61 protein-coding genes and 2 pseudogenes (2 of these 63 cut by a window edge) are annotated in these 56,036 nt (G+C 48.3%); 47 read left to right on the top strand and 16 right to left on the bottom strand.

All coding sequences use genetic code 11. The annotated features are described in order from the left end of the window. From JG50_RS0102440 to JG50_RS0102430, 3 genes are all read right to left on the bottom strand, one after another. Positions 1 to 574 carry the 5' portion of a helix-turn-helix domain-containing protein gene (locus JG50_RS0102440; RefSeq protein ID WP_033099500.1) on the bottom strand. Its footprint begins 47 nt before the window's first position, so only the first 574 of its 621 coding nucleotides appear in the window; it begins with the start codon at positions 572 to 574; its stop codon lies off the left edge, out of view. A gap of 181 nt (positions 575 to 755) precedes the next feature. After that, positions 756 to 1,091, bottom strand: coding sequence for a spore coat protein (locus tag JG50_RS0102435; protein WP_033099499.1), 336 nt, complete (start codon positions 1,089 to 1,091; stop codon positions 756 to 758). 15 nt (positions 1,092 to 1,106) lie between these two features. After that, on the bottom strand, positions 1,107 to 1,346 hold the full coding sequence (locus tag JG50_RS0102430) for a hypothetical protein (protein ID WP_235281581.1): 240 nt from the start codon (positions 1,344 to 1,346) through the stop codon (positions 1,107 to 1,109). Positions 1,347 to 1,600: 254 nt separating this feature from the next. On the opposite strand from JG50_RS0102430, the gene JG50_RS0102425 reads away from it, so the two are divergent. The 5 genes from JG50_RS0102425 to JG50_RS0102405 all read left to right on the top strand — a co-directional run bounded on the left by JG50_RS0102425 (position 1,601) and on the right by JG50_RS0102405 (position 5,491). Next, entirely contained in the window at positions 1,601 to 2,035 is a 435-nt protein-coding gene (locus JG50_RS0102425) for a DUF86 domain-containing protein (RefSeq protein ID WP_052153930.1), read from the top strand. Positions 2,036 to 2,089: 54 nt separating this feature from the next. After that, complete coding sequence (locus JG50_RS0102420; protein ID WP_033099498.1) at positions 2,090 to 2,728, top strand: helix-turn-helix transcriptional regulator; 639 nt, start codon at positions 2,090 to 2,092, stop codon at positions 2,726 to 2,728. A gap of 272 nt (positions 2,729 to 3,000) precedes the next feature. After that, the gene (locus JG50_RS0102415; protein WP_033099497.1) at positions 3,001 to 3,732 is read left to right on the top strand and encodes a class I SAM-dependent methyltransferase; all 732 of its coding nucleotides are present in this window, start codon (positions 3,001 to 3,003) and stop codon (positions 3,730 to 3,732) included. Further along, a complete protein-coding gene (locus JG50_RS0102410; RefSeq protein ID WP_033099496.1) occupies positions 3,729 to 4,520 on the top strand; it encodes a TIGR01457 family HAD-type hydrolase in 792 nt (263 codons plus the stop codon). Before JG50_RS0102415 ends, JG50_RS0102410 begins: the two co-directional genes overlap by 4 nt. After that, positions 4,517 to 5,491: an MBL fold metallo-hydrolase gene (locus JG50_RS0102405; protein WP_033099495.1), complete on the top strand. Its 975-nt coding sequence runs from the start codon at positions 4,517 to 4,519 to the stop codon at positions 5,489 to 5,491. Before JG50_RS0102410 ends, JG50_RS0102405 begins: the two co-directional genes overlap by 4 nt. Positions 5,492 to 5,699: 208 nt before the next feature. Here JG50_RS0102405 and JG50_RS0102400 read toward each other — a convergent pair whose 3' ends face one another. Then, positions 5,700 to 6,218, bottom strand: coding sequence for a phosphatidylglycerophosphatase A family protein (locus tag JG50_RS0102400; protein ID WP_033099494.1), 519 nt, complete (start codon positions 6,216 to 6,218; stop codon positions 5,700 to 5,702). Positions 6,219 to 6,483: 265 nt separating this feature from the next. Between JG50_RS0102400 and JG50_RS0102395 the strand changes: the two genes are divergently transcribed. From JG50_RS0102395 to JG50_RS0102360, 8 genes and pseudogenes are all read left to right on the top strand, one after another. Beyond that, a complete protein-coding gene (locus JG50_RS0102395) occupies positions 6,484 to 7,269 on the top strand; it encodes an SDR family oxidoreductase (RefSeq protein ID WP_181735400.1) in 786 nt (261 codons plus the stop codon). 52 nt (positions 7,270 to 7,321) lie between these two features. After that, complete coding sequence (locus JG50_RS0102390) at positions 7,322 to 8,419, top strand: phosphotransferase (RefSeq protein WP_033099493.1); 1,098 nt, start codon at positions 7,322 to 7,324, stop codon at positions 8,417 to 8,419. A 225-nt stretch (positions 8,420 to 8,644) separates the two neighbouring features. After that, a pseudogene (locus JG50_RS18030) lies at positions 8,645 to 9,888 on the top strand (dicarboxylate/amino acid:cation symporter). A gap of 364 nt (positions 9,889 to 10,252) precedes the next feature. Beyond that, entirely contained in the window at positions 10,253 to 12,139 is a 1,887-nt protein-coding gene (locus JG50_RS0102380; RefSeq protein ID WP_033099492.1) for an OPT family oligopeptide transporter, read from the top strand. Between the two features lie 6 nt (positions 12,140 to 12,145). Further along, entirely contained in the window at positions 12,146 to 12,502 is a 357-nt protein-coding gene (locus JG50_RS0102375) for a PqqD family protein (protein WP_052153928.1), read from the top strand. 272 nt (positions 12,503 to 12,774) lie between these two features. Further along, entirely contained in the window at positions 12,775 to 14,388 is a 1,614-nt protein-coding gene (locus JG50_RS0102370) for a peptide ABC transporter substrate-binding protein (protein WP_052153927.1), read from the top strand. Between the two features lie 69 nt (positions 14,389 to 14,457). Further along, positions 14,458 to 15,516 (top strand): M42 family metallopeptidase, encoded by a 1,059-nt coding sequence (locus JG50_RS0102365; protein WP_033099490.1) that lies wholly within the window; start codon positions 14,458 to 14,460, stop codon positions 15,514 to 15,516. Positions 15,517 to 15,550: 34 nt separating this feature from the next. Next, positions 15,551 to 17,707: an aKG-HExxH-type peptide beta-hydroxylase gene (locus tag JG50_RS0102360; RefSeq protein WP_033099489.1), complete on the top strand. Its 2,157-nt coding sequence runs from the start codon at positions 15,551 to 15,553 to the stop codon at positions 17,705 to 17,707. Between the two features lie 67 nt (positions 17,708 to 17,774). Here the strand turns inward: JG50_RS0102360 and JG50_RS0102355 are convergent. After that, positions 17,775 to 19,109, bottom strand: a pseudogene (locus JG50_RS0102355) (MFS transporter). Positions 19,110 to 19,599: 490 nt separating this feature from the next. Between JG50_RS0102355 and JG50_RS0102345 the strand changes: the two are divergent. The 8 genes from JG50_RS0102345 to JG50_RS0102315 all read left to right on the top strand — a co-directional run bounded on the left by JG50_RS0102345 (position 19,600) and on the right by JG50_RS0102315 (position 26,454). After that, on the top strand, positions 19,600 to 19,791 hold the full coding sequence (locus JG50_RS0102345; RefSeq protein WP_033099486.1) for a hypothetical protein: 192 nt from the start codon (positions 19,600 to 19,602) through the stop codon (positions 19,789 to 19,791). 92 nt (positions 19,792 to 19,883) lie between these two features. Further along, positions 19,884 to 21,827 (top strand): radical SAM protein, encoded by a 1,944-nt coding sequence (locus JG50_RS0102340; protein WP_033099485.1) that lies wholly within the window; start codon positions 19,884 to 19,886, stop codon positions 21,825 to 21,827. A gap of 14 nt (positions 21,828 to 21,841) precedes the next feature. Next, entirely contained in the window at positions 21,842 to 22,504 is a 663-nt protein-coding gene (locus JG50_RS18025; RefSeq protein ID WP_200880745.1) for a multinuclear nonheme iron-dependent oxidase, read from the top strand. A 27-nt stretch (positions 22,505 to 22,531) separates the two neighbouring features. Then, entirely contained in the window at positions 22,532 to 22,807 is a 276-nt protein-coding gene (locus tag JG50_RS20410) for a hypothetical protein (protein ID WP_200880744.1), read from the top strand. Beyond that, positions 22,792 to 23,613 carry a hypothetical protein gene (locus tag JG50_RS0102330; protein WP_033099484.1) on the top strand — a complete coding sequence of 274 codons (822 nt, stop codon included), beginning with the start codon at positions 22,792 to 22,794 and terminating at the stop codon, positions 23,611 to 23,613. Before JG50_RS20410 ends, JG50_RS0102330 begins: the two co-directional genes overlap by 16 nt. Further along, positions 23,610 to 24,863: a tetratricopeptide repeat protein gene (locus JG50_RS0102325; protein WP_033099483.1), complete on the top strand. Its 1,254-nt coding sequence runs from the start codon at positions 23,610 to 23,612 to the stop codon at positions 24,861 to 24,863. Before JG50_RS0102330 ends, JG50_RS0102325 begins: the two co-directional genes overlap by 4 nt. Further along, a complete protein-coding gene (locus JG50_RS0102320; protein WP_160173791.1) occupies positions 24,860 to 26,014 on the top strand; it encodes a TldD/PmbA family protein in 1,155 nt (384 codons plus the stop codon). Before JG50_RS0102325 ends, JG50_RS0102320 begins: the two co-directional genes overlap by 4 nt. Positions 26,015 to 26,205: 191 nt before the next feature. After that, positions 26,206 to 26,454, top strand: coding sequence for a DUF1450 domain-containing protein (locus tag JG50_RS0102315; protein WP_033099481.1), 249 nt, complete (start codon positions 26,206 to 26,208; stop codon positions 26,452 to 26,454). Here JG50_RS0102315 and JG50_RS0102310 read toward each other — a convergent pair. After that, a complete protein-coding gene (locus JG50_RS0102310) occupies positions 26,442 to 26,801 on the bottom strand; it encodes a DUF3899 domain-containing protein (protein ID WP_033099480.1) in 360 nt (119 codons plus the stop codon). The genes JG50_RS0102315 and JG50_RS0102310 overlap by 13 nt on opposite strands. Positions 26,802 to 26,990: 189 nt before the next feature. On the opposite strand from JG50_RS0102310, the gene JG50_RS0102305 reads away from it, so the two are divergent. The 7 genes from JG50_RS0102305 (at position 26,991) to JG50_RS0102275 (ending at position 35,491) form a co-directional block, all read left to right on the top strand. Beyond that, entirely contained in the window at positions 26,991 to 28,640 is a 1,650-nt protein-coding gene (locus JG50_RS0102305; RefSeq protein WP_052153925.1) for a peptide ABC transporter substrate-binding protein, read from the top strand. Between the two features lie 334 nt (positions 28,641 to 28,974). Beyond that, positions 28,975 to 30,609 (top strand): peptide ABC transporter substrate-binding protein, encoded by a 1,635-nt coding sequence (locus JG50_RS0102300; protein ID WP_033099479.1) that lies wholly within the window; start codon positions 28,975 to 28,977, stop codon positions 30,607 to 30,609. Between the two features lie 89 nt (positions 30,610 to 30,698). Next, a complete protein-coding gene (locus tag JG50_RS0102295; protein WP_033099478.1) occupies positions 30,699 to 31,628 on the top strand; it encodes an ABC transporter permease in 930 nt (309 codons plus the stop codon). A gap of 7 nt (positions 31,629 to 31,635) precedes the next feature. Then, positions 31,636 to 32,568 (top strand): ABC transporter permease, encoded by a 933-nt coding sequence (locus JG50_RS0102290; RefSeq protein WP_033099477.1) that lies wholly within the window; start codon positions 31,636 to 31,638, stop codon positions 32,566 to 32,568. Between the two features lie 13 nt (positions 32,569 to 32,581). Further along, complete coding sequence (locus JG50_RS0102285) at positions 32,582 to 33,607, top strand: ABC transporter ATP-binding protein (RefSeq protein WP_033099476.1); 1,026 nt, start codon at positions 32,582 to 32,584, stop codon at positions 33,605 to 33,607. Continuing rightward, positions 33,600 to 34,580 carry an ABC transporter ATP-binding protein gene (locus tag JG50_RS0102280; protein ID WP_033099475.1) on the top strand — a complete coding sequence of 327 codons (981 nt, stop codon included), beginning with the start codon at positions 33,600 to 33,602 and terminating at the stop codon, positions 34,578 to 34,580. Before JG50_RS0102285 ends, JG50_RS0102280 begins: the two co-directional genes overlap by 8 nt. 86 nt (positions 34,581 to 34,666) lie before the next feature. Further along, positions 34,667 to 35,491 (top strand): MBL fold metallo-hydrolase, encoded by an 825-nt coding sequence (locus tag JG50_RS0102275; protein WP_033099474.1) that lies wholly within the window; start codon positions 34,667 to 34,669, stop codon positions 35,489 to 35,491. Between the two features lie 32 nt (positions 35,492 to 35,523). On the opposite strand, the gene JG50_RS20600 is transcribed toward JG50_RS0102275, so the two are convergent. The 3 genes from JG50_RS20600 to JG50_RS0102260 form a co-directional block, all read right to left on the bottom strand. Then, positions 35,524 to 35,730: a DUF975 family protein gene (locus JG50_RS20600; RefSeq protein ID WP_052153924.1), complete on the bottom strand. Its 207-nt coding sequence runs from the start codon at positions 35,728 to 35,730 to the stop codon at positions 35,524 to 35,526. 166 nt (positions 35,731 to 35,896) lie between these two features. Then, positions 35,897 to 36,139 (bottom strand): hypothetical protein, encoded by a 243-nt coding sequence (locus JG50_RS20595; protein WP_033099473.1) that lies wholly within the window; start codon positions 36,137 to 36,139, stop codon positions 35,897 to 35,899. Between the two features lie 145 nt (positions 36,140 to 36,284). Then, complete coding sequence (locus JG50_RS0102260) at positions 36,285 to 36,512, bottom strand: NifU family protein (protein WP_033099472.1); 228 nt, start codon at positions 36,510 to 36,512, stop codon at positions 36,285 to 36,287. Between the two features lie 223 nt (positions 36,513 to 36,735). Between JG50_RS0102260 and cysK the strand changes: the two genes are divergently transcribed. The 4 genes from cysK (at position 36,736) to JG50_RS0102240 (ending at position 39,526) form a co-directional block, all read left to right on the top strand. Then, positions 36,736 to 37,662, top strand: a complete 927-nt coding sequence (gene cysK / locus JG50_RS0102255) for a cysteine synthase A (RefSeq protein WP_033099471.1) — start codon at positions 36,736 to 36,738, stop codon at positions 37,660 to 37,662. Positions 37,663 to 37,666: 4 nt separating this feature from the next. Continuing rightward, positions 37,667 to 38,800 carry a bifunctional cystathionine gamma-lyase/homocysteine desulfhydrase gene (locus tag JG50_RS0102250; protein WP_033099470.1) on the top strand — a complete coding sequence of 378 codons (1,134 nt, stop codon included), beginning with the start codon at positions 37,667 to 37,669 and terminating at the stop codon, positions 38,798 to 38,800. A 19-nt stretch (positions 38,801 to 38,819) separates the two neighbouring features. Continuing rightward, the gene (locus JG50_RS0102245) at positions 38,820 to 39,140 is read left to right on the top strand and encodes a YuzD family protein (RefSeq protein WP_033099469.1); all 321 of its coding nucleotides are present in this window, start codon (positions 38,820 to 38,822) and stop codon (positions 39,138 to 39,140) included. Positions 39,141 to 39,286: 146 nt separating this feature from the next. Further along, positions 39,287 to 39,526: a DUF1450 domain-containing protein gene (locus JG50_RS0102240; protein ID WP_033099468.1), complete on the top strand. Its 240-nt coding sequence runs from the start codon at positions 39,287 to 39,289 to the stop codon at positions 39,524 to 39,526. A gap of 98 nt (positions 39,527 to 39,624) precedes the next feature. Here JG50_RS0102240 and mqnE read toward each other — a convergent pair whose 3' ends face one another. Further along, positions 39,625 to 40,725 carry an aminofutalosine synthase MqnE gene (mqnE, locus tag JG50_RS0102235; RefSeq protein WP_033099467.1) on the bottom strand — a complete coding sequence of 367 codons (1,101 nt, stop codon included), beginning with the start codon at positions 40,723 to 40,725 and terminating at the stop codon, positions 39,625 to 39,627. Positions 40,726 to 41,259: 534 nt separating this feature from the next. Here mqnE and JG50_RS0102225 point away from each other — a divergent pair. Further along, on the top strand, positions 41,260 to 41,508 hold the full coding sequence (locus tag JG50_RS0102225) for an aspartyl-phosphate phosphatase Spo0E family protein (RefSeq protein WP_033099465.1): 249 nt from the start codon (positions 41,260 to 41,262) through the stop codon (positions 41,506 to 41,508). 74 nt (positions 41,509 to 41,582) lie between these two features. After that, a complete protein-coding gene (locus JG50_RS0102220) occupies positions 41,583 to 41,939 on the top strand; it encodes a HesB/IscA family protein (protein ID WP_033099464.1) in 357 nt (118 codons plus the stop codon). Positions 41,940 to 41,989: 50 nt separating this feature from the next. Here the strand turns inward: JG50_RS0102220 and JG50_RS0102215 are convergent, their stop codons facing one another. Both JG50_RS0102215 and JG50_RS0102210 read right to left on the bottom strand, forming a co-directional pair. Further along, on the bottom strand, positions 41,990 to 42,250 hold the full coding sequence (locus JG50_RS0102215; RefSeq protein WP_052153923.1) for a hypothetical protein: 261 nt from the start codon (positions 42,248 to 42,250) through the stop codon (positions 41,990 to 41,992). Between the two features lie 119 nt (positions 42,251 to 42,369). Then, positions 42,370 to 43,374: an NAD(P)/FAD-dependent oxidoreductase gene (locus JG50_RS0102210; protein WP_033099463.1), complete on the bottom strand. Its 1,005-nt coding sequence runs from the start codon at positions 43,372 to 43,374 to the stop codon at positions 42,370 to 42,372. A gap of 371 nt (positions 43,375 to 43,745) precedes the next feature. Here JG50_RS0102210 and JG50_RS0102205 point away from each other — a divergent pair, with 371 nt between their 5' ends. Together JG50_RS0102205 and JG50_RS19920 are read left to right on the top strand one after the other, a co-directional pair. Next, complete coding sequence (locus tag JG50_RS0102205; RefSeq protein WP_033099462.1) at positions 43,746 to 44,933, top strand: NAD(P)/FAD-dependent oxidoreductase; 1,188 nt, start codon at positions 43,746 to 43,748, stop codon at positions 44,931 to 44,933. A 330-nt stretch (positions 44,934 to 45,263) separates the two neighbouring features. Then, entirely contained in the window at positions 45,264 to 45,416 is a 153-nt protein-coding gene (locus tag JG50_RS19920) for a YuiA family protein (RefSeq protein ID WP_160173790.1), read from the top strand. 49 nt (positions 45,417 to 45,465) lie between these two features. On the opposite strand, the gene JG50_RS0102200 is transcribed toward JG50_RS19920, so the two are convergent. Next, entirely contained in the window at positions 45,466 to 46,233 is a 768-nt protein-coding gene (locus tag JG50_RS0102200; RefSeq protein ID WP_033099461.1) for a chlorite dismutase family protein, read from the bottom strand. A 184-nt stretch (positions 46,234 to 46,417) separates the two neighbouring features. Here JG50_RS0102200 and JG50_RS0102195 point away from each other — a divergent pair, with 184 nt between their 5' ends. Next, positions 46,418 to 46,678, top strand: a complete 261-nt coding sequence (locus JG50_RS0102195; RefSeq protein WP_033099460.1) for a YuiB family protein — start codon at positions 46,418 to 46,420, stop codon at positions 46,676 to 46,678. Positions 46,679 to 47,180: 502 nt separating this feature from the next. Here the strand turns inward: JG50_RS0102195 and JG50_RS0102185 are convergent. Next, on the bottom strand, positions 47,181 to 47,624 hold the full coding sequence (locus tag JG50_RS0102185; RefSeq protein ID WP_152568457.1) for a hypothetical protein: 444 nt from the start codon (positions 47,622 to 47,624) through the stop codon (positions 47,181 to 47,183). 340 nt (positions 47,625 to 47,964) lie between these two features. Between JG50_RS0102185 and JG50_RS0102175 the strand changes: the two genes are divergently transcribed. Genes JG50_RS0102175 through JG50_RS0102165 form a run of 3 tightly spaced genes read left to right on the top strand, consistent with a single transcriptional unit; the run spans position 47,965 to position 50,755 of the window. Continuing rightward, complete coding sequence (locus JG50_RS0102175; protein ID WP_033099456.1) at positions 47,965 to 49,053, top strand: class II aldolase/adducin family protein; 1,089 nt, start codon at positions 47,965 to 47,967, stop codon at positions 49,051 to 49,053. A gap of 12 nt (positions 49,054 to 49,065) precedes the next feature. After that, a complete protein-coding gene (locus JG50_RS0102170) occupies positions 49,066 to 49,869 on the top strand; it encodes an SDR family NAD(P)-dependent oxidoreductase (protein ID WP_052153922.1) in 804 nt (267 codons plus the stop codon). Positions 49,870 to 49,882: 13 nt separating this feature from the next. Continuing rightward, positions 49,883 to 50,755, top strand: a complete 873-nt coding sequence (locus JG50_RS0102165; protein WP_033099455.1) for a diacylglycerol/lipid kinase family protein — start codon at positions 49,883 to 49,885, stop codon at positions 50,753 to 50,755. An 87-nt stretch (positions 50,756 to 50,842) separates the two neighbouring features. Here the strand turns inward: JG50_RS0102165 and JG50_RS0102160 are convergent, their stop codons facing one another. Further along, positions 50,843 to 51,637, bottom strand: a complete 795-nt coding sequence (locus JG50_RS0102160; RefSeq protein ID WP_033099454.1) for a cobalamin-binding protein — start codon at positions 51,635 to 51,637, stop codon at positions 50,843 to 50,845. Between the two features lie 24 nt (positions 51,638 to 51,661). Continuing rightward, a complete protein-coding gene (locus JG50_RS0102155; RefSeq protein ID WP_033099588.1) occupies positions 51,662 to 52,147 on the bottom strand; it encodes a divergent PAP2 family protein in 486 nt (161 codons plus the stop codon). Positions 52,148 to 52,541: 394 nt separating this feature from the next. Between JG50_RS0102155 and JG50_RS0102150 the strand changes: the two genes are divergently transcribed. From JG50_RS0102150 to JG50_RS0102125, 7 genes are all read left to right on the top strand, one after another. Continuing rightward, positions 52,542 to 52,808, top strand: coding sequence for a hypothetical protein (locus tag JG50_RS0102150; RefSeq protein ID WP_033099453.1), 267 nt, complete (start codon positions 52,542 to 52,544; stop codon positions 52,806 to 52,808). A 296-nt stretch (positions 52,809 to 53,104) separates the two neighbouring features. Further along, entirely contained in the window at positions 53,105 to 54,073 is a 969-nt protein-coding gene (locus JG50_RS0102145; protein ID WP_033099452.1) for a tyrosine-type recombinase/integrase, read from the top strand. 178 nt (positions 54,074 to 54,251) lie between these two features. After that, positions 54,252 to 54,410, top strand: a complete 159-nt coding sequence (locus tag JG50_RS19915) for a hypothetical protein (protein WP_160173789.1) — start codon at positions 54,252 to 54,254, stop codon at positions 54,408 to 54,410. A 115-nt stretch (positions 54,411 to 54,525) separates the two neighbouring features. After that, a complete protein-coding gene (locus JG50_RS0102140) occupies positions 54,526 to 54,987 on the top strand; it encodes a hypothetical protein (protein WP_033099451.1) in 462 nt (153 codons plus the stop codon). A gap of 205 nt (positions 54,988 to 55,192) precedes the next feature. Further along, positions 55,193 to 55,453 (top strand): hypothetical protein, encoded by a 261-nt coding sequence (locus JG50_RS0102135; protein WP_033099450.1) that lies wholly within the window; start codon positions 55,193 to 55,195, stop codon positions 55,451 to 55,453. An 18-nt stretch (positions 55,454 to 55,471) separates the two neighbouring features. Continuing rightward, positions 55,472 to 55,876: a hypothetical protein gene (locus JG50_RS0102130; RefSeq protein WP_052153921.1), complete on the top strand. Its 405-nt coding sequence runs from the start codon at positions 55,472 to 55,474 to the stop codon at positions 55,874 to 55,876. A 13-nt stretch (positions 55,877 to 55,889) separates the two neighbouring features. Next, positions 55,890 to 56,036, top strand: partial view of a hypothetical protein gene (locus tag JG50_RS0102125; RefSeq protein WP_052153920.1) — the 5' portion only. The gene runs 105 nt beyond the window's last position; only the first 147 of its 252 coding nucleotides appear in the window; it begins with the start codon at positions 55,890 to 55,892; its stop codon lies off the right edge, out of view.

Raw genomic sequence — 56,036 nt, 5'->3', positions numbered from 1 at the left:
ACCCCTGTTCGCTGGTAGCAGCGGTCAGTCGCTGGGTAAAGGTCACATTGCGCAATTCCATTCGGAGTTGATCCTGTTTTTTGCGGACTTCGTCGAACATCTGCTGCACCTCATTGGCGGAAACGGAATCGATGCTTACGGCGACCAGTTTATGCTCCATTTCCTCCAGGGTGGTGAACAGCCCGAAGATGTGATTTTCCAGCCGGTCCATCCGGTCAAACAGCTCTTCAACCATTTCCCCGACGCTGTCGAGTGTTTCCGTGATCTGCTGCAGGGTTTCGTCCGGCAATTCCGTGTCTGTCAATTCAGACTGATCGGGTCTCAGATGAATTTTTCCCTCTTTGATCAAGTCCATGCGCACTTGCTTCATCGATTTTTGCGGTTCCGAAAGACGGTTCTGGATGTCGGACAGCCGTTTCAGGCCCTCCTCAGTCAAGAGATAATGCCCTCTTTCATTCCAATCCGGTTGAATATAATCTTCAAACATATCAATCCACTTGCGAACCGTTCGAGCCGTCACTTGTAAACGTTCGGCGGCTTCTCTCGTCGAAATGCCCGCTTCCTGATTATTCATTGCCAGACAGCCCTCCTTGCAAGAATATTATTACTTTTACGATTTCGAGGGATGTAAATAAATTCCTTCTCGCTGACAAAGGAAGTCAGGAGCTGACAAAACCTGCTGTCCGGCAACAATTGTGACCACCCGCTCCACAGAAAGACCCCCTCCGCATTTGTTCCTTGGAGGGGGTACGCTTTTACTGATAGGGAAATTGTGTGCGATAGTTCGCGAATTGCTGCGCTTTTTGCGCGATCTTGCCGGCAGGCGCCGCCTCCAGTTTGTACCATCCTTTTTGATGCATCAAGTCGAATAGTTGATGCTGCGCCTGGTGAATCTCGTTTAACAGTTGCATTTGCGTCTGAAACAGTTGCGGATTGCTCGCTTCATTGACAGCGGCATTGTAACCGTATGAGATATATTTTTCCGTGGACAAGATATCGTTGATAAAGTCACGGTCGTTCATTTGCGGCCCTTTTACCTTTGGCAAACCGGTTGATTTTTGCGATGTATCGGCATTCGATTGAAACTGCATCGTCTTCCCTCCTCATCAATTCATCTGTTGGTTGGCGGCGTTCGGTTGGCTTGTTGAAGCGGCGCCGGTGGAAGATTGTATTTGCGATAACAGCATTTCATAATGGCGCTGATGCATTTGTCCGATTTGATTGATGAGTGATTGCACGGATGCATCTTGGCACAGGCCGGCATAATGGTTGCATTTTTTCATTGCCAGCAATTCCCAGGACATTTCATCGGTCAGATAATGAAGATCTTTGTCGGAAAGCTGCACCTTACTGTCCCTCCTTTTCAGATCAACAACAGCTGCTCCTTTTAGCATCTATTCTTTGCGATTGCAGGAGGGTTTATTCTGAACAGTCTTGGGCTGATGTTTCCTTTCATTCCGGACAGGCGTTATAATTTATCACGTGAAAGCATTAATGAATTTCAACAATTTGGCATCTGATTGTGTGACACTTCTCCTGCCTTATTTTCGTTGTTGTAAATGGAAAGGTCAGGTTTTACGGAAGATTGGGGGAACGCGGTGTGATTTATGATGTAAACGTAAACAGGATTAAGGAGCAATTATCCCATCTTGAGCTATGTGCAGACCTGCTGGAGCGTCTGGCTGTCGGAAAAAGGGAGCTGGAAGAGCGATTTGCCGCGGAACGGGCGCTCCATTTGGCATCTGAATGCATGATTGATGTGGGGAGTGTGATGATCGACGGATTCATCATGCGAGACCCCGGAGGATATTTCGATATTGTCGACATTTTGGAAGACGAGCGGGTGATCGATCGCGAAACCGGAAGCAAGCTCAGGAATCTGCTGTCCCTGAGGGAGCGTTTGGTTCGCCGTTACACCGAGACGGCATGGACGGATCTGATCCCGTATGTGCAGGATTCCGGCTGGTTCGCGGATTTTGCCAAACAAGTGAAAACTTATCTACAAAAGGAACTCGGTGAACAAAGTATACGATAAAAAAGGGTATAGAAGTAAAAAGGGGCTTTTTGTGGCCGAGGGAAGGTGAAGGGCATGAATGGAGCGAGTTCTACCCGCAGACAGATTATGATGATGTTAAAAACCGAGGGAGCTCTTACCGTCGGGGAAATCGCCGAGCGGTTGGGTGTTACGGAAATGGCCGTTCGCCGGCATATCAATACGCTGGAACGGGACGGTTTGATCGCGACCAAATTGCTCCGTCAGGCGATGGGACGTCCGACGAATCAATATTATTTGACGGAAAAATCGGAGGACTGTTTTCCTAAAAGCTATTCCAATTTCACCCTGGATTTGTTGCAGGATCTCGAGGAAAATCACGGGTTGGAAATGATAGAACAAGTATTTCGCAGCCGGGAAAAACGGCTGACGGAAGAGTACCAGGCCGATTTCTCCGGCAAAAGCCTGGATGAAAAAGTGGAACTTTTGGCGAAGATCCAGGATTCCAAAGGCTATATGGTTGAAGTGAACAAACAAGAGGACGGAAGTTATCGGCTGGTGGAATACAATTGTCCCATTGCCCAAGTGGCCAACCGGTATAACCATGCCTGCAAGTGTGAGATCAATTGGTTTAAAAAGCTGCTCAATGCCGATGTCGAACGGATGGAGTGCAAGGCAAAAGGGGGACAAAACTGCATATACACCATCCGGGCACGGCAAATGGCCAAAATATGATTTTTTACGCAGCATCAGGCGGGCGGCACGTTCCTTGTGCCGTCAGCTTGATTGCGAATTGAGAAGACCATGGGGGTTGGCGCTTTTCTTTGCTCCCGGCTCCTTCGTCGAAAGGCCGCTGCTAAGCACCAATCCCCTTCTCCTTAATTGTCAACAGGCTTGCGGCACATTTCTTGTGCCGTTTTCATTTGTGGTACAATCAAATGGAAGCAACCGCGACTGTGAATTGAAATGAAGCGGGGAATGAGGTTTTTATTGCGGGAGGGAAAGAGATGCCGTCTTGGTACGAAGAAAGTTTTGGCGAAGATTATTTGATCGTATACAAACATCGCACTCGCGAAGATGCAATATGTGAAGTCGGAAAAATAAGCCGGTGGCTTCATCTGCGCGAGAATGACCTCATTCTGGACTTGTGTTGCGGAACCGGCAGACATACACTCAGCCTGGCCAAGCGTGGATACCATGTGGTGGGGCTGGATTTGTCAAAAGTTTTGCTGACTCATGCCGTGAAAGATGCCGGTGAGTTGGCGGTTCCCTTCATTCACGGGGATATGCGATATCTCCCCTTTGTCGACGAAATGTTTGACGTGGTCCTGAATTTGTTTACCTCTTTTGGCTATTTTTCCGATGATGAGGATAATCAGCAAGTGCTTCGGGAGATTGCTCGCGTATTGAAGCCGGGAGGGCGTTATCTCCTCGATTTTCTCAATAAATCATATGTGGTGCAAAATCTTGTTCCCAAATCGGAACGGGAAGAAGACGGTGTCCGCATCCGGGAGGAACGCTGGATTGACGGGGATTTTGTGTGCAAAGCGATCACGATCACGGATGAAAGTGGAACACGCCGGTATCAGGAACGAGTCAAAATGTACGATTCCGGGCAATTGGAGCAGATGCTGGAGAAAGCGGGTCTCAATGTGGAAAAAAGATATGGCAGTTTTGCCGGCGAGCCGATCCAGTCTTCCAGCAAGCGAATCATTTTAATAGGTTGTGTGAACAAATGAAGGAATATAAAGGATACTTTATTGATTTGGATGGCACGTTGTACCGGGGTACTGAATTGATCCCGGAAGCGCTCGAGTTTGTCCGCGAGCTGGACCAAAAGGGAATCCCTCATCTTTATCTGACCAACAATTCGTCCCGCACACCGGAGCAAGTTGCGGATAAGCTGCGGCAATTTGGATTTCCGGCCCGGCCCGGGCAAGTTTATACAACTGCTCTGGCGACTGCTCAATATGTGCAGGAAAACTTTCCTGATGCGCGCGTCTATGTGATCGGGGAAGAAGGACTGTTGCAGGCGCTGAAAGAGAAAGGATGCCGCATTACGGAGGAGCATCCCAATGCTGTTGTGGTCGGAATCGATCGCGGGTTTACATATGAAAAGATGAAAAAAGCTTGTTTGGCGATTCGGGCGGGGGCGACGCTGATCGGTACCAATGCGGACCGGGCCTTGCCGACAGAGGAGGGGCTTTTGCCCGGAAGCGGTTCACTGGTGGCCGGCATTTCTGCCGCAACCGGAGTGAAGCCGTTATTCATCGGGAAACCGGAGCCGATCATTCTCCGCTATGCCTTGAAAAAATTGGGGGTTGCTCCGGAAGAAGTGCTGATTGTCGGTGATAACCTGGATACGGACATCCGTGCCGGGATCGAAGGCGGAATGGACACGCTGCTGGTCTTTACGGGAATTACAACGCCCGAGATGGCGGAAAAGGCTGAGATTAAAGCAACCTACACTGCCCGAAACCTGAGGGAATGGATGAACCGGGCAAACGAAGAGAGGCGAGCGCATTGAACGATATCCGGGAAGATATTATCGAAGTTCCGTTGCCATTGCCTTTTGCATTGAAAGTGGTCAACTGTTATCTGATCAAAGGAAAAAACGGATTCACAATCATTGATACCGGCCTTCATACCGATCAGGATTTGCAGGTCTGGGAAGAAGCGCAAGCAAAGCATGGCTGGTCGTGGAACGATGTTGAAAAAATTGTGCTGACCCATTATCACCCGGATCACTACGGACTGGCGGGAACATTGCAGCAGCTGACCAATGCCCCTGTTTATCTCTCGCGAACAGACTGGGGGCAGGCTCAGTTCTTTTTCGGGCGGAAAAGCGATATGCCGGAACGGATGGCCGCTTTTTTTGCCGAACATGGCTTGACGGAAGACTGGGTGAAAAAAATCCCCGGCCACTTGCGCAGTTTTCACAGTTGGGTTGAGCCGCATCCAGAGCCGACATGGATTGCTCCGGGGGAAACGATTCGGATGGGGGATCGCGATTATCAGGTGATTCATACCCCGGGCCATGCGGACGGTCATCTCAGTTTTTATGATCCCGAACGCCAAATCATGATCGGCGGTGATTTCCTGTTGCCGAAAATTACCCCGAACATCAGTTTATGGCCGGGGGCTGATCCCAATCCCCTCGCCACTTATCTGTCCACCCTGGATAAGATGAAAAAAGTGCCGGTAAAGCGAATATTTCCGGCTCATGGCAACGCCTTTACTCATTACCGGGAGCGGATTGCCCAATTGGAAGAACACCATGAGGCGCGTCTGCAATTGATTGCGAAATACGTCCGGGACCTGGGAGAGCCGACGGCATATGATGTGTGCAAGTGTCTGTTTGGAGACCGCCTGTCCATTCACAACCTGCGGTTTGCCCTTTCCGAAACGTTGGCCCATCTGGAGTATTTGCGGGTAAAAGGGAAGATGGATCTGTTTGAAAAAGAGGGAACTAAGCGATATCGCTGCAAAGTGGATTAAGATGAAATCCTGAGTGACTCGGAGGGACGCTGGGGAACCATTGAGCGACCATCTCGGGACACAGGGAGGTCTAGGGGGGGCATACCGGCCCGTCTGGAAATGCGCTTTGACGGAAACAAACGTTGACAGAAAAGGCGGTTTCTCCATGGATGAGTGTGATCCGGAAGGAAACCGCCCCATCTGGTGGAACTTGTTGTGGATGTGCCGGTCAATCCGGCGGAGCTTGTTTGCGGTTATGGGCGAGCCGGGAGGAGGCGGAGGCCGCGATCGCTCCGACGATATCATCCAGGAAGGTATGGATTTCCCCGTCGTGCTTGTCATTTAAACGTTTCAATACACCCGGTTTGACGCGGTCGATATAGCCGTAGTTGGTCAGACCGATACTTCCGTAAACATTGAGAATGGCCATTGACAACACTTCATCAATTCCGTATAAACCCTCATCGCGAACCAGCATATCCAACAGCGGTTCTTCGAGCTGCCGGCGCTCCGCCAGCATATCGAGTTGTATTCCCGTCAGCACCGCGTTTTGCACTTCTCTTTTTTTCAGCACTTGCTTTACATTTTCCAGGCATTCCTCGAGGGTTAAGCTTGGCAGATAATCTTTCTGCAAGAAAAACGTGAGTTCAGCGATTTCTTTCAGTTCGACCCCGCGTTTGGCGATCCACTGCAAGGTCGTTTGATACAGTTCCTCTTCCGATACACAATTCTGGGTTGACCCGGTCATACGGCGATACTCCTTTAAATCAGGTGAAATTCTTGAATAACTGCAACTGGGAATGATCCTTATGATGGACCCCGAATACCCCAACAATCCAGGGATGAAAGACTGGGAAAGTCAGGAGCGGGCATTGCGCTCCAAACTCGCAACGGAAGGCGGCAAGAGCCCGGCATACCAAAAAGCCCCCAACATTTTCTGCTGACATGCAAGGCAGCCTGTTTTTCTATTTTCTCCTGACATGGTGAGTTTATGAAAAAGAGAGGTGATGGAGATGGAGAGAAAAGTGGCACTGGTTACCGGCGGTTCAACGGGGCTGGGCAAAATGGCTGCGGCCCAGTTGGGAAAAGCCGGATATCGATTGGCGGTAAATTCGCGGACGGATCGCGGGCATGCGGACGGTCTCTCCCCAATCCTGGGGCCGGAAGAAGGAGAAGTGCTCCGTGTTTACGGCAATGTCAGCCGGAGAGAAGAAGCTGAACAGGTTGTCGCTGAAACCCTGGCACACTACGGCCGGCTCGATGTCCTCGTTCATGCGGTTGGCCCTTTTATTCGCGAGCGCAAATGGTTTGTGGAGCATTCGGCGGCGGAAATTGAGGAGATGATTGCAGGCAACCTCCTGAGCGCCATGTGGATCACACGTGCGGTTCTTCCCGGGATGCGCAAACGAAAATGGGGCCGAATCATTTTTTTCGGGTTTGGCAGAGCGATGGAGGCACCGGCATGGCCGGATCGTTCCGTATACGCCGCAGCGAAAACCGGACTGGTTTCCTTTACGAAAACATTGGCTGTTGAAGAAGCACCGTTCGGCATTACCGTCAATATGGTTTGTCCCGGGGATATCGTCGGGAATAACAAGGAAATGCTGATAGATCAGGTGCGGATGCTAAACGATGAAGAAACGCCGCGGGGACGACCGGGCAGTGGCGAGGATGTGGCACGGGTCATCTGTTTTCTTGTCGAAGAAAAGTCTGATTTTGTGACCGGAAACTTGATTAATGTGACAGGAGGCCTCGATGTCATTCACCCTGTTTCCAAGAGGAAACACCCTGATTTCTAGGCACCTCACCCTCACGTCGCGAATAGAATAACACGACGAGGGGTGAGGGATTATGTCATCTGATTTTCAGCCCGGATATTTGTCCGAACTTACCGGAGAAGAGCAATTGGAAATGCTCCTCCACTACCATTACGGTTTTCACGTGAAAGAGGCCAAGCCGATTCGCGGCATTGTTCGTTTGCGAACCGATCAGGGCACTTATGTGCTGAAAAGGGTGAAACCGGGAGAGAAAGATCGTTGGCACTTGATCAAGCAAGTGGCGGAACACGTCAACGGGAAGCAAGAGAAGCGCGTAACTCTTCCGGAACCGCTTGATACAGGAGCGAAGAAACTCTATTTTGACGGGTTTCGCTATGCCTATGTGCTCTTGCCCTGGATGGAGGGGGAAACGGTGTCGCTCTCCGGCCTGGATGAGTGGGCCCGTCTCTCAGAGTCACTTTCCCTCCTGCATCAGGCGACAGCAGATTTTCAACCTTCAAAGGAGCATGCGGAATATTCCCGGCTGTCCGCCAAAGAATCACATCTGAAAAAGGCTTTGCAACAGATTGAAATTTTTCATTTGGCTGCTAAATTAACTTCCTATCCAAGTGATTTGGACCGGACATGGTTGGACATTTCCGGCTATACTATCGGCATGATGGAAAATATGATCAAATATTATCAAAAAATCAACGGCGACGAGGCATGCCGGGAAATGGTCAAATTTGGCAAGATCTGCCATTCCCGGCTGCATCGGCATAATTTGTTGCAAGCTGGCGAACAATCCGTTTTTCTCGATTGGAATGAGATGACCCTCGACGTGAGAACGGCCGATCTGGCCGATTGGTTGATGTATGCCTATGGATGCACGGGCAGCCCCGGGGTTTTGCAGGCGATTCTTGCAGGTTATCAGCAGGTGGCTCCGCTGGATGAATCCGAGTATTCACTCATTTATGCCCAGTTTTTGTTTCCCGGAAAATTGACACGACTTCTGCAAAATGTCTATTTGAATCAAACATTGTCGGAAACAGCCGCTGTTTCCCGCGTCCGTACGGCGATTGATATCGAGGAGAAAAAAGAAGGGCTGCTAAAAATGTACGCCAATGTTGTCAAAGATCATTTCGGAGTGACTATTCCGCAGTTGGACTGGTTGGAAACGAAGAAATCATAACGGATGTACAAAATTATGAAAGGCAGCAAACGACGGATTCGCCGTAAATATTGAGAATCGACAGATCCGGTCCCTTGGGGCCTTTTTTATTTGATTTTGATAATCTATTGCACAATATGAAATCGTTTACAATTTAATAAATTTAATTTATCATTATAACAAGATGAAGCTGATGAACCAAACTTGTATAATCGCTGAAACAAATGCAGGAAGGAGCGAATCAAATTGCGCCGAATCCTGAATAATCTGACCTTCCAAGTGGTTGTGGCCATTATCGTGGCAGTGGCGCTCGGGGTTTTGTGGCCTGACGGGGCAAAGCAGATGAAACCGCTTGGGGACATGTTTATCAATCTTGTAAAAATGGTGGTGGCCCCGATCATTTTCCTGACCATTGTCTTGGGGATCGCCAAGATGGGGGATATGAAAAAAATCGGTCGTGTCGGAGGAAAGGCGATTTTATATTTTGAGCTCGTCACCACCTTTGCCTTGATAATCGGGGTGCTGGTCGCTCATCTGCTTCACCCGGGGGCGGGAATCGATGCGAGCAAGCTGGACAAAGGGGATATTTCGCAATATACGAAAAGCGGGGAAGAAATGGATTGGCCAGCATGATCGGCGCTTTTGCCGAAGGGGATACCCTGCAAGTGGTCTTTTTCGCCGTGATTTTCGGTTTTGCCTTGGCCGGTTTGGGGGATTACGGAAAAAACATCATTGATCTGTTTGAACGGTTTTCCAAGGTTTTTTTCAAAATTGTCTCCTATGTTATGAAGGTGGCTCCGCTCGGCGCTTTTGGCGGAATGGCCTATACAATCGGGAAATTTGGGATTAAATCGCTGTTGCCGCTGGGAAAATTGATGCTTTCCGTCTATTTGACGATGATCCTGTTTGTTTTTGTCGTTCTGGCGCTGATTTGTCGTATGTATCAATTCCGGATCTGGCATTATCTTCGATTTATCAAGGAAGAATTGTTAATCGTCCTTGGAACTTCTTCCTCGGAGGCGGTCCTGCCGCGCATGCTGGACAAAATGGAGAAGTTCGGATGTTCCAAATCTGTTGTCGGTCTGGTGATCCCGACAGGATATTCATTTAATCTGGATGGCACCTCCATTTATCTCTCGATGGCTGTTATCTTTTTATCACAGGTTTTTCACGTTCACCTTTCCATCTGGCAACAAATCACCATTATTGCAATTTTGATGTTGACTTCCAAGGGGGCTGCGGCCGTCACGGGTGGGGGATTTATTGTCTTCGCTTCCACATTGGGTTCGATGAATTTGATTCCGGTCGAGGGATTGGCGCTGCTGATCGGGGTGGATCGCTTTATGTCGGAAGCTCGGGCGATTATCAACTTGATCGGAAATGGGGTGGCAACCATGGTTGTCGCCAAGAGCGAGAACGAATTTGATGAAGAAAAATATAAGGAAGCGGTTCTCGCTATGAACAAGAAAGAATCGAAAATATCGGCTTGACCGATGGCATGGAAAAGCCACGGATCCCTTGTGACAGGGGAAACGGGGCTTGTTTTTTTTGCGAAAGTTTGTTGCAGGCCGGGGTGTGGTGTCCTTGGAATTCTGCTTAGTTTCATCTTATGATTGTGTCAGACAAGGCAGAATCTAGGTGCTGTTTTGCCTGTATCATTCATGGCCGGGATGTTTGTCATGCCAGTTATTGAGGAAAGATTTTTATACAGTTTTGTCAGAGTTGAACGTGAAATGATAAAAATTTGAGATAATTAGATGAAAATAGTTAATGTTTCATGTTATTATGATGAAGGATTGTATAATAATTGAATAATTGTCAAATAATTTTAACTCGGAGGAGGGAAAGTCAAATATGAGTAAGGACAAGCAAAAATTTGTTCCTTATGTGCCTGCGACGAAGTCACTTCCGGAGTTGACGGGATTTGCCATCGTCCTGGGAATTATCTTGGCCATTGTCTTTGGGGCGGCCAATGCGTATCTCGGGTTGAAAATCGGTTTGACGGTGAGTGCGTCGATTCCGGCGGCCGTAATCTCCCTGGCTATTTTACGGGGAATTTTCAGAAGGAAATCGATTTTGGAAAACAACATTGTGCAAACGATGACCACTGCGGGTGAAGCGGTGGCCGCCGGGGCAATTTTTACGTTGCCGGCGCTGTACCTGTGGCATTTAAATCCGAGCAACTGGTTGATTGCGTTTATCGTGTTGACCGGTGGTTTCCTCGGCGTGTTCATGATGGTCCCCTTGCGTCGCCTGCTGATTGTGAATGAGCATGAAGTCCTTCCTTATCCGGAAGGGACTGCTTGTGCAGAAGTACTTAAATCCGGAGAAACCGGCGGCAGCCATGCCCGCAAGATTTTTTCCGGTTTTCTGGTGGGAGGGATATTCAAGGCGTTGGGAGATGGATTCCATTTATTTAAAACTTCCATCTCCGCGATGATCCCGGGGTATAAAAATGCGGCGATCGGGATGGATGCAATGCCCTCTCTGCTCGGGGTCGGCTATATTATCGGACCGCGCATCTCCGGGCAGATGATCGCCGGCGGATTACTGGCTTCCATCGTGTTTGTTCCGTTGATTTCCTTTTTTGCCAGCGGAAATCCCAGTGTCTTTTATCCTGCCGGCCAGCCGGTCGGAACATTGGATGCAGGCGCGATTGCCGATTATTACATCCGTTACATCGGGGCTGGCGCCGTGGCCATGGGAGGATTGATTACCTTAATCCGCACGCTTCCCATGCTGTTCAGCTCGATCCGTGACACAATTGCCGGTTTGGCCCGACAAAAAGAGAAAGGGTTTAAAATTACGCGGACTGATTTTGATATTCCTATTCCCTATCTGCTGATCGGGGCTGTTCTGTTGATCTTGTTGATCGCCTTTACCCCGGTGGTCCATGTCGGGATCATCGGTGCAATTGCAATTGCCGTTTTTGGCTTTTTGTTTGTGGCTGTGGCTTCGCGCATTGTGGGGATTGTGGGCAGCTCCTCCATGCCTGTTTCCGGGATGACCATTGCCACCCTCCTGATCACAACCCTGATCTTCAAAGCGCTGGGCATGCACGGGATGACGGGGATGGTTGCTTCCCTGACAGTCGCGGCCATTGTCTGTGTATCGCTTGCAGTTGCCGGCGATATTTCCCAAGACCTGAAAACAGGATACCTCGTTGGTGCGACTCCGTGGAAACAACAAGTGGCGATGATGATCGGGGTTGCAGCAAGTGGCCTGCTGATCGGCTGGGTATTATATCTGTTTAACCAGGCTTATGGTATCGGCGGCGATGTGCTTTCCGCTCCCAAAGCAGTTTTGATGAAAATCATTGTTGAAGGATTGATGCAGGGGCATTTGCCTTGGCAGCTGATTATCATGGGTGCGGCTCTCGCCATTTCCATCGAGTTTCTCGGGTTGAACTCTTTGACCGTAGCTGTGGGTTTCTATCTGCCTGTCTCAACGAGTGTGCCGATCATGATCGGCGGCCTGATCCGCTGGGTGACGGATCGCTTTGCCAAAACAGAGGAGGAGAGAAAAGAGCGGGAAGAAACGGGTAGTTTGTTTGCCTCCGGTTTGATTGCCGGTGAAGCATTGATCAGTGTCGTAATTGCACTGTTAATCGTGCCGGGACTGATCAATCCGGATGCACCGGCCAAATTTGCCAGCAACTGGCTGCCGCTCATCCTTTTCCTTGGTTTAACAGCGGTGTTGTGGGCGGTGACTGTGAGAAAATCCAAGTCGAATAAGGCGTAGATGGGTATGTTCAAACGTAAAAACAAGGAAAACTTGCTCCAGTTTACTCCTTTTTTAAAACCGGCTTACCTTCTCGAACCAATCCCGGGCGAAGAAGGTCTGATGCAGGTTGTCATTCCGCGGACAAATCCGATTGAACGTTTTTCCGTTCGCTTTTTGAAGCAACCGGCTTTCATCCGCGTGCGTCTGGATGAACTGGGGAGCTTCGTTCTCTCTTTGTGTGATGGGCAAACGACAGTAAGCGAGATGGAAGAGAAAGTGGGGGAGAAGTTTGGAGAAAAGGCAGAGCCGGTTTTACCCAGGCTGGTGAAGTTTTTGGAGATCTTGGAAGCAAACGGTTTGATCGGCTGGAAAAAAGAATGATCATGATCGCTTTGAGGCTGTTGACTCTTCTCCGTCAACAGCCTCTTTGGTAATTTTGCTCTTTCATTTCACCTCAAATATTCTTGATTTATATTATACATAATATTTGACATATAAAAAATATTAACTTATTATTAAATTATTGGAGTCATATTTTGGTGTTTTATCATAAAAAGATTTAAAATTGAAAAAACTTTATTTTCATTCTTAATACAGCCTTGTCTTTGTAAGGCATGACATCATCAGGGTAACCCGGAGAGGTGGAAATTAGTTTGAGAATTTTTATTATTCTGATCGCGATCGCGCTGGTCTTGGGTGGTTGCGACTTCAATGACGAAGCGGGTAAGCCAAACCAAGTGCTCCATGTTGTCAATCATGTGACAAGCGAGCCTGCGAGTTTGGATCCGTTATTGGTGAATGACATTGGATCCGGGGAAGTACTGTATCATGTGATGGAAGGGTTGGTTCGCCTGGACAGGGAAGGAAATCCCCGGCCTGGTATGGCGAAAAGCTGGAAAGCCAGCGCTGACATGAAGAAATTCACATTTGAACTCAGAGCGGCAGAGTGGTCGAATGGTGATCGTGTCACAGCTCATGATTTTGAATACCAGTGGAAGAGAATGTTGAGCCCCGAAAATAAGGGGAAATCCATGTTTTCTTATAAGCTGTATTGCATAAAAAACGGTGAAAAGTTTCAACAAGGTGAAGCTGAAGCTGACGATGTGGGGGTGAAAGCGCTGGATGATGACACATTGGAAGTCACGCTTGAACAACCTGCGCCATACTTTCCCAGTCTTGTTGGAAATTATGCATTCTATCCGGTCGACAAAAAGGTGGTGGAAAACAATCCGGATTGGAGTCGTGAAGCAACCAGCTATGTAGGAAACGGCCCTTTTAAATTAAAAGAGTGGAATCATGACGAAAAAATTGTACTGGAGAAAAATGAGCGATTTTGGAATGCAAAAGAAGTGAAATTGGAAGAGATCGAATTCCCGTTCATTTCCTCGCCGACAACGGCATACCAGATGTTTTTGAGCAAAAAATTGAATTATCTTGGCTCAGGTGCCATACCAACTGATTTGCTCCCCGCATTGACGAAAGAGGGGAAAGTGCAAAACCACCCGATTTTGGGGACCTACGTGTACAAAATGAATGTGGAGCAACCTCCATTTGACAACCAAAAAATCAGGTTGGCCTTTTCCATGGCCATTGACCGTGAACAGCTGTCGGAGAATCTCTTGCAAAGCGGACAACAGGCCGCTGTGAGCTGGGTGCCATGGAAGATGCCGGATCCCGTAGAGAAAAAAGAGTTTTATCAGGTAACGAAACCGGTTTTAACTCCCCGGGCTCAGGCAGAAAAAGCGAAAAAATTATTGGAAGAAGGAATGAGAGAAGAGGGGATCCGTCAATTGCCCGAAATAACTTTGGACTACAGCAATTCCGAAACAAACAAAAAGATTGCCGAAGCGGTTCAGCAGATGTGGAAAAAGACTCTTCAAACAGAGGTGAAGTTAAGGGGTTCGGAATCAAAAGTGTATTTGGCCAAATTGGCTTCCAAAAACTATCAAATAGCGTCAATGGGCTGGGTATCGGATTTTAATGATCCCGTTGTGTTTATCGATTGCTTTGTGACGGATGCAGGTGCAAATGAAACCAATTGGTCCAATAAGGAATATGACCGGTTGGTGGATACCGTCAAGAGCAGTCCGGATCAGCGCATACGCATGCGAGCGATGCACAAGGCGGAGGAAATCCTTATGAATGAAGCGCCAATCATGCCCATTTTTTATTTGACGGAGAGTTCGATGGAAGATAAATCGGTGAAGAATGTTGTCGTGACCATAGGGGGGACGACGGATTACACATACACCTATATAAAGGAATAAGATTCAAACGATCGGTTTGAAACTTTCCGGCAAGAGGACGCTGAATGAATGAGAGAGTGGGGGATTGGAATGGAGATAAATGCTTGGCTTCCCGCGTTAAAACAACTGTCGGAGTTGCCGGGACCGGCGGGGCGTGAAGGCCCTGTCCGCGATTGGTTGCGACAGAGATGGAAAAGGCATGTGGAAGAGTGGGAGGAAGATTCGTTGGGGAATATTTTGTGCAAAGTGGGTGGTCAGGGTCCGAGAGTCTTGATTGCGGCCCATATGGATGAAATCGGGTTCATTGTCCGCTATATTACCGATTCAGGTTTCATTCTGGTTGAATCGGCTCAGGAACCGCGTGATGTTCCGCTGGACAAGCTTTATATGATTGGATGTCGGGCTCAAGTGATCGGGCGCGGCGGGGTGGTTGCGGAAGGGATTTTTGCTGCGCCGGCCGGACATGTTCTGTCACAGTCGTTTGTGAACCGCACTCTCACCTACAAAGATTTTTTTGTTGATATCGGAGCCAATTCCAGGAAAGAAGCGGAGGAAAAAGGTGTCCATATCGGGGCGCGTGTGGTATGGTATCGCCCTTTGCTGCAAATGGGGACAAGAGTGGTCGGGAAAGCGATGGATGATCGGGCCTTGCTTGGAGTTATGGATCTTTTGTTGAAGCAGCTGATACAACGCAAAGAATCGCTGGCGTATGAAGTTTGGTTCGGCGCAACCGTTCAGGAAGAAAACAAGGCGCACGGGGCCTATGCGATCGGTCGCAAGCGGGAGTTCGACTTGGCCATTCCTTTGGACGTGGGATTGGTGGGGGATATCCCCAATATCAGTGAAGATGATTATCCCGCCCGTTTGGGAGGCGGTCCCATCCTGGTTCACAGGGATTCAGTTGTCCATTATGATGAAGGGCTTCTGTGGAAAATGGCGGATGTTGCCGAGCAACATCATATTCCCTATCAACATGGTTTGTTCAGCAACTATGGTTCCGACGGCATAGCTTTCGTTGACAGCGGAATTCGCTCCATTCTGGTCACGATTCCCACGCGGTATACACATACGCCGTTTGAAATGATCGAATTGAGCGACATTGGGCATACCGTGGAATTGTTGAGTTGTTTTTTGCAACAAAAACGCTGAAAAATCGCCTGAGCATGGATGAGGGGGAGAGTGCATGATGCTGGCAGGATTGACTTGGGAACAGTTTTTTAAAGAGTATTGGCGCAAGAAACCCCTTTTTATCAAAGGAGGGGCTCTCAAGTTGTTGCAAACGCAATGGCAGGCGGCGGAGTTTGAGGAAATGGCACGTCAGGTGGAGGAGTTGGACCCCCGGCTTGTTAAAAGAAATGCCAATGGCCTCACTTTCGTGCAAAAGGTGAGCATCGTGAATGAACGGTTGAGTGAATTGGCCGTCCGATTTCAAAAGGAGATGTCCTGTCCCAGCATTTGGTTTGACGGAGTGAGGGCGAATCACGGACACAGCATCGGTTGCCATTTTGATGACAGCGATAATTTTGTTTTGCAACAAGAAGGGGTGAAAATTTGGAAACTGCACCCGCCTGACATCATTGCAGACGAAGTGCTTCAAAAAAGAATGCTGAAAAACCCGGATGTGGGGAATATCTTTATGCCGGATGAGTATCTGGAATTTATCCTGGAGCCAGGCGACTTGTTGTACATTCCGATATTCTGGCCGCATTGGGGTGTTTCCGAAGGTCCTTCCCTCAGCCTTTCCCTGGTTTGCAACGCTACGAACGGCTTGCGTGATCTGTTGCCGCTTGTATCCCGACAACTGGCGGAAGACCCGGAATGGTGGAAGCCGCTGCCGATGATGCGGCTGGATGAAGGCGGGCAAGACGATGAATTTGACCGGATGTTGGAACGGTTGCTGGCCCGCATGCAAGAGGATTCGTTTAAAGAGCGGGTAAAATCATTGTGGCGGAAACAGCGTTGCCGCCAAGTTTACGGAGAAGCGCAGGAAGAGACGAACAATCGGGGAAACAGCAGAGGCGGCCAGGAGGAACTGCTGATTGATATGGATCGTGTTCGGGAGATATATGGTCAGCCTGTTTCGTCATTTGACCTGAAACAAGTGGTTTTGCCGGGAGAGCCAACCGCATTCAACGCTTTCAGGGAACTGGTGTTTCGCGTTTATTTGAAACGGTTCTTGCTCGTCTGCTCCAAAGGTTTTCCCATGTTGGAAACAAGAGAATTGAAGGATTCAACTCAGACTTTGTTGACCCTCTTGTTGCAGTTGGATCCCAAACGATTGGCGCAAGCGGCGGTGCGCCCGGAATTAACCTCCTGGATCTGGCGGGCGCACGAGGCGATCAATTTTGGTTATGGCCCGCGAGTGGAGGAAATATTCTCATATTTAGGAACATTCTTTCTTCCGTTTTTTCTGCAATCGGACTTACCTGATTTGGAGGGGGAAAGTCTGGTTCTCAGGCGTTCCACCAAAGACACCATCCAGTTATCGCCCATTGGCAAACAGATACACGCAGCAAAAGGATTTGCGTCCCTTATGAGAGTGAACTTCAAAAATCGGGCCATCCAATTGCAAAATGATCAGGAGACGGTCGAAGTCCCGCTGGAGACATTTTGGAAAGAAGAGGGAGAGATGCGGATCGGTCAGGGGATGGAGATCACTCGCCTGGCCGTGCTCAGGAACACCTCCGCGGTCATTTGTGCGGGGCATGACTGGTATGAGAACTTTTTGCCCGGAGATTCAAAAAAGGATGTAACCGGTCTGCGACAAACATGCAGTAATGAAGAACGGACTGATTTGAATCGATGCCTTGATGAAGGGATCGGGCTGGTTCGTGCTTTTTGGCCGGAGGCTTTTGCCGAGTTGAACGAACAGATTTCATGCATTTTGCCCTTGAAGTCAAAAGGTTATCTTCCATATCAGACAACAATCAAAGCATTTCGTGGCATGATTGCGACAAGCGCACGCCCGTCCTACCTTGCTGCCCAAACGTTGGTTCATGAAACCGGGCACAACAAATTCAATTCCGTTTTGGATCTGTATCATTTGTTTGAAAATGATCCGGGTGTTTTGTTTTATTCACCGTTTGACGATGACCAACGGCCTCTGACATGGATCTTCCATGAAACCTTTGCATTCCTTCAGGATATTCACATTTCCGGGCGGTTGCTGGGGGCCGTGGAGCAGATTGAAGACCTTTCTCTTGAACGCTATTTGCGCAAGACATCAGAGCGGGTGGAGAAGGCGTTGGACATGATCCGGAAGCATGCCCGGCTGACCGCGGAAGGGGAACGGATCGTGGCAGGGTTCGAAGAGGCACTGCAAAAAAAGGCCGTGAAATGAACTGTGCGAACAACCTGAAAAACAGACTGACACCTTGCACTTGGTGTCAGTCTGCTACCATCCCGGTTTATGTGGTTTTGTTCACGCCCTTTTCCGACTTGATGCCTGTTCGTTCCAGTAATAGCGTGGTTAGCGCGATCAATTGCAACGCGATCGCACAGGTGATCATCATTTGAAATCCGCTTGCGCTGATTTTCCCGATTTCCGGGCCTTCAACGAGACGGGAGAACAATCCGGCGGCAAATGCACCTGTACCGAACTGGATCATTTGGAAAAAACCGATGAATGCCCCGGTTTGTTCGGGAGGGACAGAGAGGAGGGCAATTTTATTTTGGGAAGGCATGGCAATGGTCCCCCCTATTCCCAATAACAAGTAAATGGCGATGAAAAGCAAAAGGTGATGAAAGTTGCCGCTGAACCAAAAGAAGACGGAATCGCCAAGTGACAGGATCATTCCGACGGCTAAAGTGAAACGCGGGTTTTTGTCGGCAGCACGCCCGGCAATACCGGAAAATGCCAAGCCCATGACGGAATCAATGAGAATGATCAAGCCCACGAGGTCAGGTGGGATGGCATGCACATCCCGCAAATAACTGGGGGCGTACAGAGAGATGGCGTTGCTTACCAGGTACAGGCAAAAGACGCGCAAGCACGCCAGGATAAATGTTTTGTTATGAAAAGCGCCGGGCGGGAAGATGGCCCCCTCTCCGTTGTTGCTTTTTTGGGACACAATGATGCCGATGATGCCCGCAGCCGCAAGGATCGCCCAGACCAGTTTGCTGGCTGTGGACAGATTGTTCATAAAAAGGCATTGAATGCCAATCACGGTCATTAATAAGCCGAATGCGCCGACGAACGGGATTTTGGATTTTTTTTCGGGCGAAAGTCCACGCGGAAGGTGGATCAACGCCATGATTAGCGAGATTATTGACAAACCGAACAGACACCAGAAAATTGAATTCCAATGATAATGCTTGATCAGGAGGCCGCCGATGGCCGGACTGATCAGGGTGGCTGTGGCCAGTGTGCCGGAGAACTAACCAAAAGCCCAACCGATTTTGTTCTCCGGAAAACTTTGACGAATGAAAATGACCTGAACAGGAACAATCATCGAGTCAGCCAGCCCTTGCAAGGACTGAAAGATGAGGAAGAAGTTCCAATCACGGGTCAACCCGCTGCAAAGTGTAGACAGCGCAAATAAAACAATCCCGGTGAAAAACTGGCGGCGGGCACCGAAATGATCGGCTGTTTTTCCGAAAAACGGCAAACCGACGGCGAATAGGGCAAAGAAAAGAATATTCCGCCACTGAAGCGTCTCATACGAGATGTTGAAATCCGACACGATATCGGGAAATGCGATCGTCAACATGGAAGTGCTCATGACACTGGCAAAGACACCCATCGAAATGGTTAGGATCAAAAAGTGGTTTTTGAATGTACTCTTCAAGTTCATACCCTCCCAAATGGCGTCTTCGGTATTTTCATAAAATCATTCAGGGAAAACGGCTTTGCGATCGAAAAAGGGTTCTGGTTTTCGTCCGGGGGATACACGTTTCTGTTGGGCTTTGATCAATATATCATAAGACTATAATTTATAAAATAGTATTATAAATTATTTTTAAAATAAAATTCAGAAAAGAAAATTGAAGAAGAGGGGTTTTGAAAGCATATTTATATCTTTATTGTTTCGCTTGTAGAGAGATGTCTTTAAACAGATTGCTTGATTTTTTGGCAGTATGGGGGCAGCTGTGGTGGATCGCTGTCTATCGAAAAAGGATTTTATATTCAATTAAAATTGGTACAAACGAGAGTGAAATAATATAAATTTAGAAAATAAAAAATATTGACAATTATATGATAATATTATAGATTAATAACAGGAGGTGATCGCCTTGAGCAAGGAAATCAAAAAAGAGCTCAAAAATGAACTCGAACAACTGACTGTTGTTGAGGCGAAGGAGTTGCAAGTGGGCAATGCGTTTCATGCTTTCCGTTTCTCTTCCGCCATTGAGGAACTGGACGTTGTGGAAGCGAATGAATTGAAAGTGGGCAATGCTTTCCATGCTTTCCGTTTCAATGCTTAATTGATAGTGCTTTGAAAGAGGTGTTGCAACCCATCGATCCGGATGATGCAACACTTCTTTCTTTAGTCCATTCAAGATCGGAGGTGAGTATAATGGGTGACGAGATCCTGATCGTTTTTCCCCCCACCACGGAAGCACGGTTATTCCCTTACCTAAGCTTGCCCATGATCACTTCGTATTTGCGGAAACGGGATGTTCCTGTGGTCCAGAAGGATCTGAATATTGAGCTGTGCCATCAACTTTTCTCGGCGGACAAGATCGGACAGTTTATTTCGTTGCTGGAAAAACAGGGGCGAAACGATTTACAACACAGATATCGTCTGGAAATGGCTAAATTTTTGTGGAAAAACCAGCGTGATTTTTTTTCGCAGGTTTTTGATAAACAATACTCCTCATTAAAGGTTGCCCACCGAAATACGAGATTTGTTCGCCAGGGAATTGAAATGTTGCTGGAAAACTCCATTTTGAAAGAGCAAATCACTTCGCTTGATGAGATCGGGAAAAAGGCTCTGGATTACCAGACCCCATCTGAAGAAGACATCGCTGCCCTCACTTTGTATGAATCTTTCATTCCGTTGATCAATCGATTGAATCCCAGGGTTTTTGCTGTCTCCATCGCCTATTACAGCCAGATTCTCCCCTCCTTGCTTTTAGCCAGATGGGTTAAAGATTGCATCCCGGATACGTTTGTGATCTTTGGTGGGCAACAAATCATGCTGAGACATGAAGATATGGCGAATATTCCGGCATTCCGCAGATATGTGGATGGTTTGGGAACAGGTGCGGGAGAGGAAACCATGCTTCGTCTGTGGCAATATTTGACCGGTGGGGGCGGGCAGGAAAAAGTGCCCGATGTGGTTTGGCTGCAAGACTCACCTCCATCTCAACCTTCACCCCGTTCAACCGTGCATATTCAAAATGTGCCTCCCCCTGACTTCAGTGATTTGCCATTTGACAAATATCTGAGTGAGGAAGTGAACCTTTCCCTGATCACCTGCATCGGCTGTTATTGGGGCAGATGCGCTTTCTGTTCCTACGGCAACCGCTCCCGCAAACAGCAAAACTACCAACAGAAAACAGCCAGGCAAATCGCTGACGAGTGTCAATATTTGCTGGACAAACACCAGGTTAAGCGGATCAATTTCATCGATGAAAACACAAATCTCCGTTTAGTGGTTCATGCGATGAGAATATTAAACCAGCGTGGATACCGGATGCAGTTCAGCACCCGGAATCGCATGGAAGAATGTTTGCTTGATCTGTCATTTTGCAAGGAGTTAAAGGAACGCGGTTGCGTATTGATGTCGGTCGGATACGAGACGAATTCGCAACGCCTGCTTGACTTGCTGGATAAAGGGGTGCAGGCTGCCCATTATCAGCAGATCATCGATAATTTGCACCAGGTGAACATTCCGCTGCGACTGTCAGTCATGGGAGGCATTTTGGACGAGACAGAAGAGGAATTGCGAGCATCGGAAGAGTTTTTGATACGCAATGCGCACAAAATCGGTATTGATGTGATGCAAATGTTGGTGGCCGAGCCCAAAACGTATCTCACGGAATCACCGGAAAAATACAACATAAAAATCAAATCGAAAACCAAGCTGCGCGGCAACCAATTGCTGAATTACGGCATGGGGCGGATGGGATACGATTTCGACTATGTGGACGGGGATACTTTTGAACCCAGACTTCAAAATTTCTTGACGATTTTCCGCAATGTCAAACCGCAGAAAAATGATGAATTGCCCCCGGATGCCCGTTTTTCCGGGCAGGATGATGATTGGGATGAAATCGGGATTAAAGAGATCGAGTTGTTGCCGTGGGTTAAGGTGATTCAAGCCCCTCTTCGTTCCGGACAACCTGTGCAAACGTTTATAGTCGACATGTTGTGGCAACGGTTTTTTCGGATTCCTGATCTGCTGCTGGAGTCATCCGGACAGGTTATGCGGACATCAACGGAAAATGCGGAAGGCATGGAATTACTGAAACGTTTGGTCAAGGCGGGTATGGGCAGAGTTATCACTCAAGCATAAGGAGAGATCAGTTGATGAGTCCTGTTGCATCGGTCCGTTTTCCTGAAGTGAATGAAAAACTGGGGTTGGGTTTGGGGATGGATCTGCCCTGGGGAGAAGAAATCGGTTTTCAAAGAGATTCGGGACAAGGGGATTCAATCACCCCGAAAATGAAAAAATTTTTTGACCAGTACCGCGGTCAATTCAACTACATTTTTATCGCTTTCCAGCCGAAAAACCGAAACCGGTTGAACGCGGAGGAATATTTTGAGGCTTATGATTGTCTTTTTGCCGAAGTACCGGAAATCAAGGCGCGAGCTTTCCATCAAACCATTTTGAACATGGGAACGATGGAGAATTACCGCAAGGGGGAAATTATCGAATTTACCAACCGGTTGATTGAGCGCTACGATTTCAAATGGATTGTGGAAGACTTGGGCCTGTGGTCAGTTGAAGGGAAGTCGGTGCCGTTTCCGCTGCCCCCTTTTATGACGATGGAAGGTTTGAAGGCCTGTATTCGGAACATCAGAGAATACCAAGAAAATTTGCTGGCTCCTTTGTCGGTGGAATTTGCGGGATTTACGGAAGGAACCAACTTTTATATTGGCGATATGGACGCATATGACTATTTTCGGATTATAGCGGAAGAGACGAATTCCCCTGTTACGATTGATATCGGGCATATTCTCAGCTACTAGTGGTTGATGGGCCGCACGGGAGAACGGATGTATGAAGAGCTGGACCGTTTGCCTTACGAATACTGCTTTGAGTTCCATCTGTCGGGATGCCAAATCATCAAAGGGAAATTCCGGGACTTGCATCATGGTGTTTTATTGGATGAACAAATTGATCTGCTTGAGTATATGCTTCCGCGTTGCCCCAATCTGAAAGCCATTACGTACGAAGATCCCAAGTATACGGATGAGGGGATTCTCATTCCCAAATCGCAACCCAATTATCAACGCATGAAGGAGGTAGTGGAAAAATGGATGGGGCAATAAAGGGAGAAAGCATCGGTTTGCATCGGGCTTTATATGGTTTGCTTTACCATCGTTCATATCGGCAGGCGTTTTTGGAAGGAAGGTATGACAAGTTGCAGTTGTCCGACGGGGAGTTGCGGCAGCTTGCCACCATCGATCATGAGGAACTGTGTGCGACGGCCAAAAATATCTGCCGAAACCTGCTGTCGGGAAACCTGGAAATCAGCGGTGGCTTAAAGGGTTCTTATCCGGGCGTTTTTCAGGAACTGGAGCGGATGGGTTATGATCGGTATGAGCTGATGTATCAATTTATGGAATCGCCCCATTTTGAGGAATATCGCGAACTCCCGTTTAGCGGTGTGGGTTTGTGTGTTGAGGAAGCTTTTTACGGCTTTATGATGGAGCAGGAAGATTTTCTGAGGGAATCACCCAATAACCGGCTTCTTCTTACTCATGAATTTTTAACTGTGATGCTTTCGATTTTGGTTGTCAACAAGCACCCCAATTTCTGCATCAAGACGAACTTGATTCGCAAAAACGATTCATGTTTCTACGCCATTCAATCCTACCCTGATCAAATCGCGTCGGCTTTGGCCAATAGAAAGGTTCACGGAGATTCGCAAGGACGGACTCTCTATTTGTACGCTGCAGCGAAGGATCAATTCATTAAAGGACCGATTAACCCGTTCATCGCCCGGCTTATCGAACTGGGGAGAGCGGAGGAGATCACAAAATGGGCCAATGAATGGATGGAGACTTATCAAATATCAGAAGAAGAACTGAATGATGCGATGGAGAAATTCTTGCGGCTGGGGTTAATTGGATGATGGGGAAACGGACGATTTATACATTTGAGGAGCATGGAGAGGTGTTGGCGCATTGGCATGAAACAGGATATGACAATGAAACGCTCATTTACTTCGATCGCCATCTCGATCTGAAAAAAATAGAAAAGGCACAGATGAGGCGGATTCGGGAACAGGGTTTGAACTGGAAAGATTTGCGGTTATTGAACCGAGATATCCCGTTTCGTGATGACGACTTGTTTGCGTATGGTTTGGATAATTTTCTCTACGCGACCACCGCTTTGAACCTGGTCAAACGGGTCATTTGGGTTTATCCCGAGCCCAAGCCCGTTTCCGTTGCTGCGCTGGGGCATGTGTTGTGGGACTTGTTGTCACTTGTTCCGGGGCACGGAGAAGAAGTGAAAAACACTTTCAAAGTGAATCCGCATTCGGCATCGGCACAAGTGGCGGGGATGCAGGTGGAGATTACCACTTTGCGCCGGATTCACAAGCTTGGGTTGGATCCGGATGCTAAAATCGACATTGATTTGGATTATTTTTATGAAGAGAAGGGACAAATTGTTCACGGTGTAGACGAAGTGGTTGAGACATTAAGAAGAGAGGGGATGGGCAACGGTGAACCGACGATGACATATTCCATTTCCAGTGGTTTTCTGCCTCGTTCCTGCAGATGGTTGGGGGAAGCTGTCGCCAATAAGTGGGGTTGCACGCTTCGTTCGCTTAGCCGACGGCGATCAAGTCAAGGACATGCGGAGCAAAGCATGAGCGTAATCGCTGGCAAACGTTCATTGGATCGGGCGCTGTTTCAGCGTTTGTGCCAGGACGAATTGCAACCGTTGGAAGGGCCCGGTTGGTCACTTCGGGCGCTTCTGGCGCTGGCCTTATCGGACATCGCAGAAGCTGAAAGGTATTATCAAAGAGCAGTGGAATCGGGAGATCGCGCCACTTGGGCAGCGTACTCGATTGGGCTGTTCCATATGGGGCGGAAACAGTATGAGCAGGCAATTCAATGGTTCAGCAGGGCGGAAGGCCAATTGGTTGATACGATTCAGGCCCACAGTCTCTCGCTCCGGGCTTTGTGCGAATGTAAGTCGGGCCAGTTTGAGCGGAGTTTACGTACGGTTGAACGCTGCCTGAAAGAATTGCCTTTGCGCCTGGAAGCATACAAGGTTGGAGCTGTGGCCGCGGGCGAACTCGGGATGTTGTCGGAGGCAGAAAAGTTCAGGGAGCTGGAAAAAGAGTTATGCGGCGTGAGGAACCCGGAACATTGAGGGGATCAGCGGCGAACCATTGGCGTTTTTACAGAACGGTTTATTTTGAATCGCAAACGAAGCGCATCACCCGGCTGCAATCAGATCCCCGGCAGGGATATCAAGGGTTGAAATCGTTTGCATGGCTGGAAGAGAAGCTGACCTCGTGTGCAGAGGCTTTGGATGTATCTCTCCGTTCTGTGCGGAAGAGGATTGAATACTATAGAATCACCATCCGGTCACAGCAGAGTTTACTTTGGCATATGGAAAGGCCCCACTTTTCCCCTCGTGAAATTGGCGTGCTCATTCATCTTTTCGTCCGGGGACGATCGGCGTCGATACCGGTGATTTGGCAGTCCACTTGTGTCGAAGAATGGAACCTGAATCTAAACAGAGCGATTCATGAAGATATCCTGCCTGAGATCGAAGCGGCAGTGGTTGGAGAAGCGCTGAAAGAAGCTGTTAAGTTGCCTCTGCTGTTGGACCCGTGGCTGGCCTCACAGTTGATCCATGAGTGCATTGGCCACTCCTCCGAGGCGGATAATTATCTGGATTATATGTTGCCGCATGGATACCGGCTTGGTTACCAATGGACGAGATACCCGTTGGATGTGTATGATGATCCCACATTGCCGGGGCATCGTGCTAGTTATGAAATGGACCACGAGGGTGAACGGGCGAGACGTGTCCAGTTGGTTAAGCAAGGCATTTGGAATGATCTGTTGCACAACCGGGAAACGCAGAAGCGATGTCAGGCACCGGGGGCCGGGCATGGAAGGCGCACCCCTGATGGAGAAAAAACATTGCCCAGGATGTCAGTCACGTATGCGGATCAGGGCAATTGGACGTTTAAGCAGTTGGTTGAGGGGATTGAACATGGGATTTATTGTATCGGGACATGGGGAGGAGGTTCGTTGGGCCTGAACTTTATCATCCGCCCTGCCTATGGAAGGATCATTCGCAACGGCCGGTTAACGGATGAGATTGTGCGTCGTTTTGATATTAAAGGAAATAAGATGGACGTTATGATGAAAGTTGAGAAATTGTCCAATGAGTTGAGGTTTTACAATCCTGTCTTCGGATGCGACAAGAACGGTCAAAACAACTTGCCCGTGACACTCGGTTCCCCGCATATTCTCCTGCAACCGTTCACGATCCACCCTGTCAGCTGAAGGATGTCAGCCTGACCCGGTCAGCGGATGCTTGTGCAAACAGGCAAAACCCCTCTTAAGCGAACGTGATCCCGACAATGCTGTGATTTTCGCTTCAGAGGGGTTTTGGTATTGTTGATTTAAATTCACCCTCCTCTGCAATCAAAAAATGATACAATGAAATTAATCCCTGAAAAAAAGGGGAAGATGCCGTGGAAAAAAGGGAAATCGTAGTGGAATTTTGCATCTCCAATTTGGTCAGTGGCTCCTTATCGGCATATTATCAACTGAAAAACCATAAACATCCATACATAAAAGTCAAAGCGGAGCGGTGTTTGGGCTACTGCGGCCGCTGTGGAAGTTCGTTTTTCGCCTTGATCGATTACAAGCCGGTTGAAGCGGACACCCCTGAGGAACTGTATGAAGAGATTGTCCGCGAACTTTCAAATTATCTGGAATAAAGCAGCAATATGGATAAACCGATGAGGATGAGTGCGACCAAAAAAGAGCCCGTCTGCACGGTACGCAGTCCCGCATCGCGCCTGGACATTGCCTTTTCATCCGGTTGCGTTGCGAATTCATGCTCGCGGCCGATACGGTTGAATTTTTTGAAAGCCTTGGCAAAGTTATGAAAAAAACCGCCACGGATTACAAAAATAGATGCGGAAATAGTGAGAAACAATAGTCCGAATAGAAATAAATGGTTACTCCATGCCAGCTTGTTTTTCGGGGCAATGACCAGGGTGATGATGAAAAAGATGGCCATAACCGCTGTCATGTAGCGGACGATGGCTTTTTTTTGTGTCATTTTTGCTCCTCCATCTGTCGGATCTTTTTGTATATTATGTGAAACGTTAATGCTTTTATTTCTATTATTAAGTTATTGTCTTTTCTATTACAACTAATTAATTTATAATGTGAAAGTCAATAATACGATAGCGAGGCGATAAGGGAATTATCTGAAAAGTACTGAATTAACTGTAAAGGAGGGTTTAATTTGATCAGTAAGAAATGGAAAAGCATTGTTGGAGTTGCCGCCTCGATCAGTTTAGCGCTAACCGGTTGCTCTTTTCAACAAAACGGAGCTTCCGGCAGTGAACAATTGAGCAAGGATCAGATACTCCGCATTGCTGATACCGGTGATATTCCCATCCTGGACAGTGCGCGGGCTACTGACGTTTCGTCGATGAACATCCTCAATAACATTCAGGAAGGGCTGATGCGCGAGGGTCAGGACAATCAGCCTGAAAACGGAATTGCCACGCATTATGAAGTGAGCCCCGATAAAAAAACCTATACTTTCCATCTTCGGGACGATGCGAACTGGAGTGACGGTCAGCCGGTGACAGCGGATGATTTCCGATATGCCTGGCTTCGCGCACTTGACCCGAAAACAGCTTCCCAATATGCGTATGCCCTCTACCCCATCAAAAACGCTCAAAAATATAATGAGGGGAAAGCGAGCGCTTCGCAAGTAGGGATCAAAGTTTTGGACAAACATACGCTTGAGGTCACGCTGGAAAAGCCGATGCTCAATTTTATCAGCATGATCACAATGACGGTATACCTGCCGCAGCGTCAGGATATTGTGGAAAAATACGGATCGAAATACGGGACCGAAGTGGACAAGATGGTATTTGACGGCCCGTTTGTTGTGGAGAGTTGGACTCCGCAAAAATTGGTCTTGCAGAGAAATGACAACAATTATTGGGATAGCAACAGCGTCAGCCTGAAAACGGTGGAAATCAACATCATTAAGGATTTGGCCACCGGAATCAACATGTACAACGCCGGACAGCTTGACATTGTACCGCTCAATGACGCATTTGTCGATGCCTATAAACAAACGCCGGATTTTGTCAGTGTCAAACAGGCAGGCGTTTACTATATTCTATTAAACCAAAAAAATCCATTTTTCAAAAATGACAAAATACGGAAAGCGATCACCCTGGCGCTTGACCGCGACCAGATTGCCAACCGTATTCTCAAAGACGGATCGAGCCCGGCCGGTTCACTGGTTCCGCCTTCGATGAAAGGCGAGGCGAACAAATCTTTCCGCGCCGGCGGCGAAGTAGTGGGAACCAATGTGGCACAAGCGCAAAAACTGTTTAAAGAAGGTTTGCAAGAATTGGGGCTCAGCCAGCCGCCAAGAAATATTGTGATGATTGGATATGATACGACGGCCAGACGGAATGTGGCGGTCAATATCAAAGAACAGCTGCGGCAAACACTGGGCTGGGATATCAATTTGGATTCCCCGACATGGAAAGTGCACCTGCAACGGGCGGAGACGGGCAATTATGATATGATGATGCTCGGTTGGAGTGCGGATTATGATGATCCCATGCAATTCTTTGAGATTTTCGAAAGCAACAACCCGATGAACTACTCCCATTTCTCCAACGCCCAATATGATCAATTGGTGGAAAAGGCGAAGCAGGAAACGGATGAACACCAAGAGTATCAGGATCTGAGCCAGGCGGAGAAGATCCTGGTCGGGACTGACGGGGAAGGACAGGCCGCTTTCATTCCCCTCTTCTACGGTGGCAAATCCTATATTCAGAAACCGTATGTGAAAGATGTTTACCGTCATCCGTTTGGCGCCGAATACAGCCTGAAGTGGGGTTATATTACCAACAAAAAATAGTAAAACACAAATGGGGACCTGATCAGGTCTCCATATTAGCAGAGTTTCATGTCAATTATCAAAACATAACCCTTTACAAATCGTTGAATTATGGGTTAAATATAAATATGCGGCTAAAATTTGATAAGTATTGAAGAGTAAATTGTCTGAAATGAGGCGATTACGTTGCGATAAACAGAAGAGGAGCGGAGGAGAGCATGGAAGAGCTTGATAAGCGGAATGTTGAAGCCGAATTGTTTATAAGATTTAGATCATACTTCCTAAAGATGGGTTTACGACCATTTTTTGGTCTAAACTATAAATTATTTTAACTTTGAAAAAAGGGGGCAATCGGATGAACAAGAGGTTCAAACTATCCTCCTTGTTCGCACTCCTCCTCGTAACCGCATTGGCCTTATCTGGTTGTAATACATTCAGCGGTACGAGCGGCGGCGGAGGCAAACAAGTGCTCAATCTCGTTGAATTGCAAGAACCGCCCAATCTGGATAGCGCGAAGTCCACGGACACAGTTTCAGCTACATTGCTGAACAATATCATGGAGGGTCTTTATCGCGTCGGTAAAGACGGAAACCCGGTGCTTGGCATTGCCGCGGCCGCCCCGCAGGTAAGCCCGGACAAAAAAACGTATACCTTTAAACTCCGCGATGCAAAATGGAGTGACGGCAAACCGGTAACGGCCCACGACTTCGAGTACGCTTGGAAGCGGGCGCTTGACCCGAAAACGGCATCAGAGTATGCCTACATCCTCTATCCTGTGAAAAACGCTGAAGCGTTTAACATGGGCAAAGCAAAAGCTGACGATGTCGGGGTGAAAGCACTTGACGACAAAACGCTGCAAGTGACGTTGGAACAGCCGATCCCGTACTTCCTGGATCTGTTGACCTTCCCGGCCTATTTGCCGCAGCGCCAGGACATTGTGGAAAAATTCGGGGAAAAATACGCGCTCGAAGCGAAAAATATGGTTTACGATGGTCCGTTTGTCCTGACTTCCTGGGTGCACAACCAAAGCTTCAGTGTGAAAAAGAACGACAATTATTGGGATAAAAATACGGTCAAACTGCAACAGGTAAATTGGCAGATCGTCAAGGACGGCGGAACCCAGATCAACTTGTACAACACGGGTAAACTGGATTTCACCTATCTGCCGACTGAATTTACCGCCAAGTACAAAAACAACAAAGATGTTTTCAACATCAAGGAATCTTCATCCTGGTATCTGGAAATGAACCAAACCGAAAAGCTGTTCCAAAACCCGAAAATCCGGGAAGCGATCGGCTTGGCCATTGATAAGAAAACGCTGACTGACAAAGTGGAGCAAAACGGTTCGATTCCGGCCGGCGGCATTGTTCCTCCATCCATCAAAGCCAGCGGTTTCGATGATAAGAAAAAATATCGTGAAGTCAATCAGGACAAAGTGCAGTATGATCCAGCAAAAGCGAAACAGCTCTGGCAAGAAGGTCTGAAAGAATTGGGCATGACTCAGGATCAAGTGCCACCGATTCACATTTTGGGTGACGATACGACCGGGGCGAAAAAAGACTTGGCCTATCTCCAAGACCAACTGCAGCGCAACCTGGGCGCCAAAATCGTCATCGACTCGGTACCCTTCAAAGAACGCTTGGAGAGAGGAAAACATCAGCAATTCGATCTCCTTTATTCCGGTTGGAACGCAGACTATAACGATCCGATGACCTTCTTGGATCTTTTCACGTCGGATAACAGCTTTAACCGCGGAAAATGGAGCAATAAAGAATTTGACGAATTAATCGCAAAATCGAAGCAAAATCCGGATTTTAAACAACGTTTCAATGATTTGACCAAAGCAGAACAAATCTTGATCAATGACCACGGTATTGTACCGCTTTACTACAGAACCCGACTGGGTCTGAAACAACCGAAAATCAAAGACTGGTACTGGAATTCAATCGGATTTGAATACAGCCTCAAGTGGACTTACATCGAAGAATAAGCCGTGTGTATTTGATGAAGGTATGTGTCGGTTGCGACATATACCTTCATCCTTGCTTTTTTCCGTCATTAAGAAAGGAGTGAATCAAGGTGCTGAAATATACGCTAAGCCGGCTGGGCTATATGGTGGTTACCTTATGGGTAATCGTAACAATAACCTTTTTTCTCATGCATTTATTGCCCGGTACCCAGCTGAAAAATGAAGAGAAGCTCCCGCCGGAGATCAGAGAACAAATTATCGCTTCCTATGGCTTGGATAAACCGCTGATGGTCCAGTACGGACTGTTTTTGGAAAAGTTGGTTCAGGGTGATTTGGGCAATTCCATGAATCTGGACGGCCGTTCGGTAACAGATTTGATCTTGCAAGGCTTCCCGGCCTCGGCCTTGATCGGGATTCAAGGCGTTATTTTTGGGGTGATCATCGGGTTGGCACTCGGGATTATTGCCGCCCTGAGGCGTGGAACCTGGGTGGATAACCTTTCAACCGTCATCGCCATCGCCGGTGTTTCGGTTCCCAGCTTTGTCGCCGCCGGATTGCTCTCTTTTTGGGTTGGCGTGAAATGGGGCATTTTGCCGGTGGCCGGATGGGAGTCCTGGGAGTATTCCATTTTGCCATCATTAGCTCTTTCCTTCTTTGTCATTTCACAGATGGCTCGTTATGTTCGTTCGGAAATGGTCGAAGTGTTGGATCAAGATTATATGAAAACGGCCAAGGCGAAAGGATTGAAGCGCTCAGCGATCGTTGTCCGCCATGCCATGCGAAATGCGCTGATTCCGGCGATTACGGTACTGGGGCCGCTGACCATTAACATCATTACCGGGTCGGTTGTGGTCGAACAGATCTTCAACATCCCGGGGGATGGGAAATATTTTGTGGATTCGATTACCACTAACGACTACACGATGATTATGGGGATCACGATTTTCTATGCAATCCTGTTTATTGTCGCCATCTTCCTGGTTGACTTGCTTTACGGAGTGATTGACCCGAGAATTCGCATTGCCAGTGCAAAGGAGTGAGACACAGATGAGCGCAAACGCAGCAAAAGAATTGTCGCCGGAGCTGTTTGAGCCGGTAGCCAGTGAAGCTGGGGCGGAGGAGCGAATCCTGCGGGAGCGGGTGGGCTTCTGGAAAGATGCGTGGCGTCGCTTTCGCACCAATCCGGGAGCGATGGCCGGCCTGATTGTTCTAGCACTCATTGTTTTTTTTGCTATTTTTGGCCCGATGATGAATAAGTATGACGACCATACAAATAATTTGACGATCTCCAATCAGGAGCATATAGGTGACCATTATTTCGGTACGGACAACTTGGGCCGGGACCTGTGGCAGCGTACTTGGCACGGGGCGCAAGTCTCCCTGCTCATCGCACTGTTAGCTGCCTTGATTGACTTGTGCATCGGGGTGACGATCGGCAGTATCTCCGGTTATTTCGGGGGCAGGGTCGATGATATTTTGCAACGGATTATTGAGATCTTGTATTCCATTCCCAACCTGATTGTCGTTACCTTGATGTTGTTGGTTTTCGATCCGGGAATAGTACCGATTGCGGTGGCGCTGTCGATCACCGGGTGGGTTCCGATGGCCCGTGTGGTGCGCGCACAGATCATGAAGCTGAAGTCACAGGAGTATGTGTTGGCAGCCCGCACACTGGGAGCCGGACATCGCCGCATACTGTTCAAGCACCTGATTCCCAATGTGATGGGGCCGATTATCGTGGCAGTAACATTTGCCATTCCGTCGGCGATCTTCTTTGAAGCGTTCTTGAGCATGATCGGCCTGGGAATTCGTCCGCCGCAAGCCAGTCTGGGATCGCTGGTGTTTGATGGTTATAACTATCTGCAGATTTACCCATACCAATTGTTTTATCCGGCCGCGATTCTCTGTTTGATCATGCTGGCCTTCAACCTGGTCGGAGATGGTCTGAGAGATGCACTTGATCCGCGGATGCGCAAATAGGGGGTGAATAAGGATGAGCAAATTGTTGGAAGTGCGTGATCTGCACGTTTCCTTTAAGACGTATAACGGCGAAGTAAAAGCGGTGCGCGGTGTCACTTTTGATCTTGAGAAGGGGGAAACATTGGCCATCGTCGGGGAGTCCGGTTGCGGCAAAAGCGTAACCTCGCAGACGATTATGCGCCTGATTCCCAATCCGCCGGGCTTTATCAAAGAAGGGGAAATTTTGTTTGAAGGAGACGATTTGGCCAAGGCGACAGAAAAACAGATGGAAAAAATTCGCGGGAAAGAGATCGCGATGATTTTTCAGGACCCGATGACTTCGCTCAATCCGACCATGACGGTAGGGGCACAAATCATCGAAGGACTGGTCAGACACCAAAAAATGAGCAAAGCCGAAGCAAGGAACAAAGCGATTGAAATGTTGCGCCTTGTCGGCATTCCCAGCCCGGAATCAAGGCTTGCGCAATATCCTCACCAGTTTTCCGGAGGGATGAGGCAGCGGGCGATGATCGCGATCGCGCTGGCCTGTCAGCCGAAAATTTTGATCGCTGACGAACCGACGACGGCGCTCGATGTGACCATCCAAGCGCAAATTATTGACTTGATGAAAGAGTTGCAGAAAAAGACGGGAACTGCGATTATTTTGATCACACACGATTTGGGTGTCGTGGCCGATATCGCTGACCGGGTTGTCGTCATGTATGCGGGCATTGTGATTGAAACAGGAAAACTGGACGAAATTTTTTATAACCCGCGCCATCCGTATACATGGGGATTGTTGGGTTCGATGCCACGTCTCGATTTGAGAAGCGACCAGAAGCTGCTCCCGATTCCGGGATCGCCCCCTGACTTGATTTCACCCCCGAAGGGATGCCCGTTTGCGGCTCGCTGCAAATATGCCATGAAAATTTGTAAGGAACAAATGCCGGAGCGGACCGATATTTCTTCGACGCATCAAGTTGCCTGCTGGCTTGAGCACCCGATGGCGCCGGATGTGAAGCCGCCTGTGGCAGCAGTAGGGGGGACGAAAGATGAGTAAAACCGAAACACAGGACAAAGAAGTGATCCTCTCCGTCAAAAACCTGAAAAAACACTTTGTTGTCGGCGGAGGACAAGTTGTTCAAGCGGTTGACGGAGTTACCTTTGATGTTTACCGGGGTGAAACGCTCGGTCTGGTAGGGGAATCGGGTTGCGGCAAATCAACCATCGGGCGCACGTTGATCCGGTTGTACGGTGTGACTGACGGTTCAGTCGAGTTTAAAGGAAAAAATGTTCATGAGTTAAAAGGTCAGGAGTTAAGAGCGTTTAACCGCCAGATGCAGATGATTTTCCAGGATCCCTATGCCTCCCTCAATCCGCGCATGACGGTGATGGATATCATCGCGGAAGGAATTGACATTCACGGGTTGGCCAGTGGAGAGGAGCGCCGCAAACGCGTGATCGAACTGCTCAAAGTGGTCGGGCTGAACGAAGAACATGCCGATCGCTTTCCTCACGAGTTCAGTGGAGGGCAGCGGCAACGGATTGGCATCGCCCGCGCGCTGGCAGTGGAACCGGAGTTTATCATAGCCGATGAACCGATTTCCGCTCTGGACGTCTCCATTCAGGCACAAGTAGTGAACTTGATGAAAAAATTGCAAAAAGAACAAGGACTGACCTACTTGTTTATTGCCCATGATTTATCCATGGTGAAATATATTTCCGACCGGGTAGGCGTGATGTATCTCGGAAATCTGGTGGAATTGGCGGGCAGTGACGAACTGTATGAGAATCCGCTTCATCCCTACACCGAAGCACTTCTTTCCGCCGTGCCGATTCCCGATCCGAAAACGGCGAAAACGCGGGAACGCATCATTCTTGAAGGAGATGTTCCAAGCCCGATCAATCCGCCAAGCGGTTGCCGTTTCCGCACCCGTTGCCCCAAAGCGATGGAGATTTGTGCGAAAGAGATCCCGCAGTGGAAAGAAGCACAGCCCAACCACTTTGTGGCATGCCATCTTTATAACGAATAATCATCTGAGAAGGGATCATTCTCTGCGCGATGTCGAAAGGGAATTATCCCTTCTCTTATAAAATTCCTCAAAAAGGGGGACGCAGGATGCAGGCTTTTATTTGCAACACTTGCGGGACTCAATATCCGCCAACAACTGAACCGCCCGCAAGATGTGCAATCTGTGACGAGGAGCGCCAATATGTCCATCCTGACGGGCAAACCTGGACCACTTTGGAGATGATGCGAAAGAGCGGACGATATCACAACGAGATCATCCACGATGAAGAAGGTTTGTACAGCATTACGACCAACCCCCGATTTGCCATCGGGCAAACGACCTATCTCGTGCAAAATCAAGGTTTTAATGTTCTCTGGGATTGCATTGCTTACCTGGATGAAAAAACGGTGGCAGAAGTGAAGAAATTGGGTGGCGTTCAGGCGATTGCCCTGTCTCATCCCCATTACTATTCGACAATGGTGGAGTGGGCTGAAACGTTCGACGCTCCGATCTATATCCATACAGATGATAAAGAATGGGTGATGCGCCCCAGCGATTATATCCAATTCTGGACAGGGGAATCTTTGCAGCTGTCAGAAGGGATGACTCTTCATCGTCTTGGCGGGCATTTCAAGGGAGGCGCTGTTCTTCATTGGGAGACTGGCAATGCCGGAAAAGGAATCCTGCTTACCGGGGACATAATTACAGTGGTTGCCGACCGCCAATGGGTCAGCTTTATGTACAGCTTCCCCAATCTGATCCCCCTTCCGGCCCGAAAAGTGGCAGAGATAGCGGAGAAAGTGGCCGGTCTGAAGTTTGACCGTATATACAATGCGTTCCATCGCGTTGTTCTCCGGAACGCCAATCAATCCGTGCAAAAATCGGCGGAAAGATACATCGCAGCGCTGGAAGGAAGATTGTTTTCAACTTGATGAGATAAAAAACATCCCATCCGGGCCGGGAATTATCCGGCGGATGGGATGTTTGTATGTACAGGGGATTCTTCCCGGGCTTGGCCCGTAATTTTCAGATAGAAATGGGCTTTTGCCGCATTGTAATAAGGAATCAGCCAAAAAAAGCCGATAAAACCAAAGGGGACAATACTGCATAAAAGAAACCATCCCAGAAAAGTGAGTTGCAGCACAAATAATTTTGCTTTGTGCCCGTCCATGATTTCCCGGCTTTTGTAATTGCTTCATTTACCGTATATTCCGGATGATCCAGCAAGATGAAATAGGTCATGGAGTAGGAATAGCTCTTGATGATCCCTGGAATAACGAAAAGTAATGTCCATAAAAAAGTATAGATGGCAGTGAGCAGGCTTGCGCCAACACTTTTCAGATAAAGGCCGCTTTTAAATTGCGAAAACAGATCGCCCAATTCGGCGTGTTGGCCGCGAACCTTTTTAATATGAATAAGGTATAGCCGATCGTGATGGTGCCGGACATAAAAATACCCCAGAAAGGGATATAACTGAGAGGTCCGACCAAAATCAGAAACAGAAGGGTCACTCCTGCAGCAGAGCCCCAGGTTCCGCGCAAGGACTCGCGGGCGTATCGCCGAAGAGCAGCGTAATTCAAAAACATCACTTCCTTTATGTCGATTTATATTCAACATTATAAAGATAAGTCTATTAAATTGAAACATTTATATTTGGAATTTTTATTAACAATTTTTAACCAATAAAAAATCCCTCTTCCATCTTCGGAAAAGGGATGATCAGGATTAAAGCACCTGTTCCACTTCACGGACCTCCGGAATTTCTTCCATCAAGGCCCGTTCAATGCCGGCTTTCAATGTGATCGTCGAACTGGGGCAACTTCCGCATGCACCGAGCAGGCGGACACGAACGATGCCGTCTTCGACTTCAACCAATTCCACATCGCCGCCGTCACGTTGAATGTAAGGACGCAATTTATCTAATACTTCTTGTACGCGTTCTTGTACAGACATGCTGAGAACCCCTTTCTTTTTACAGGGTAGAAATCCTTATCAAAAGGAAGTAAAAGCAGGAAGTCAAGTTCATTGTAGGTTTTTTTATCGAAAAAATCAATGGTTATTTCCCGGAGAGCGGGTTGCCAGCGATTTTACCTTTAATTTGGAAACAAAAATTGCTAAGATGAATTTGGTGCTTTTCTTCAGCCTGTTTGACTATCTTGTCAAAGGAGAATAAGCGATGAAAAATAGATACGAAGATGTTAAGGAATTGATTGGGAACACCCCGTTGGTGCGAATTCAGCGCATGGGCATTCCGGAACAGGTAGAGCTGTATGCGAAATTAGAATACTTTAATCCCGGCGGAAGCGTGAAGGACCGTTTGGGAATCGCTTTGATTGAGGAAGGGGTGCGCACCGGGAAATTGAAACCGGGCGTAACCATCATTGAGCCGACAGCAGGCAATACGGGAATCGGCTTGGCCATGGCTGCTGTCGGAACGGAATACAAAACGATTTTTGTTGTTCCGGAGAAGTTTTCTGAAGAAAAGCAGGAATTGATGCGCGCTTTGGGAGCAAAGGTAATCAATACGCCGACGGAAGAAGGAATGAAAGGCGCGATCAAAAAGGCGCTGGAATTGGAACAAGAAATTCCGGGAGCATGGTGCCCCCAACAATTCAGCAATCCGGCCAATCCCCGGGCCCATTACCAAAGCACGGGACCGGAAATTTGGGAACAGACGGACGGGAAGATTGACATCTTTATTGCCGGTGCGGGTTCAGCCGGAACATTTATGGGGGCGGCACGTTATCTAAAAGAGAAAAACCCGCAGTTGAGAGCGGTCATTGTCGAACCGGAAGGATCAATTATCGCAGGAGGAGAGCCGGGTCCGCATAAAACCGAAGGAATCGGCATGGAGCTTTTTCCCGAGTATTTCGATCGACAATTAATAGATGAGGTGTATACTGTAAAAGATGAAGATGCGTTTGCGCTGGTGAAAGAATTGGCGCGAAAGGAAGGCTTGCTTGTCGGAAGTTCGTCCGGCGCTGCCTGCTATGCTGCGCTCAAAGAGGCGGAAAAAGCGGAACCGGGAACCAGAATCGCGGTCATTTTCCCCGACAGCAGTGAACGCTATCTGAGCAAAAAAATTTACCAAGGCGGTGTATGATACAATGAAAATCGATACCAAACTGATTCACGGGGGCACTTTTGGCGATCCGCATACAGGTGCCGTCAGTGTTCCGATCTACCAAGTTTCCACTTATAAACAAAAACGCGTGGGTGAACACGCGGGCTACGAATACTCCCGGACGGGCAATCCAACCCGGGCCGCGCTTGAACAATTGATGGCCGAACTGGAAAACGGTGCGCGCGGATTGGCGTTTTCATCGGGAATGGCGGCTATTTCCACTGTTCTTTCCCTCTTTCATCAAGGAGATCACCTCGTCGTCGGAGATGATGTTTACGGTGGAACGTTCCGCGTTTTGACCCGCGTCTTTAACCGGATGGGGCTGGAAGCCACCTTTGTTGACACCAGCAATTTGGAAGCGATTGAAGCGGCGATCCGTCCGGAAACAAAAGCAGTCTATATGGAAACCCCGAGCAATCCGCTGCTCAAAGTAAGCGACATTACCGCGATCTCCGGCATTTGCCGGCAAAATGGGCTCCTTTTGATTGTGGATAACACCTTTTTAACCCCTTATTGGCAAAATCCGCTTGAATTGGGAGCCGATATCGTTGTGCACAGCGCGACCAAATATCTCGGCGGTCACAGCGATGTTGTGGCGGGCATCGCTGTCACCAAAGAGGAGAGCCTTGGCGAGGAGATCCATTTTCTGCAAAACTCGATCGGCGGGGTTTTGGGTCCGCAAGATTCCTGGCTGTTGATCCGGGGAATCCGCACACTGGGGCTGCGCATGAAACAGCATGAGGCGAATGCCCGCAGGATTGCGGAATGGCTGGCTGATCATGAGCGTGTGAAGAAAGTGTATTATCCCGGGCTTGCCACCCATCCCGGCCATGAGATTGCCGCTAAACAGGCCAGAGGATTTGGCGGAATGATTTCGTTTGACGTGGGCAGTGCTGAACTGGCAGAGCAAGTGTTGGAGAGAACCAAACTCTTCACCCTCGCAGAAAGTTTGGGAGCCGTGGAAAGTTTGATTTCGGTTCCCGCCCGCATGACCCACGCTTCTATTCCGGTTGAGAAAAGAGAGAGGCTGGGAATTACGGATGGGTTGATCCGCATTTCCGTCGGGGTGGAAGATATAGAGGACCTGCTGACCGACCTGGATCAAGCTTTAAGCTGATGTCAGGAGGGGAAGAAACATGAAACCGATCGAAGTACTTGTTTACGGTGCGGAGGAGTTGTGCGCAAGCTGTGTCAATCTCCCGTCTTCCCGCGAAACGGCCACCTGGCTGCGGGCGGCACTGGGACGCAAGTACGGTGAGCAAGTGAGTGTCCGCTATATCGACATCTTTAACCCGCAAACCGAAGAAGAAGCAGCATTTTCCCGCAAAGTGATCGATGAGGATCTGTGGTATCCGGTGGTCGTGATCGCTGAACAGATAGTGGCTGAAGGAAATCCCAAACTGAAAGAGATTGTCCGCATCATCGAAGAGCGGGGTGCGGTGCAGATCGGATCATAAATGATAAAAGGCTTCCGCATTATGCCGGAGCCTTTTTGTTTTTTTTGAAGAAAAAAAGAACCTCTTTTTTTGCGATTGGGCAAAATAAAAGAGTCGATGTATAATGGCTATGTAGATCAGTTAGGCCAATAATGGAGTGAAGATAGATGTTCCCGTTGGTGGAATTTTGTCTTAACAATTTGACGGATGATGTTTTGGAAATTAAAAAGAAACTGGAAGCCGATCCGGAAATTGATGTGCTTGAATACGGTTGCCTCGGCAACTGCGGAATTTGTGCAAGCGGACCTTATGCCTTGGTCAACGGGGAACTGATTACCGGGGATACGGCTGAGGAATTGCTGAAAAACATTTACAAGGCAATTGAGGAAACGGAAGTTCGCTTTTAACATCAATTATAAATGAAGAAAGCATCCGGGATTGAGCCGGATGCTTTTTTTGCCTGCAAAAGTCCCCAAAACAGGAGATCAGCCGGTGCATTGCTTTCTTACTCATAGATTTTAATTGGGTTATAGAAAGTATCCCGTTCCACAGGCGTGCGGTTTGCCCCTTTGATCAGCCAGATGAGTTCGTCTTTGGTAAGAGCCTGCTGGGTTAATGCTCCGGCTGCGTGACTGATTCGCTCTTCTACAAGGGTGCCGTGCAGGTCGGATGCCCCGAACTGGGTGGCAAGCTGCGCCAGTTGGGTGCCGATATTGATAAAATATGCCTTGATGTGCGGGAAGTTATCCATCATCAACCGGCTGACGGCAATGGTGCGCATATCATCCATCGCGGACGTGCGCCGTTTGATCGATGCGTTTACATTGCGCGGCTGCATGGCCAACGGAATAAAGACCAAAAATCCATTCGTCTCATCCTGCAATTCACGCAGGCGAATCATATGAATCAGGCGCTCTTCCAGGGTCTCGATCGAGCCGTAGAGCATCGTGCAGTGCGTTTTTAGCCCCAGCTGGTGGGCGATGCGATGAACTTCCAGATATTGATCTGTGCTCGCTTTATCCGGGCTCATTTTCAGCCGGTAACGTTCGGTCAGAATCTCGGCGCCGCCACCCGTGAGAGATTCCACACCGGCAGCCATCAACTCTTTCAAAACCTCTTCAATGGAGAGGCCGGAGAGGCGGGAAAAAAATTCGATTTCCGCAGCGGTATAAGCTTTGATCGTAATATGGGGGTAATGTTTCTTTAAGATGGATACCGTATTCAGATAGTAATCAAAAGGAACGGTGTGGTTATGACCACCCACGATGTGAAACTCGCGCATTCCCTCACTGTAGCGCTTTTCTACATACTCCAGGAGCTCTTCCGGCGACATGGTGTAAGCTCCTTCTTCGTCCGGGTCGCGACGGAACGCACAAAAGGCGCACTTGGCTTCACATACGTTTGTCGGATTGATGTACAGATTTTGGATAAAATAAACGCGATCCCCGTTTTTTCGCTGGTTGACAAGATTGGCCAGCTGGGCGACAGTCAGCAAATCCGGTGTATTGTACAGGGTTAAACCGTCTTCCAGCGTAAGGCGCTCCCCGTTTTGAACCTTTTCCACGATCGGTTCCAGAGCGTGGTCAGTGATGGTGGAAAGTAACATCATAAGTTCCTCCTCTCCACGATGTGGAGATTTTTATGTTTTGGGCCGGTTTTGCCCAGGTATCATTCAAGCGATTTAGCTTTGGTTTGTGCTTATTGAGAAAAATTCGATACTCTAAATAAAAGTTGCCATGATCTATTTCATCATATCACAAAACGAAGTTGATAGAAAACGGCACGAGAGCTCTGTCGAATCCAACACCAGCCGGGGTGCCACCTTTTTCTGTCAAGCTTCGGGGATGGGCGACGGCGTTTTGCTCTCCGGATTTGCCGGATTTCAACGTATAAAGGAGATTGATGGGAAAACGCATCCCATCATTTTACAAAAATAATTTTGGTTTTCGTAAATTGTCAAGAGCTTGGAAGACAGGTTGTCTAAAAAATAGGTTTACTTGAAAAATTTGTAAAAATACCATCTTTCATTTTCACCTTTGTCATTGTATACTGAAAATAGTAAGCAAATTCGAACAAATGTGCTTAACTTTAGAGAAAAACAAACCAAGGGTCAAGTTTTGAGGAAAGGGAGGAGTTGTGGATGAACTGGTTTCGTTCGTTGGAGGACAAGATCGAGGCGGTTCGGAAGCGGATGGGGGAAACTGCACTTCGCTTGGGGATCAGTCATCCGAAGGTCTATCAGCTGAGTCGTGAATTGGATCTGCTGCACAACCAATGGGAACAGGAAAATGCCAGGTCGGAGAAGAATAAGAGCAATGTTTATCCCTTGCGCACCCACACACGGCCGGATGAATCGGGCAAAAACCTCAATATGTTTAAAGCGATCTGAATGTTCGCCGCGTTTGCTCGGTTGTATCGGCAACGGATTCCCTTGTATACTAAGAATGAAGGAGGGGATCGCCGATGATCACATTGACGAAGCAAGCAGCGTTAAAGGTAAGGGAAATGCTTGCGGAGCAGGAAAATCCGGAGAAACTGTATCTTCGTGTCGGTGTACAGCATGGAGGGTGCAGCGGTTTTTCATACAGCATGGGTTTTGATGAAGATAAGCATGTAAATGATGTCGAATTGGAATTTGATGGTGTGCGCACCTTGATTGATAAAGAGAATGAACCCTACCTCAAAGGAACGATCATTGACTACAAAGAGTCACTGATGGGCGGTGGTTTCAGCATTGAAAATCCCAATGCTGTCGCTACTTGCGGCTGTGGATCTTCTTTCCGGACGGCAACTGATGCCGGAAAACCAAGTGATTGCTGATTGCATGGGCCAACACCCGTCTCACGTTTACAAAGAGGCGGGTTTTTTATTTAAATTTCTATTTCCGAAACCATCTCGACATCGGAAAAACCGCAGGCGGGACAGAACAGATGGTGGGGACAGCGATGGGTGGCGACATCGATCCATCCGTCGGTCATCTTCAAGTCATCAATGGGACGGTACGGGCTGTAATCGCCCAGCAGGTCGCTGAAGCGCCCGTAATCCATCAAGGGAGTCGTGCATTTGGGGAATAAAATGGACAGTGCCGAAAAACCGTTGCAAACGGGGCAGGCATAAGAAATTTTCCGCATGACTTCTCTTCAACCTCCTGTGTTTAACCTGCCACTGCTCCGGTGTTTTCATGCAGCGATGTAATGCACAACCAAATTAAAAGGTCCCCGGCCTAAGCGGATGGGGACTCTTTTCATTGTTACAGTTTGAGATTGGAACTGTGTCCGGGTTGAAGGCGGGCATCCGGGTCAATATATTGTTTTGCGTTATTTACCGCAGTGGGGGCTTCGCCGAAACCGACGGCGATCAATTTGACTTTCCCCGGATAAGTGGCAATGTCGCCGGCTGCGTAAATGCCGGGGATGTTGGTTTCCATCCGGGAATTTACCTTAATGGCTCCTTTTTCAATCTCCAACCCCCATTCGACAATCGGGCCCAATGACGAGATGAAACCAAAACTGACGATCACGGCATCGACGGCCAATTCTTCCCGTACACCGGATTTCTTGTCGACGATCGTCACTTGTTCAATCCGGCCCTTGCCGTGAAGAGATTCAATTTCTCTGGGAGTGATGATGCGGACGCGGGATTGTTTCATCAATTCTACACTGTGTTCATGGGCGCGGAATTTATCCCGGCGGTGGATCACCGTCACACTTTTGGCAATCGGTTCCAGCATGAGGGCCCAGTCGACGGCTGAATCACCTCCACCCGCGATCAAAACGTCTTTGCCCGCGAAGGTTTGTTTATCCTTCACGAAATAAAATAAATTGCTTTGTTCATATTGTTCTGAACCGGGTACGTTGAGCTTGCGGGGTTCAAAGGCCCCGTTACCCGCTGTGATGATCACTGATTTCGCCAGATGGACTTGTTTTTGCGTGACAATCTCAAACAGGCGTTCCTCTTTTTTATTAATTTGCAGTACTTTTTCATCCAGGCAGTAAATCGGGTTAAAATGGTTGGCCTGTTCGATCAGGTTATTGACCAGATCTTGCGCTAAAATCTTGGGAAAACCGGCAACATCATATATATATTTTTCCGGATAAAGCGCAGAGAGCTGGCCGCCGAGTTGCGGCAAACTTTCAATCACCTTGACCGATGATTGGCGCATTCCGGCATAAAAAGCAGCAAAAATACCTGTCGGTCCTCCGCCGATCACGGCAATATCCGTGATTGAAGACGGATTTTGAGCGATGTTTGTCATGATGCCACCTCCAGAAAATTCTTAAAGGATAAACTTGATTTTATGTTGATATTTTATATATTACCTTATGTGTATAAAAAATCCCAATCAAATTGCTGGAATTCAATCTAACTCTATTCGATCTTGGGGCACTCTGCAAACACAGACCGATGTTCCTGCCTTCCTCCATCACCCGTTTTTTGAAATAACTTCTAGCTTCACGGCGGATACAGGCAAAAGAAGTGGATAAAATGTGAACAAAGAAAAGGACTTGCCAAAAGTTCGTGAAAATCATATCATAATCATTGGTATCATTCAATAAGAGCGAAGGTGCTTGGTTCCCCCAGATTGTGATAAAGTAATCAATATTAGTTAGATGGATGTGATCAGCGATGAGTGTACCAAAAGTCGTTATTCTGGGCGCGGGATACGGCGGATTGATGACCGCCAAAGGGCTGGCCAAGGAACTGGGTTACAATGAAGCCGAAATTACACTGGTCAACGAAAATAAGTATCACTACATTACGACCAAATTGCACGAACCGGCAGCAGGTACAGCCCATCCAGATCATGCCCGCGTCTCGATTCCGTCGGTAATCAACACGAAGCGGATTAACTTTATTCAAGACCGTGTATCAGCGATCAAGCTGAATGAACAGGAAGTTCAGCTTGAAAACGGTGAGCCTCTCAAATACGATTATCTCGTCATCGGTTTGGGAAGTGCGCCGGAAACGTTCGGGATCAAAGGGCTTCTTGAAAATGCCTTCTTTATCCGCAACATCAATTCCGTGCGCCAGATCCGCGAACATATGGAGTATATGTTCTCCCGCTACGCAAGCGAGAAAAAAGAAGAATTGATTACCATCGTGGTCGGCGGTGCCGGATTTACCGGGATCGAATATGTAGGTGAACTGGTTGACCGCATGCCTGAACTCTGCCACGACTATGATGTTCCGATGGAAAAAGTGCGGATCGTGAACGTCGAAGCAGCCCCGACGGTTCTTCCGGGCTTTGACAAAGAGCTTGTCGATTATGCCGTCAAGTATTTGGAAGGAAAAGGGGTTGAGTTCCTGGTCAATACGCCGATTGAGGAGTGTACAAAAGAGGGGGTTATCCTCAAAGGCGGTCAGGAAATTAAAGCTGCTACCGTTGTCTGGACCGGTGGGGTTCGGGGCAACAAACTGGTTGAAGAATCGGGGATTGAAACCATGCGGGGCCGTGTGAAAGTGGATGAGCAACTGCGCGCACCCGGATACGAAAATGTCTTCATCCTCGGTGACAGCTCTTTGGTGTTTAACGGTGAAAGACCTTATCCGCCAACGGCACAAATTTCGACACAACAAGGCCAATATCTCGGCAAACAATTAGCGAAAGTGATTCGCGGCGGACAGATTACAGAGCCGTTTGTTTACAAGCCGAAAGGTACAGTTGCTTCTTTGGGAAGAAGAGAAGCGATTGGTGTTGTCGGAAACAAAAAAATGACCGGCGGTTCCGCTGCCTTCATGAAAAAAGTGATCGACTTGCGCTGGCTGTTCCTGCTCGGCGGCGTCGGCCTTGCATTGCGCAAAGGAAAACTGTAAGAGATCAGTCTGCTCCAGCTTGAGCGTTGTCTGGCCGGACCTTGATGGAGGGCCAGGCAGCGTCCGCGCGGACATCCGTCAATAAAGGGAATGGTTCTTCCCGGCCTGACTCCTGTTTCAGGATTTTGTCAACAAACAGGGACTCTTCTGATGAAGGGTCTTTTTGTTTTTGAAAGGAAACCGGATTAATTCTATATAATGACGCGTATCACCCTTTTGTTACCGCTTTCATTGCTCTGCAGCACTTTTTATGCCTGATTTAGGGATTTTTATTTCTTGATAAAATACTATATAATTTTCAGAAAATATATTTTTATAGGAGGCGGTTATATGAAACTGCAAACAATGACCTGTTCTTACTGTGAAGGTGCAGGATATATCGATTTGGTTCTCGGCGGATCAGAAACCTGCTATGCTTGTAACGGAACGGGCCAGGCAAAGAAAAGCGCAAAAGATAAAACACAATATAACAAAAATTCATAATTTTTATTCAAATGGAACGAGTCCCGTTAAAAGCGGGACTTTTCTTCTTTTACAGGGTATGAAGAGCATCGAGGACATCATCATGGCGAATGCAAGTAAACATGGGAACATCGCGCAGAGTATACCGGCTGGCTTCCGTTTCGCGCAATTCCTGCACGAGATTGAGGAAGTCTTTGGGATCATCGGTTTCAAACGCGACAACGAATTCCTGGTCGTCGATTCCGAAGCTGTAAGTCGTGTTTAATTTGACAGACGGATACTTGCTTCCCACCTGGATATGCTCATCCATCATTCCTTGGCGGGCAGGGAATGAAAGTTGGTACCAGTCACGGGTTTTTACAAACGGATATATGAAGAGATATTTACTTCGCCCCGGAATGATATGCGTGCGCGGGTTTTGGTGTTCCGGATCCATCTTATCAACATAGACGCTGCGTTTGGTCAGGGACAGATAAGAGTAAGTAATCTCCAAATATTTGCCAAGACCTGTTTTCATAAGTTCGCTCGTCATTTTTTGGAATGTTTCCAGGTCATTGGCGATTCTCCACAGCATGAGTTCCGCATCGGAACGGATTCCGACAAGGGAATAGCTGAGGACAAAGGTTCCCGGCTTGCCCTGATATTCTTTCACCACCGCCGCGAATTCCTGTTTTCCTTTTTCCTGTTCGGATTCGCTCAGCCGGCGCCAGGCGGGGTCCACCTTGAAAAAGGAAAAGTTGACAAATTGGGTTGGCAGACTGGGACGGCCTTGGGCACTGCTTCCGCCGGTTTCCGTTCCGGGTCTGCCTGTAAATGATGGTCTGCCTTGTGGACGCATGAAGTGCTTCCTCCTTTACTTCGATTCTTTTTTATTGTAGCGGAAAGAGAAGAGAAGAAGCAAACAGGGGAAGATGCCGAGAGATCCTATTCATTAAATTGCCATGTTTCTGTCCTTTTATTGACCTTGATTTCGATTTTCAGTAAAATGGGTGCGAACTTATCAGAGACGGAGGCGATGGGCAATGAATGTCGCCCAGTTGATTATCTCCATCCCGCTCTTGTTCGTGTTGTTTTTCGGGTTGGGGTTTATTCTCAATATGATTTTGAAAACCACTTGGTTGCCATTGGTGCTTTTTTTCGCCGTCGTTTTGTATGTAGGATGGGATGTGACGCATATTGTCACCCTGGTTAATGGTGTCCTCTTTTTTTCGGGGCTGGCCGGAGCGATTTCCGGTGTTTGGACAATTAAAACTCTTCGCACGAAAGGATATCGGATGTTTTAGCAGGCAAGAAGATTCAAGCGCGTTGGCCGCTGTGAGGCTATTGACAAACCCAGCAGTTTCTCCGCTGGGTTTTTATGCTAAATCGGAAAAAACTAGAGAAAAACAGGCGGAGATCACGGAGGAAAGATCCGCCGTCGGGCCCCTTGCTCCTTCTCCTGAGGAGAAAGGCGATAGAATATACAGCGCGATAGAAAGTTTCCTGAGTCAGTTCTTCCGCCGTATCCGCAATGTGACACAGGGCGAGCAAGAATTTGTACACGCTTCGGGCGTTCTTCAATGCGGTCACCCACTGCATCGCCTCCTTCAATTGGTTCTACTTATATATCCCGAAAATCAGTATTTCGTTACAGAGGAAAAAATAATTTTGACCAAAAGAGAAGAGTACTATTCCTTCCATTCAAAATCCCGCCTTTTTTGCACAGATTCCCAACATCCGAACAGCAGCAGAAATGAACGTTGCTTTTGGTTCAGAGATTTCCCGTCTCGGCCATGTTCAGACGAATCATGAAAAAGAGGAGGCCGGCCTGTAGGAGCTCACGGAAAAAGTACCGTTGGGTTTCTTGTTCCTCTTAAGTGGACGGCCGCTTGCCGTGTGTTTCACGATCCTGTCAATGGCGCGATCCCATTCCGCCGTGTACTTCACCGCGGATTGGCGAACCATCTGACAGGTGAATCTGTTCTTGTTGGCGTTTGCCTTTAAAAACGTCGGGTCTGTAAACAGTTCTTTCCCTTTGATCAGTCCGTGGCGGATGGCTTGCAAAACGATTTCGTCGAAGCTCTCCCGGAAGATGGTCGTATCGTTGAACCTGCTGCGTCGGTTCTTGCTGAATGTGGTGGTGTGAGCGACCTTGTCCGTCAAGGAAGCAGTATGCCACGTTGACCTGTATTTCTTCCACCAGGCGCCGTTCCGAGCCAAATACCCGATGAACAAACCGGGTCCATGCAAAGACGCCCGTTGTCCTCGCAGTATAATGGTCGGGTCATTTCTGCGATGAACGAAAAGTCGATGGCGGCGTCAATCTTGCGAAACCGGTGATCCTGTGGTACCAGCTCCCCGATATTGACCGATTCAATACTGCCTTGCCGATGGACGTGGATTTGAAACATACAATTCCGTCCTGATCTTTTTTGTTATCTTCTGATTTTGACCAAAAATTGCTGACCTGCTTGCCTTTGTCAGCAGTCTCTCAGCTGTGTTGGCTGCTGTTTTTTTATTGGACAGGGAAGAATATTTTTCCATATGCATGGCGAATAATAAGGGTTGAATTTGAGAAGAGGTGATTTAGATGCAATCCTTTGCCATTGCAGGAGATTGGAGACGAACCTCAACACTGGAACAATTTGCTGATGGATTAAAACGGGAAATGGAGGCTAATCATTACCAGCACGTACCGTCGGATGACCCTTTTGTCCAATTGGTGTTTAACTTCGTGAATCCCGATGAGCCGCAGCATTTTCGGCGCAACGGGAAAGGCACATTTGTCGTCACAATCGCTGAATCAGACCGTCCGGAGAATAATATCCTGTTTGCCGGCTACCCGGTCTTGGTCCGGTCCCTGGGCAATTTGCTGATTTATCTCGATCGCTCCGGCGGCAGCTTGAAAACTTATTTTGTCACGTTGGAGCAAGGTTGTTACAAGATCAAAAGGGAGGAGGGAGAAGAAGGCTATTTCCGTGAAGTATTTGAACGGCTGAAACCATTGGCCACCTCCAAGCTGGTGATCGACAATGTTTTTATTCCCGACTTGCCGGAGGAGTTATGGGAAGGAAATCAAACGACGCAAAGCATCTATCAGGCCGGCAAGAAGCTGGATTCCCTCAACCTGCTTCCCGCCCCGTTTCCAATCGACGAGCTTCTCTCCCCTAAAGAATTGCGACATATCCACCGTTTATACGGAATTGGGGGGTTGAGCTACGGGAACTTAAGCGCGCGCCATGAGGACAACTCTTTTTGGATGAGTGCGAGCGGTGTCAACAAAGCGAACCTCAAAGAAATCGGGCGGGACATCCTCCTTGTGAAACGGTACAATGACCAAAACACCGCGATGGAGATCAGTGTTCCTCCGCATGTAACCCCGAAGCGTGCCTCGGTTGATGCGATTGAACACTGGATGATTTATTCAGAGCATCCCGAGGTTGGAGCAATCGTCCATGTTCACGCTTGGATGGAGGGAGTGCCGTCGACGGAGATTAACTACCCTTGCGGAACCGTCCAGTTGGCGGAGGCGGTGGCCGGACTGATCCGTCAGGCAGAAGATCCGTCACGCGCTGTCGTGGGGTTGAGAAATCACGGGCTTACCATCACGGGGCGGAATTTGGAGGATATTTTTGAGCGGATCGAAGGGAAAATCATTCCACAAGTTCCCATGAGCTGAGGGGAGGATTGCATGAACAAACGGTTTGTGCTCGTTACCGGGGCTTCGAGCGGAATCGGGGAAGCCATCGCCAAGCAGCTGGTAAAACAGGGGGATTATCCCATCCTGGTTGCCCGGAATATGGAGAAACTTCAAGCGTTAAAGCGGAAGTTAAAGGATTGTTTCATTTATGCCTGTGACGTCACCAGGGAAAATGATGTGAAACAGATGGTGGATGCGGTAATCCGGAGGTTCGGCAAAATCGATGTGCTGATCAACAATGCAGGAGTGGGTGAATTTGGCGGGACACTGGACATCCCTCTCTCCGATTACGAGAAGATGATTGACACCAATTATTTGGGCGCTGTCCGCCTCACTGCCCACCTTTTGCCGCAGATGCTGCTGGCCGGGGGCGGGCGCATCATTAACATTGCATCAATGGCCGGCCTTACGGGTATCCCGAATCTGGCCGGTTACTGCGCTTCCAAATTTGCTTTGCTGGGGTTTTCTGAGTCGCTCAGGATGGAGTATTCCCCGGTGATCCGGGTGGGAGTGCTCTGTCCGGGACCGGTGTTGACCCCTTTTTTCGGGGAAAAGGATCCTGCCGCCTGTTTTCCTCCATTTATCGCCAAAAAAATGCTGGATGCCGATACAGTTGCCCGTTATGCCGTGCGCCTGATAGAGCGTCCGCGGGTTCTCGTCATTCCGCGTTCCCTCAGATGGGCATTGCGGTTGCGTCAGCTTTGTCCTGAACTGTATCTTTTTGTCACAAGAAGGTTATATGGTTCGTGGATGGGAAAAGGAAGAGACAAGGCAACGGCCACGATAAACGGTTGAGGTGGAATGTGCGATGTACCTGTTTGTTGTCAATGAAGTATCGGGCAAGGGGCGCGGCAGGGAAGTTTGGGCTTATGTGCAAAAGCGGCTCCAAGAGATGAGAGTCCCGCATGAAGCTGTGTGTACAGAAGGGCCTGGCCATGCAGAAGAGATTGCCAGGGACGCGCGAGAGGGAAAAATGTTCAAGGCAATTATTGCTGTCGGCGGGGATGGAACCGTTAACGAAGTGGGGAACGGCGTGATTGGCAGTGATTTGCCGATCGGGTACATTCCTGCCGGAACTGGCAATGATTTTGCCTTGGCTCATCGCATTCCCCTCGACCCGGAATGGGCATTGGAGCGGATTTTGCGCCATCAGGTTTACCAGGTCGATACCGGGATGTTGAAAGAGCGCCATATGATCGGCTTTATGGGGATCGGATTTGACGCGAAGGTGGCAGAAGCGGTCAATATGTCGCAGCGCAAAAGATGGCTGGGGCGGCTTACCTACGGGATTGAGGCGATCAAAACATTAAAATCGTTTAAACCGCAACCGGCGGTGATCACCGTAGACGGACGGCGGTATGAATACGACGGGGTATGGCTGGTGGCGGTCGCCAATATTCCCAACTACGCAGGCGGGATTCGCATTTGTCCTCATGCGCAGATGAACGACGGGCTTTTGGATCTTTGCTGTGTGCGGAACCTGACCCCCGGGCAGTTTTTGCGGGTTTTCCCTTCCGCCTATCGCGGCAAACACATTCATCATCCTTCTGTTGTTTTTCACAGCGGGCGGGAGATCACCATTGAAACGGATGCCCCCTTTATCGCCCATGTGGACGGTGAGGTGCATGGCGGGGCTCCGGTGACGGTTCGCGTTGCACCAAAGTCACTGTCAATCCTGTAAAGGCTGCGGGGTGCCCCTTTTCTTCCTTTGTGAAGATGGTTCAGGGGTGCCCCGCTCTCGGGTTTGCTGAAATTTTCATCTTTGCGGTTATTCTCCGGTTTGCGGGGGGAAATGTTCCGGGTAGAGAATATGGGCGAGGTGTTTGATTCCGGTTAAAATGCGTGGGGAAGGGCGGCAATACCAGCCTTCTTCCAAGATGTATATATTTTTTTCGTTTGCCAAAGGGTGTCCTTGCCAGCCGGGCCGGGAACAGATGAGGTTTTTTTTGACGCGCCGGATGGGAATGCCTGTCCAAACGACCAGCGCCAAATCAGGATCTTTTTTCAGCACATCGTCCCAATCGGTCTGCACGCTGTCCTGGGGAACCTCGCCGTATACATTGACAGCTCCGACCAGCTGGCTGATTTCTGTCAACCAGTTTTTCGCCCCGGGGGTGAATACGGGTTTGGGCCACCACTCCCAATAAAGGCGAATCGGTTTCTCCTGATGCGGAATCTTTTGCTTAATCGCTTCGATCTCCTGTAAAAATCGTTCAGCAGCTCTTTCTCCGGCTTTTTTTCTTCCGATCGCTTCGCCAAGAGTTTTCAAATCACCGGCAATCCCCGCGAGCGTTTTTGGATTTAAAATGATGTGGGGAATCCGCTCCTGTTTCAGCCGTTCAATATTTTTTTCCATGCCTGGAACACTCAGAGAAGCGATGACCAAATCTGGTTGAAATAATTTTACTTTTTCAATATCAATATCCAGATCGGGGCCGACTCTGGGCAAATCCTGCCAGTGGGGCGGCCAGTCTGAATAATTGTCCACAGCTGCCAGCTCATCCGTCACGCCGAGGAAGTACAGCAACTCCGTGTTGCTCGGGCAAATGGAGACGATTCGCAATTTGATGATCCCTCCGTCTCTGTGCTAATACCAGATCCAATACATCAGCAGGGCGAACAAAATGCCAAACCAAGCCCCGATAAATACTTCAATCGGTTGATGTCCCAGGATTTCCTTTAAACGGATGCGCGCTTCGGGCGAAGGTTTGTTTTTGTTGAGATGGCGCAATTCCGTTAACAGGGCGGAAAAATCATCGACTAACTGGTTTAACACTTGGGCGTGCATGCCTGCCTGACGGCGGACCCCGGTCGCATCATACATCACAATAATCCCGACGATGGTGGCGATGGCAAAATCGGGTGAATTAAATCCCTGGCTCAGGCCGATCGAAGTTGCCAGTGAAGTGACGGCAGAAGTATGGGCGCTCGGCATTCCGCCGGAATTGATCAGCCAGCCCCAATTCCATTTGCGCGTAATAAAAAAATTCCAGGGAATCTTAATCAACTGGGCGAGAGAAATAGCAATTAATGAAGTCCAGAGAGGAAAATTTGCCAGAATTTTATCCAGCATCAATGGATGGACACCCTTTCATTCAAGTCGTTTGCTTGATCCAGGCAGGGGACTGCCTTTTATCTTTATTATTTTCTCCTGTGTGATAACGTTAAACTATTTAATTATATCCTATTGTAATCTTGTTTTAAAAGACAAAAACGCGAAAGTGACCGATACGGAGATTAAAGTTTTTATATATGCTTTAATGCAAGGAAGCGGATTTGCTTTTCGGCTGAATTTGCAACAGCCGTATTAAAACGGATCAGAATGGGTTTTTGGGAGTACGGAATTCAACAGTGGGAATACAGCCGCAAGTTAATTTTAATTAAAAATAAAATAACTCAAAAGTCTTGTGAAAAATCAGGTTCGGATGGTAGAATTTTATTAACTTTTAAAATGGTGATAGGAAGATATGTGGGATCATTTGCCGGACCCATTACCGTTCTTCTATGATTTGGAATGCCCGGAATGCAAAAAGCGGTTTCGATTGACGGAAAAGGACCCGATTCTGATGGAATTGATTTGTCCGAATTGCGGGCATCAGTGCCCGATAAATGATTTTGTTACTCAGGATGCAATCCTGTACGAACTTACCCTTGCCCGCAAAAAGTTGGAAAAAGCGTTTTTTCAGGCGCAACGGACCGGCATGAAAAAGGATGGAAAGAATCAGGAAGGCTGATCCCGGAAAAAATTGGCCGAGGGGTTGTCAAATGCACATAGTTATGATATATTGTCTCTTGTCGTTATAATTTGCCGAAGTGGCGGAATTGGCAGACGCGCACGACTCAAAATCGAATGAATAGGCGAAAAATTCAGCGAAACGACAAAATCGCTTGATTTATGCGGGAATCCATTACTCGAAATGGGCTCCCGCTTTTAATTTGCTCGGAAAAATAGAGCGCGGAGTCGAAAACGAGGCCAAAGGGCGGAGACGCGCACGTATTAAATTAGTGCGCGGACGAGGAGGACGAGAGAATGAAACGCAGACGCAACGCGCTGACGCCTGACGAGGTTGCCGCGCCTGCCGTGGTCGAAGCTGAATTGATAGGTGACTTTAACGCAGCCCTTGACGCATTTATCCGCGACTGCCGTATTAGAAATTTGTCCGAGCATACGATCCGCTTTTATCGAAACGAACTAAACACACTCCGGCAAATCCTCGAAAAACAAGGAGAGGACACCAATCCGCAGAAAATAACGTCGCGTATAATAAAGGAAAACGTTATTTTATATATGATGGACGAGGGACGCAAAGAGACGAGCATAAACGCCAGACTTCGTGCCGCGCGCGCATTCTTTAACTTTCTCGAACGGGAACGCCTGATCGTTATTAACCCGATGGAGGATGTCGCACTTGTCCGTCAAAAGCGGTCGGTTATACAAACGTTCACGCCGCAACAGATAAAGGCGCTCCTAGCTCAGCCGAATCAGCTCACGTTTACTGGACTGCGCGATTATACGATGCTCATGCTTTTATTTGAGACGGGCGTCCGGGTTAAAGAACTCGTTAATATCCGCGTAGACGACGTAAAATTCGACGAGGGAATGATCCGCATACGAGACCCGAAAGGAACTAACGAGCGCCTCGTGCCGTTTCAGTCCGTGATGAGTAAACAGCTTCGCAAATATATGAATGTTCGCGGATCACTGAAGACCGATTATCTTTTCGTAACCGTTGATAATACCGCGATCTCGATCCGCGTTTTCCAAGAGCGAATGAAAGAGTACGGACGGCTCGCGCGGATTACAAACGTCCGATGCTCGCCTCATACCGCGCGGCATACCTTCGCGAAGCTCTCCGTATTAAACGGATGCGACGTTTTCACGCTACAAAAGATCCTCGGACACACCTCGCTAGAGATGACGAAGAGATACGTCGAAATGTTCGCGACGGACGTCTCAAAGTCTCACCGCAAATTCTCCCCGGTCGAGCGCCTGTTTTAACGCTCGGCTTTTCTTTTTGCTTAAATTATCGGAATATTAAGAAACGAAGAGATCCGCGAAGATATTCGCGAATAAAACGCGATATTCTTGCTGAGTTAACGAATCTTAACGTTAACAAACGCTAACCTTCGCGCGTATAATAAATATACGAAAAACAATGCGAGGGGGTTATGCGAAAATGGCAACGCGCATCCAAACTTACTGCGTCCTCTATCGCGACCGCCGGACGGACGAAGCCCGCGCGATCACCGTCGACGCCCCGAACGCTAGGGCAGCGGAAAATAAGGTAAAAGCGCTCCGCGGTAACGTCGAAATTATCGCGGTTAGCGTATCGTAAACTCAGCGCTGAAAAAGGCGCTTTTTCTTTTGCGAAATTTTTTTCGCGAAATGTGTGACACCTCATAATGCCACGTGTGTAATAGGAATGAAACGAACAAAAAGGAGGCGATTAGATGAGCGACTCGTATATCCGGGCGGGACATACCCGCTCGGGCTTTTCGATGATGTATCACGAGATTTTCGACTTATATCATCCGTATATCGGCGATACCGCGACGCTCATTTATTTATATCTGTTGAGGTCGCGGAACAATGAGGCGGGGCACCGTGATCTCGGCAAAGCCTGGCGCGGCCGTCGAGGAATGGCGGAAAAGTTTCGCGTATCTTACAGCACGCTTAAGGTTATTGACGAGGTTTTACAAGTCGTCGGATTAATCCGCATCGAAACGAAACCGAGCGGAAGAGGCCGCGACAAAATCATCTACATCGTAAACGACCCGCTCGACCGCTACGCTTTCCGCGAGATCGAGCCGCATATTATCGAAGGACTCGCGAGAGTCTATCGCAGCGATCCTCGTGCAAAATCGGTGCTCGGGAAAGAAAAACTCAATGAAATCGCGGATAGGGACGTATAACTTACCCGTGGGTAAATTAAATCTACCCGTGGGAAGATAATCTCTACCCGTGGGAAGATGAAAAAGAATTATATTAAAAAGAATGTCTTTAAAAAGAATAAATACTTTACGCTCGCAAAACAAAAAGCGTTTTGCTCGCGTCGCACATTTTGATTAGTTTATTTTGATCTTATATTATTTGTCTCGCGAGAGGAGAGATAAAGAAATGAATGATGAGAGGAAAGCATGGCTTTATCAGTGCCCGAAATGCTCGTATAAATTTGTAGGACATGAAGGAACCGCAGAGGCCGCCTGCTTCAAACACGGGAGCCGCGGCGTGTTGCTCGACCGCGAGCTCATCCCGTATAGAGAAGCGATGCGGCTCCTCTATGGAAGCAAACCGAAGGCATCTTCGCGCTCATCAAAAGCGAAAAACAATACGAAGAAGTCCGACGGCTCTTCGCGACAATTGAGCCTCGGGCTTTAATTATTCGGAGGTGATCGCATGACTCGCGCAAAGAAACCGAAGAAACCGCCGGCATATGATTGGAAAAATCGCAAGTTTCCCGAGGATTGGAACGCGCACACATTTAACGCGTATCTCCGAGACAAACACCCCGAAAAATTCGGCATCCCGTACGTTACGCGGAATATCCGCCTCGACCTCGGGATGATAAAAAACATGCTCGATGAGTACGGCGCGGAAGTCCTTCGCGAGTTCATCGACCAGTCATTCGAACTTTATCGGCCATCGCCGCGTTATCCGGGGATCAATTTCCCGACGATGGTTCGATTCTATAAGGCGCGATTGATTCCGCGTATCCTCTCCGAGCAAGTAAACGCGAAGAAACGCGAGGAACCAGCGGAGATCGAGATTGTCGATATCGAAAATATCCTCGACTTACTATAAGGAGGCGATCGCTTTGGAATTGAAGCCGCATGAAATTCGTTACGCTGGCCGCCCGAGCAGTCCGCGCGACCCTCGGCGGGAGAAACTTATGGATTATCGCCGTCAAAATCCGCGTTATTGCTACGATAAGGAGGATAAAATCGCCCGCAAAATGTGGAAT

The organism is Thermoactinomyces daqus, from assembly GCF_000763315.1.
GTDB classification, from domain to species: Bacteria; Bacillota; Bacilli; order Thermoactinomycetales; family Thermoactinomycetaceae; genus Thermoactinomyces_A; species Thermoactinomyces_A daqus.
This window is presented reverse-complemented; position numbering and strand designations above follow the sequence as displayed.

Excerpts from the sequence above, each read along its gene's own strand:
- JG50_RS0102375 (WP_052153928.1), top strand. The coding sequence starts at position 12,146 with ATGTTCAAACGTAAAAACAAGGAAAACTTGCTCCAGTTTACTCCTTTT.
- JG50_RS0102330 (WP_033099484.1), top strand. The coding sequence starts at position 22,792 with ATGGATGGGGCAATAAAGGGAGAAAGCATCGGTTTGCATCGGGCTTTA.
- JG50_RS19915 (WP_160173789.1), top strand. The coding sequence starts at position 54,252 with ATGGCAACGCGCATCCAAACTTACTGCGTCCTCTATCGCGACCGCCGG.
- JG50_RS0102155 (WP_033099588.1), bottom strand. The coding sequence starts at position 52,147 with ATGCTGGATAAAATTCTGGCAAATTTTCCTCTCTGGACTTCATTAATT.
- JG50_RS0102245 (WP_033099469.1), top strand. The coding sequence starts at position 38,820 with ATGAAACCGATCGAAGTACTTGTTTACGGTGCGGAGGAGTTGTGCGCA.
- JG50_RS0102340 (WP_033099485.1), top strand. The coding sequence starts at position 19,884 with ATGGGTGACGAGATCCTGATCGTTTTTCCCCCCACCACGGAAGCACGG.
- JG50_RS0102225 (WP_033099465.1), top strand. The coding sequence starts at position 41,260 with ATGAACTGGTTTCGTTCGTTGGAGGACAAGATCGAGGCGGTTCGGAAG.
- JG50_RS0102260 (WP_033099472.1), bottom strand. The coding sequence starts at position 36,512 with ATGTCTGTACAAGAACGCGTACAAGAAGTATTAGATAAATTGCGTCCT.
- JG50_RS0102365 (WP_033099490.1), top strand. The coding sequence starts at position 14,458 with ATGGAGATAAATGCTTGGCTTCCCGCGTTAAAACAACTGTCGGAGTTG.
- JG50_RS0102435 (WP_033099499.1), bottom strand. The coding sequence starts at position 1,091 with ATGCAGTTTCAATCGAATGCCGATACATCGCAAAAATCAACCGGTTTG.
- JG50_RS19920 (WP_160173790.1), top strand. The coding sequence starts at position 45,264 with ATGAAACTGCAAACAATGACCTGTTCTTACTGTGAAGGTGCAGGATAT.
- JG50_RS0102130 (WP_052153921.1), top strand. The coding sequence starts at position 55,472 with ATGACTCGCGCAAAGAAACCGAAGAAACCGCCGGCATATGATTGGAAA.
- JG50_RS0102165 (WP_033099455.1), top strand. The coding sequence starts at position 49,883 with ATGTACCTGTTTGTTGTCAATGAAGTATCGGGCAAGGGGCGCGGCAGG.
- JG50_RS0102415 (WP_033099497.1), top strand. The coding sequence starts at position 3,001 with ATGCCGTCTTGGTACGAAGAAAGTTTTGGCGAAGATTATTTGATCGTA.
- JG50_RS20410 (WP_200880744.1), top strand. The coding sequence starts at position 22,532 with ATGTATGAAGAGCTGGACCGTTTGCCTTACGAATACTGCTTTGAGTTC.
- JG50_RS0102380 (WP_033099492.1), top strand. The coding sequence starts at position 10,253 with ATGAGTAAGGACAAGCAAAAATTTGTTCCTTATGTGCCTGCGACGAAG.
- JG50_RS0102205 (WP_033099462.1), top strand. The coding sequence starts at position 43,746 with ATGAGTGTACCAAAAGTCGTTATTCTGGGCGCGGGATACGGCGGATTG.
- JG50_RS0102215 (WP_052153923.1), bottom strand. The coding sequence starts at position 42,250 with ATGCGGAAAATTTCTTATGCCTGCCCCGTTTGCAACGGTTTTTCGGCA.
- JG50_RS0102310 (WP_033099480.1), bottom strand. The coding sequence starts at position 26,801 with ATGACACAAAAAAAAGCCATCGTCCGCTACATGACAGCGGTTATGGCC.
- JG50_RS0102220 (WP_033099464.1), top strand. The coding sequence starts at position 41,583 with ATGATCACATTGACGAAGCAAGCAGCGTTAAAGGTAAGGGAAATGCTT.
- JG50_RS0102140 (WP_033099451.1), top strand. The coding sequence starts at position 54,526 with ATGAGCGACTCGTATATCCGGGCGGGACATACCCGCTCGGGCTTTTCG.
- JG50_RS0102170 (WP_052153922.1), top strand. The coding sequence starts at position 49,066 with ATGAACAAACGGTTTGTGCTCGTTACCGGGGCTTCGAGCGGAATCGGG.
- JG50_RS0102300 (WP_033099479.1), top strand. The coding sequence starts at position 28,975 with ATGAACAAGAGGTTCAAACTATCCTCCTTGTTCGCACTCCTCCTCGTA.
- JG50_RS0102275 (WP_033099474.1), top strand. The coding sequence starts at position 34,667 with ATGCAGGCTTTTATTTGCAACACTTGCGGGACTCAATATCCGCCAACA.
- JG50_RS0102250 (WP_033099470.1), top strand. The coding sequence starts at position 37,667 with ATGAAAATCGATACCAAACTGATTCACGGGGGCACTTTTGGCGATCCG.
- JG50_RS0102420 (WP_033099498.1), top strand. The coding sequence starts at position 2,090 with ATGAATGGAGCGAGTTCTACCCGCAGACAGATTATGATGATGTTAAAA.
- JG50_RS0102195 (WP_033099460.1), top strand. The coding sequence starts at position 46,418 with ATGAATGTCGCCCAGTTGATTATCTCCATCCCGCTCTTGTTCGTGTTG.
- JG50_RS0102400 (WP_033099494.1), bottom strand. The coding sequence starts at position 6,218 with ATGACCGGGTCAACCCAGAATTGTGTATCGGAAGAGGAACTGTATCAA.
- mqnE (WP_033099467.1), bottom strand. The coding sequence starts at position 40,725 with ATGTTACTTTCCACCATCACTGACCACGCTCTGGAACCGATCGTGGAA.
- JG50_RS0102240 (WP_033099468.1), top strand. The coding sequence starts at position 39,287 with ATGTTCCCGTTGGTGGAATTTTGTCTTAACAATTTGACGGATGATGTT.
- JG50_RS0102390 (WP_033099493.1), top strand. The coding sequence starts at position 7,322 with ATGTCATCTGATTTTCAGCCCGGATATTTGTCCGAACTTACCGGAGAA.
- JG50_RS0102145 (WP_033099452.1), top strand. The coding sequence starts at position 53,105 with ATGAAACGCAGACGCAACGCGCTGACGCCTGACGAGGTTGCCGCGCCT.
- JG50_RS0102395 (WP_181735400.1), top strand. The coding sequence starts at position 6,484 with ATGGAGAGAAAAGTGGCACTGGTTACCGGCGGTTCAACGGGGCTGGGC.
- JG50_RS0102210 (WP_033099463.1), bottom strand. The coding sequence starts at position 43,374 with ATGACAAACATCGCTCAAAATCCGTCTTCAATCACGGATATTGCCGTG.
- JG50_RS0102360 (WP_033099489.1), top strand. The coding sequence starts at position 15,551 with ATGATGCTGGCAGGATTGACTTGGGAACAGTTTTTTAAAGAGTATTGG.
- JG50_RS20600 (WP_052153924.1), bottom strand. The coding sequence starts at position 35,730 with ATGGACGGGCACAAAGCAAAATTATTTGTGCTGCAACTCACTTTTCTG.
- JG50_RS0102290 (WP_033099477.1), top strand. The coding sequence starts at position 31,636 with ATGAGCGCAAACGCAGCAAAAGAATTGTCGCCGGAGCTGTTTGAGCCG.
- JG50_RS0102135 (WP_033099450.1), top strand. The coding sequence starts at position 55,193 with ATGAATGATGAGAGGAAAGCATGGCTTTATCAGTGCCCGAAATGCTCG.
- JG50_RS0102150 (WP_033099453.1), top strand. The coding sequence starts at position 52,542 with ATGTGGGATCATTTGCCGGACCCATTACCGTTCTTCTATGATTTGGAA.
- JG50_RS0102410 (WP_033099496.1), top strand. The coding sequence starts at position 3,729 with ATGAAGGAATATAAAGGATACTTTATTGATTTGGATGGCACGTTGTAC.
- JG50_RS0102325 (WP_033099483.1), top strand. The coding sequence starts at position 23,610 with ATGATGGGGAAACGGACGATTTATACATTTGAGGAGCATGGAGAGGTG.
- JG50_RS0102280 (WP_033099475.1), top strand. The coding sequence starts at position 33,600 with ATGAGTAAAACCGAAACACAGGACAAAGAAGTGATCCTCTCCGTCAAA.
- JG50_RS0102200 (WP_033099461.1), bottom strand. The coding sequence starts at position 46,233 with ATGCGTCCACAAGGCAGACCATCATTTACAGGCAGACCCGGAACGGAA.
- cysK (WP_033099471.1), top strand. The coding sequence starts at position 36,736 with ATGAAAAATAGATACGAAGATGTTAAGGAATTGATTGGGAACACCCCG.
- JG50_RS0102285 (WP_033099476.1), top strand. The coding sequence starts at position 32,582 with ATGAGCAAATTGTTGGAAGTGCGTGATCTGCACGTTTCCTTTAAGACG.
- JG50_RS18025 (WP_200880745.1), top strand. The coding sequence starts at position 21,842 with ATGAGTCCTGTTGCATCGGTCCGTTTTCCTGAAGTGAATGAAAAACTG.
- JG50_RS0102175 (WP_033099456.1), top strand. The coding sequence starts at position 47,965 with ATGCAATCCTTTGCCATTGCAGGAGATTGGAGACGAACCTCAACACTG.